The sequence below is a fragment of the Streptomyces sp. NPDC020742 genome, assembly GCF_040641675.1.
GTDB lineage: Bacteria > Actinomycetota > Actinomycetes > Streptomycetales > Streptomycetaceae > Streptomyces.
The window spans coordinates 1-45102 of the sequence record NZ_JBFAEA010000027.1; the positions used below are offsets into that span (position 1 = coordinate 1).

A 45102-nucleotide genomic window follows, 5' to 3' on the forward strand; every position below is an offset into this window, starting at 1 on the left:
CGGGCGCTTCCCTTCGGTCTTGCGTTTCCGACTCTATCAGATCCTTGCGGCTCCGATTTTCGCCGGTGCGTTTCGGCCTTTCGGCTTCTTCGCGGTCCCAACCTTACCAGATCCGTTTCCGTCTCCGGCGCCCTGTTGGGGCTGGCTCGGCCGTCTGGCTTTCGCTTTTCGGCCTTTCCGACTCTATCAGATCTTGTTCGTTCCGTTGCCGGTCCGAATTTCTTTCCGATTCCCCGTCGGAGGGGGTTGCCGGGGTGCGGCCTTTTTGCTCTGCCGCGCCTTTCGGCGTGATCACTACGTTAGCGGAATTCCTCGTTGGCACATAATCGCGCCGTGGTCCGAATTTCGGCATGCCGAAACAGGTCCCGGTGAGGGGCCGTGCAGTAGTGGGTGTGCCGCGAAGCGGCGGATGGCTGCCGCAGAACCGTTCCGGCTCTGTGGCAACTCGGAGGACACTACAGATCGGGTATCCCGGTGTCAACTCGCGTCAGTCCAGATCACTCAGCCGTCCGCCGGCGTCCGGCTGGGCGTCCTCCACACGGCGCAGCAGCCGGGTGAGCACCTGGCCGAGGAGATGACGCTCGTCGCCGGAGAGGTCCTGGAGCAGGTCCTCCTCGAAGACGGTCGCCATCCGCATCGCCTCCAGCCACTTCTCGCGGCCGTCCTGGGTCAGCTCGACGATGACGCGGACGCGGTTGTTCTCGTCGCGCTCGCGGGTCACCAGGCCCTCGTTCGCCATGCGGTCGATGCGGTGGGTCATGGCAGCCGGGGTGAGGCCGAGGCGCTTGGCGAGTTCGCCGGGGCCCAGGCGGTAGGGCGCCCCGGCCAGGACGAGGGCCTTGAGGACCTCCCATTCGGCGTTGCTCAGTCCGAGGGTGGCGGTCTGCCGTCCGTAGGCGACGTTCATCCGGCGGTTGAGGCGCTGGAGGGCGGAGACGACCTGTTCCACCTGGGGGTCGAGGTCCTGGAACTCGCGCTGGTACGCCGCGATCTGTTCCTCAAGGGTCGGCTCGGCTGCGTCGCCGGCCGCATCGGAGGGCTCAGGCATGCGGCGCAGTATGACATGAAAATGATTGGCGTTGAAGTTCTTCGGCGTGTACTCTTTAGCTTCGAAGTTTAGAGTTGAAGTCTTCAGGGTGAGACTGTCCGGCCTGCAACGGTCCGGGGTGCGGTCTCGCCCTGGCCGCTGTCGGCTCCCCCTTCTCCTTCCTCCTTGTTCCTTCCAGTCCTTCCTGTTCTTCCTGTTCTTTCTGACTGCTGTACGACCTGACCTAGGTAGGTGAGTGTGACCACCGCGATGGGCGCCGCGTTGCGCCGGATCCAGCTCGGGAACGCGCTGAGCGCGTTCGGCAACGGCTTCACCGTTCCGTATCTCTACGTCTATGTGGCGAAGGTGCGGGATCTCGGTGCCAGTACCGCCGGCGTGGTGCTGGCGATGCTGGCCGTGGCTGCGCTGGTCGTCCTGCCACTGACCGGTCGGGTCATCGACCGGCGCGGTCCCCTGCCGGTGGCACTCGTGGGGACGCTCTCCGCCGCCGTCGGCTCGCTGGGGATCGGGCTGTCCGACAGTGAGCCGCTGGTCATCGCGGCCGCTGCCGCGCTCGGTGCGGGTATCGCGGTCATCCAGCCGGCGCTGGCGACCATGATCGTGTGGTGCTCGACCACGCTGACCCGGTCGCGGGCGTTCGCCACCCAGTTCTTCCTCAACAACCTGGGGCTGGGGATCGGCGGACTGGTCGGCGGGCTGCTGGTCGACGAGTCGCACGCGTCGAGCTTTGTGCGGCTGTTCGCCATCGAGGCCGTGATGTTCCTGGTCCTCGGGGCGGCGGTGGCGACCGTACGGCTGCCGCGGGCCCCCAAGGTCGAGGACGCGGTGCCGGGCGACGAGCGGAAGAGCGGTGCCTGGCGGGCGCTACTGGGCGACCGGCGAATGGTGTGGCTGTGCGTGCTGGGGTTCGTGCTGTTCTTCGCCTGCTACGGGCAGTTCGAGTCGGGGCTCGCGGCGTACGCCACCGAGGTGACGCGGATCCCGCCGTCGAGCCTGGGCATCGCCCTCGCGGCCAACACCGCGGCGATCGTGGTGGCCCAGTTCGTGGTGCTCAAGCTGGTCGAGGGGCGGCGGCGGAGCCGGGTGATGGCGCTGGTCGGGCTCATATGGACGGTGGCGTGGCTGGCCGCCGGGCTGTCGGGGCTGGTGCACGGTGCGCAGGCGGTGGCCACGACGCTGCTGATCTCGACGTATGCGCTGTTCGGGATCGGTGAGTCGATGCTGTCGCCGACGGTCTCCCCGCTGGTGGCGGATCTGGCGCCGGCCTCGCTGATCGGTCAGTACAACTCGGCGTTCGCGCTGGTCAAGCAGATGGCGCTGGCGGTCGGGCCGGCCGTGGGGGCGCTGATGGTGGGGCACGGGATGTACGGGGCGTACATCGCGATGCTCGTGGTGTGCGCGGCCGGCATCACGGTGCTGTCGCTGTGGCTGGGGCGGATGCTGCGGCCGTGGCAGGACAACCCGCACCGGGCCGTCGCGACGGTGCCCGCGGCGCGGGTGCCGGCCGAGGCGGAGACGGTGGCCTGCGGCGCCTGAGCCGCCTACTCCCCCGACCGAACCCGGGTCCGAGCCCGTGGGCCCGAGCCCGGGCCCTCGGGCTCGGGCTCGGTCGGGCAGAGGCCTGGTCGAGCCGGCGGCTGGTCAGGCCCGGGACTTGGTCGGGCCGGGGCTCAGGGGAGGGCGAACTCGCACCACACCGCCTTCCCGCCGCCCGGTGTGCGGCGCGAGCCCCAGGAGGAGGCGATGGTGGCAACGATGGAGATGCCGCGGCCGGCCTCGTCGACCGGTTCGGCGCGGCGCCGGCGCGGCAGGTGGTCGTCGCCGTCGGTGACCTCGATGATCAGGCGGCGGTCGGTGCGGCGCAGCCGGAGCCGCATGGGCGGGTGGCCGTGCTGGAGGGAGTTGGCGACCAGTTCGCTGGCGGCCAGTACGCCGAGGTCGTGCAGCTCGGGCGGGAAGCGCCAGGAGGCCAGCACGCCGGAGGCGAAGGCGCGGGCTCGCGGGGCCGCTTCGGTGCCGCCGTGGAGTTCGAGCGCGGCGTTGTGGAACAGCTCGGCGTCGTGGCCGGTGCGCTCGGGGTGCTGGAGGACGAGGATGGCGACGTCGTCGTCGTGGGTGGCCGTGATGCCCAGGGAGCGCAGCAGGCGGTCACAGACGATGTCGGGGGCACCGGCGGCGCCGGCGAAGGCGCGTTCCAGCGCCTCCAGGCCGTCGTCGATGTCCTTGTCGCGCCGCTCGACCAGGCCGTCGGTGTAGAGGACGGCGCTGCTGCCGGGGCTCAACGCGACGGAGCCGGAGGTGTGCAGCCAGCCGCCGGTCCCCAGGGGTGGTCCGGTGGGCTCGGCGGCGCGGCGAACCGTGCCGTCCGGGTCGCGTACGAGGATCGGCAGGTGGCCGGCCGAGGCGTACACCAGCCGGCCCTCGTTGGGGTCGTGGACGGCGTAGACACAGGTGGCGATCTGGCTGGCGTCGATCTCGGCGGCCAGGCCGTCCAGGAGCTGTAGGACCTCGTGCGGTGGGAGGTCGAGGCGGGCGTAGGCGCGTACGGCGGTGCGCAGCTGGCCCATGACGGCGGCGGCGCGCACCCCGCGGCCCATGACGTCGCCGATGACCAGGGCGGTCCGTCCGGCGCCGAGGGTGATGACGTCGTACCAGTCGCCGCCGACCGCGGCATCGGTGCCGCCGGGCTGGTAGGTGGCGGCCACCCGGAGGTCGTCGGGCTGCTCCAACTCCTGGGGGAGCAGGGAGCGTTGGAGGGTGACGGCGGCCTCGCGCTGGAGGGCCTCGCTGGCCCGCAGCCGCTCGGCGGACTCGATCTGGTCGGTGACCTCGGCGCCGAAGACCAGGACGCCCTTGTGGGGTGCGACGCAGGCCACCTCGGGGTCGGGTGCCGGTCCGCTGGCGGCGACCTCGATCGGGGTGCAGGTGAAGGTGTAGTAGCCGTCGCGGGTGCGGTCGCCGCCGGCGCCGCCGGGGACCTTGCGGGACTTGACCGTACGGGGCCTGCCGCTGCGCAGGACCTGGTCCATCAGCGGGAGCAGCCCCAGCGCGTCCAGTTCGGGGAGGGCCTTGCGGGCGGTCCGGCCGGCCGGGCGGGGGCCGAAGACGCCGGCGTAGGCGCCGTTGACGTAGGCGAGGCGGTGCTCGGGGCCGTAGACCACCGCCACCAGTGCGGGGATGGTGCCGAGGATGTCGTGGACGGAGAGCGCGTCGACGGTGGGCGGCAGGGTCGCCGGGGTGCCGCCCGCGGCGCGGGCCGCCTCGGCGTGCTCGGCGCGGGCCGCGGGGACGGAGCCCGTCGTGGCGGCCGTCGGGGCGCTGGGCGCGGCCGTCGCCGGTGTGGGCGCGGTGGAGGGCGCCGGGGCCGGCTCGGGCGGGCCGGACGGCGGGCCGGACGCGGGGCGGGGTGCGGCCCGGTCGGACCGGGCGGCGGCGCGTCGCTGCGTACCGGGGAACTTGGCGCTCCAGCGCGTGAAGATCACGGAGGGGTACCTCTTACTTCGCGTCGTCGCGCGGGATCGGGCCGTCGGCATGGCGGGACCTCCCGGCCGTCGGCCGGGGGAGGGTCGGCTGGGGACACTCTCGGCGCCCCTTTGCGGAATGCAGCAAACGTCCAGAATCCTCGTGGTTGTCACTCTTTGCAGATACGAGCCCACCCATGGTCACACGTCCAGTGTGGCCGACCGGACGGACATCCGTCAGACGCCTGCGAGCCGGCGGGGAGTTCCGCACTCCGCATTCTCCTGCCGCCACCGGGATGACGGCGGGTCAACTTCGGTGGCGGCCACGGCGCGTCAACTGGCCTCGTTGTGGCGCCCGGTGCCGGCGGCGAGCTCGAACTCGGCGCGCGGGTTCTCCAGCGAGCCGAGCGACACGATCTCGCGTTTGAACAGGCCCGCGAGGGTCCACTCCGCCAGCACCCGGGCCTTGCGGTTGAAGGTCGGCACCCGGCCCAGGTGGTACGCGCGGTGCATCAGCCACGCCGGATAGCCCCGCACCTTGCGCCCGTAGACGTGGGCGACGCCCTTGTGCAGGCCCAGCGAGGCCACCGAACCGGCGTACTTGTGCGCATAGTCCACCAGCGGGCCGCCGCGCACCGCAGCCGCGATGTTCTCGGCGAGCACCTTGGCCTGGCGCAGCGCGTGCTGGGCGTTGGGGGCACACAGGACGGGGGGATCGTCGGGCTTGGCGGGCGGCTCGGCCGTCAGGTCGGGCACCGCGGCCGCGTCCCCCGCGGACCAGGCGTGGTCGACGCCGTCCACCTGGAGCGCGGCGGTGCACTTGAGGCGGCCGTGGCCGTTCAACGGCAGGCCGGTCGCGGCCAGGATGGGGTGCGGTTTGACGCCGGCGGTCCACACCAGGGTCCTGGTGGGGAAGCGCGAGCCGTCGCTGAGCACCGCGACGCGCTTCTCGCAGGACTCCAGCCGGGTCTCCAGCCGTACGTCGATATTGCGGCCGCGCAGCTCCCGTACGGCGTAGCGGCCCAATTCCGGCCCCACTTCGGGCAGGATCCGGTCGGTCGCCTCGACCAGGATCCACTTCATGTCCTCGGGTTTGATGTTGTGGTAGTAGCGGACGGCGTAGCGGGCCATGTCCTCCAGTTCGGCCAGCGCCTCCACACCGGCGTAGCCGCCGCCGACGAAGACGAAGGTCAGCGCGGCATCGCGGACCGCGGGGTCGCGGGTGGAGGAGGCGATGTCGAGCTGCCCGAGGACGTGGTTGCGCAGGCCGATGGCCTCTTCGACGGTCTTGAAGCCGATGCCGACGTCGGCCAAACCCGGCACGGGCAGGGTGCGCGAGACCGAGCCGGGCGCCAGCACGAGTTCGTCGTAGGCCACCTCGATGGCGGCGGCGCCGGCCTTCTCGGAGGCCAGGGTGGTGATCGTCGCCCGGCGCTCGGCGTGGTCGACGGCGGTGACCTCACCGATCACCACCTTGCAGTCGGGCAGGACGCGGCGCAGCGGTACCACGACATGGCGCGGGGAGATGGAGCCGGCCGCGGCCTCGGGCAGGAACGGCTGGTAGGTCATGTACGGCTCGGGGTCGACCACGATCACCTCGACCGTGCCCTGCCGCAGCTCCTGCCTCAGCTTCCGCTGGAGCCGGAGGGCGGTGTACATCCCCACATAGCCGCCGCCGATGACGAGAATGCGCGCCACGGTGTCCGAAGACGTCGAAGACACAGCCTTCACAGAGCTTCTCCTCGCGGTGTCGACCGGCCCCGGGGCGGCACCGACCCGCCGGCCGACGGCGCGGCCGCCGTCGCGCTGCGCCCCCGGGAAAGCACAGCACTGTTCCATGACGCACCCCCGGGACGCCTTTGTCCACAGGCTCGTCGAAATGGATGACCGGGAGGGGACCTGGGGGCGGAACGGCACGTTCCGCGGGCGCCGGACGAGCTGTGCTGGTCAGAGGGCGCGCGGGCGGGGCGGGACGGGGGCGTAAACCGGGCGGATCACCCCGTTGGGCCGATCGGGGGGCGCACTGCGCGGAACGCCCTCTTCAATCTTGACCCGGGCTCAACTATGTTCGTATCTCGTTGGGGTGCACCCTCTCGTCGGTACGCCCCGGCAGTCAGGGCGGGGAGTCTCCGGGGGGAGACGTCATTACCGGGGGATCTATATGCACATTCAGGGCTCTCATGGGCCGACCGCCGTTGCCATGGCGCACACGTCCGGCAGCGAAGACGGTCATCACGGCAACCACAGCAACCACAGCACGGGCATGAACAGCAACGGGGGCAGCAGCGTGACCAGCGGTGCCGCAATGGGCACGGGCGGCCGGACCACGCCGCTCCGGGTCGACGCACAGCGCAATCTGGAGCATGTACTGCGGGCCGCGCGCGAGGTGTTCGGCGAGCTCGGGTACGGCGCGCCGATGGAGGACGTGGCGCGCCGGGCCCGGGTCGGGGTCGGCACGGTCTACCGCCGCTTCCCGAGCAAGGACATCCTGGTCCGCCGGATAGCCGAGGAGGAGACCTCCCGGCTGACGGACCAGGCGCGGACGGCGCTGGGCCAGGAGGACGACCCGTGGTCGGCGCTGTCCCGCTTCCTGCGGACGTCGGTCGCCTCGGGCGCCGGACGGCTGCTGCCGCCGGGAATCCTGCGGGTGGGCGCGGGCACCGACCGGCCCGTTCCTCCCGTGGCCGAGACGGCCGAGCCGTCCCGGGTGCCGGAAGGCCTGGGCGAGGCCCGGGTGCCACAGCAGCGGACGGCGGACGGCGCGGGCGCCGATCTGCGGCTGGTCGAACGGCGGGAGGACCAGCGGGAGGAATCGGCCGCCGTCGAGGGCGCGGTGGACCCCGCCGAGGGGACGACGGGGGCCGAGGCGCTGCTGGAGGTCGTCGGGCGGCTCGTGGAGCGCGCCAGGGCGGCCGGTGAACTGCGGGCCGATGTGACGGTCTCCGACGTGCTGTTGGTGATCGCCACAGGCGCGCCCGCGCTGCCCGACCCCACCCACCAGCAGGCCGCCTCCGCGCGGCTGCTGGAGATCCTGCTGGAGGGGCTGCGCTCGCGCCCCGCCCAGTGAGCTCCGCCGGCCGGCCACGTCCGGACGGGCCCGCAGGCCGGGTCCGCCGGACCGGCCGGCACGGCGCGGCACGGCATGGCACGGCGCGGCGCGGCATGGCGCGGCACGGCGCGGCCGGCAGCGGGCCACCGGACGGCGGTCCCGTGCCAGCTCCTAAGGCGTGCGGCGAGCGCCGTCCACGAGAAGTGCGCGGGGTGGCCCGTACGGGTTCCGCGGGCCGTGTGGCCCATGTGGGCGCGGTGGCCCGTACGGGTGAACGCCCGTGCGGCCGTCCGCCGGTCCTCCTCGGACGGGTGGTTGACACCCGGGCCCCTGAAGGCACTGTGCACGGGTGTGGCACGCTTGCGCCGTATTCCGGTGTGACGGGCGGCTTCGGGGGCCTCGGCTATGGATGTTGACGGGCAGGACGAGCGGCGCGGCGACGAGCCCCGGGCGGACCGGCACGAGGCGGCGCGCCCCCGGCGGACTCCGGGCCAGGCCGGCCGTGCCGACGGGCGGCCGGGCGAGGGCACCAGCGTTCCGCCGCAGCGCGCACCCGGCCGCACCGCGGTCCCCTCCGACGACGCCGAGGGCGGTGAACTCCCGCCGTCTGACGCCCAGTTGCTCGCCGATCTACGAGCCGGCGACGACCGGGCGTACGAGGAGATGTACCGCCGGCACGCCGACGCGGTCCGCCGCTACGCCCGGCGGTGCTGCCGGGACGCGCACACCGCGGAGGACCTGACCGGGGAGGTCTTCGCCCGCACGCTGCAGGCGGTGCGTGGTGGGGCGGGCCCGGACACCGCGGTGCGCGCCTATCTGCTGACGACCGTCCGTCGGGTGGCCGCCTCCTGGGCGAGGACCGCGCGGCGCGAGCAGTTGGTCGAGGACTTCGCGGTGTTCGCGGTGACCGCCGCCGGGACGGCCCTGGACGACGACACCCTCGACCTGGGCGCGGAGGTGCACGCCCTGCACCAGGCCGAGCAGTCGATGGCGGTCCAGGCGTTCCGCAGCCTGCCGGAGCGCTATCAGACGGTGCTGTGGCACACCACCGTCGAGGACGAGTCGCCGAGCCAGGTCGCCCCGCTGCTGGGGCTGACCGCGAACGCCACCGCCGTCCTGGCGCACCGCGCGCGGGAGGGCTTGAAGCAGGCGTACCTGCAGGCGCACGTCAGCCAGGCGCTGACCGCCGGCGGTGACTGCGCCCGCTACGCCGACCGGCTCGGCGCGTATGCCCGCGGTGGGCTGCGGATGCGGGCCGAGCGGGGGCTGCGCAGGCATCTGGACGAGTGCGCCCGGTGCCGGGTGGCCGCGCTGGAGGTCGAGGACGTCAACCAGCGGATCGGTGCGCTGCTGCCGGTGGCGGTCATCGGCTGGTGCGCCGCCGGGTACGCGGTGAAGGCGGCTGCCGGGGCCGGTGTGGGCGTGGCGGCCGGTGCGGGTGTGGCAGCCGGGGCCGGTGCGGCGGCGGCCGGTGGCAACTCCGGGGCGGCGGGTGGCAGCTCCGGGGCAGCCGGTGGCAGCTCCGGGACGGCCGGGGGCAGCTCCGGGACGGCCGGGGGCAGCTCCGGCTCCGGCGCCTCCGCCGTGGGCAAGGTGCTCGGGGCTCCGGTGAAGATCGGTATCGGCGTCGGGGCCGCAGTGGCGGCGAGCACGGCGCTCGCGCTGGCGCTGACCGGCAGCCCGGCCCCGGCGCCGCATCCCCAGGCCGGGCCCGCCCGGTCGGCCCCGCCGGCACCGTCGAAGGCCCCGCCCGCACCGGCGAGGTCAATGCCGCCGGCGGTCGGTGCGGAACCGGCGCCGGCACCGAAGCCATCCGCGGCGCACACCCCGAGCCGGCCGAAGCCGCCGGCGCCCGCGGAGCCGGCACCGGCGCGGCCGACGCCCACCGAGCGGCCGACGCCGACCCAGCGACCGGCGCCGCCCTCCCAGCCGACGCCGAGACCCACCCCGCCCGTGACACCGACGCCCACGCCCACGCCCACGCCCACGCCCACGCCGCGGCCGCCCGAGCCCTCGCCGAAGCCGCCGCTCCCCGCGCCGACCAGCTACCCGCTCAACAGGCTCGACCACGACTTCCTGGGCGACGGCAGCAAACCGGAGCTGCGCACCCTCGGCAGCAGTTGGCTGTGGCAGCGGCAGTCCCTCTCGATCGCCGGGACGACGTACCCGGACGGCGTGAGCATGCAGGCCCCCTCCTCGGTGCTCATCGACCTCAACCGCCGGTGCCTGACCTACGACGCCCGGGCGGGCATCGACGACCTCGGCATGGGGAGCGGCGCCCTGCGCTTCTCCGTCTACGCGGACGGGCAGCTGCTGTGGCGGTCGGCCGTGCTGCGGGGCGGCGAGCCGGCGGTGCCGGTGCAGGTGCCGCTGACGGGCCGCCGGACGCTGCGGCTGGTGGTCGAGCCGGCCTCGCCGTTCGCCGCGGTCGCCCCGGGCGACTGGGCGCAGGCGCGGATCAGCTGCCGCTGAGGTGCGCGGCGGCCGGCGGCGGCCGGACTGCCGGTGCCCTCAGGCCAGCCGCGCCCGGGGCACCACGCCGCCCGCCACCGCGCGTTGTCGCGGGGCCTCGGCCCCGGTCCAGCACGTCCCCCGCCGCGCCACCAGCCGGCGCAGCCACAGCTCCGTGGAGACCAGCTCCGCCAGCCCGTCCAGCGGCAGCGGGGCCCCCTCCGCCGCCGCCCGCAGCGCCTTGCGGACCACCCGCGCCTCGATCAGCCCGGCATCGGCCAGCAGCGGCGCGTCGAAGAGCCGCACCAGGTCGCCGACCGCGCCGCGCAGCCCGGCCCGTACCGCCGCGGCGTGGGTGGGGTGCGAGGTGGCGCCCCACCCGGGCGGCAGGTCGCGTACGCCGGCGCCGGCCAGTACGGAGCGCAGCACCGCGGCCCGCGCCCCCGGCTGCACCCGCAGGGTGTCCGGCAGGGCGCGGCAGGCGAGCACCACCTGGTTGTCGAGGAAGGGCGCGTGCAGCCGCTGGTTGCGGACCTCGGCGGCCTGCTCGAAGACGCGGTGGTCGGCGGCCTGGCGGGCCAGCGCCGCCCGTGCCCGGCGCTCCCCGGGGCGGCCCCCGGCGGACGACCGGGCCGCCGCCTCGTTGAGGCGAACCGATACTTCGGCCAGCGCCTCGCCGGTGAGCCAGCGCGCCGCGGGCCCCGGCCGGCACCAGGTGAGCGCGGCCAACGAAGCGTCCACGGCGCCGTCGGCCGGCGGTTCGTCGGCGAACTCCCGCTCCAACAGGCGGCGGGCCGTCTCGGCGATGCCGGACGGGTACGGCGTACGGGCGAGCCGGCGGGCCGCGCGGTACACGGTGAACGGCACCAGGACGGAGTGCGCGAAGGGGCCGTCGGCCTTCGCCAGGGCGGTGACCGGGCGCAGCAGGTGGCGCCGGCGCCGGTCCATCAACAGGTCGGCGAGGCGGGCCGGGTGGGCGTCGAGGACCTGGCGGGCGCCGTGCCCCACGAAGTGGTCGGCGCTGCCGGACAGCAGCCGGCGGCGGTGGCGTCCTGCGGTGGTGAGCGAGGGCCCCGGCTCGTCCGTGAGCGCCCCGCCGCCGAGGTCCGCGTACGGGAGCGCCTCCTCGCCGGCCGCGACGACGACGTGGTGCAGCCGCGGATCGTCGGCGATGCTGCGGGCGCGCTCCAGTTCGGCGTCGTGGTAGGCCTGCGCGCCATGGGTGGCGCGGTCGTTGAAGGTGACGGCCAGCAGGCGCTCGCCCTGGCCGCCCAGCCGGCCGGGCCGCCCGGGGAGCCCCGCGGCCAGGAGGGCGAGGGTTCCCGAGGCGCTGCCCCCGGAGAGGTCGGCGCCGACTCCGGGCGCCGGGCCGCCCCGTGCGGCGCGTCGCTCGGCGGGCCCCATACCGGGCACCGGGCCGGGGTCGAGGCCGTCGGGCCCGTCCGGGTCGGGGGCGTGCCGGAGGCCCGCCAGTCGGGCGCGGACCGCCTCGACGAGCGCGTCGCGGACACCGTCCACGGCCTGCTCCGGGGCGAGTTGGGGCGCGGCGACGGCGAGCGAGCTGGTCTGCTCGTACGAGGTGATGTCGCGGGCGCCGCCGCGCAGCACCAGGGCGTGGCCGGGCGGGATCCGGTGGACCCCCTCGTACGGGGTGCCGGAGCCGAGCGCCTCCGGGGAGTCCGGGCAGGCCAACAGGGCGGCGAGGTGGCCGATGTCGAGGCCGGCCTCGATCAGGTCGGCGAGCGGGAGGGCGGCGGTGGCGTAGGCGGTGCCGCCGGCCCAGGCGGTGTGGAACACGGGGCGGGCGCCGGCCAGGTCTCCGGTGACGGTGATCCGGCGCCCCACCTGGACGACGGCGGTGTAGCTGCCGGGCCAGGCGGTGAGGTGGCGCAGCGCGCCCCCGCGCGCCGCGAACAGGCCGACCCGCAGCTGGTCGTCGGTGGCACCGCAGACCCCGAAGACGGCGAGCCGGGTCTCGGGATCGGCCTGGACGACCCGGACCTCGTCGGGCCGCCAGTCGCCGACCGCCCACAGCGGATCCGGGTCGCCCCAGAGGAGTTGGGCGCCCACGGGGAGCACGGAACGCGCCTCCGCGCCCGCCGCCGGTCCTGTGGCGGACGGCCCCGTGGTGGCACTGCTCCACCCCACCAACCAGCGCATCGCCGCCTCCACCCGATTACCCGTCCGCCAGGGCCAACGGACGCCCCGTACAGGGGATTGCCAAGCTGCCGCCGAGCTGTTGTTGCGGCGACCATGCTGCCATGACCGCGGCGCGGGGGAGGTGCCGAGGCGGGCGTGCGTACGGGCAGTGGGCGGCGGGGCGGGCCGCGGGGGGCGCCGGGAAGCGGGAGGGGCGTCGCCGGGACGCGGAGGCGTCGGGCCGCGGCGGCGTCGGGCCACGAGGCGGCGCGCCGGGACGCGGGGCGGCGCGCCGGGACGCGGGGCGCCATGGGTGCGCTGTAGACGGGGTGCGACAGTGGGGCCAACCGGCGCCGGTGCCGGGGCGGGTGCGCGGGAGGGCGGCGGGCGGACGCGGGCGGACGGCGGACGGCGGGCGGATGGCGGGTCGGTCCGCGGAGTGCCCCCGCGTCAGCCCCGGGAGGCCCCCCGTGTGGCCCCCGGGGCGGCTCCGGATACGGGGCGGCGCGAAACCCTCACCCGTCTCTTTTCAGCCAAAGTCCGTTCCGTACGGTCGAGTTGACATACCGGGGCGTCGTGTCGACCGGTGCCGCTACCAGCCGGCGGCCGGCTTGCGCGACGGTCCGGGAAGCGGGCTTCGCCCCCCGGACCGGACCGTCACCCGCGGGGAATGAGGTGACGGTGTCCCCCAGCCCACTGAATCCAGCAGCGGGCCGACCCACGCAGAAGCCATGGAAGCGCTCCCGCCGCGGAGCGGCCAGCGCGCACGGACGGGCGCACGGGCACACGTACCCGGAGCACATGCCAACCCCCGCACCCCTGTTTGAACACGAATCTCGCCATCCGGGACACCGACCCTTAACGGTCGGGATCCGGCGAACTACTCTGGGTGGACGCATGCCCCGGGGTAGCGGGGCGGCTGTCGCTGTGTCGAGGGGTGCGCATGTCCAGGGATATACGCGGGCCGAACGAGAAGCTCGGCACTGTTCTCGCCCTCGCGGGTATCAGCAATGCCGGACTGGCACGCCGGGTCAACGACCTCGGTGCGCAACGCGGACTGACGCTTCGTTATGACAAGACGTCGGTGGCGCGCTGGGTCTCCAAGGGCATGGTGCCGCAGGGCGCCGCGCCCCACCTGATCGCGTCCGCGATCGGCAGCAAACTGGGCCGCCCGGTGCCGCTGCACGAGATCGGGCTGGCCGACGCCGACCCGGCGCCCGAGGTCGGGCTGGCCTTCCCGCGCGATGTGGGCGCCGCGGTGCGCTCGGCGACCGAGTTGTACCGGCTGGATCTGGCCGGACGGCGGGCCGGTAGCGGCGGCATCTGGCAGAGCCTGGCCGGATCCTTCGCGGTCAGCGCCTACGCCACCCCCGCCTCGCGCTGGCTGATATCCCCGGCCGACAGCTCGGTGGCGCGGGAGGCGGTCGAGGCCCGCGACAAGGACGCCGCGGCGGCCGGCGACGCCGGGACCCCGCAGCACGTCGGCCACAGCGACGTCAGCAAGCTGCGCGAGGCGGCGGAGGACGCGCGCCGCTGGGACTCCAAGTACGGTGGCGGGGACTGGCGTTCATCGATGGTGCCGGAGTGCCTCCGGGTGGACGCCGCACCGCTGCTGCTCGCCTCGTACAGCGACGAGGTGGGCCGGGCGCTCTTCGGGGCCACCTCCGAACTCACCCGGCTCGCCGGGTGGATGGCCTTCGACACCGGCCAACAGGAGGCCGCGCAGCGGTACTACATCCAGGCGCTCCGGCTCGCCCGTGCGGCCGCCGACGTGCCCCTGGGCGGGTACGTCCTGGCCTCGATGTCCCTCCAGGCGACCTACCGCGGCTTCGCCGACGAGGGCATCGACCTCGCGCAGGCCGCCCTGGAGCGCAACCGCGGCCTGGCCACCGCCCGCACCATGAGCTTCTTCCGGCTGGTCGAGGCGCGTGCACAGGCCAAGGCCGGTGAGGCGCGCGCCTGTGAGGTGGCGCTGAAGGCCTCCGAGGGCTGGCTGGAGCGCTCCCGCAGCGGCGACCCCGACCCGTCGTGGCTGGACTTCTACTCCTACGAGCGGTTCGCCGCGGACGCCGCCGAGTGCTACCGGGACCTGCGGCTGCCCCGCCAGGTCCGCCGCTTCACCGAGCAGGCGCTCTCCCGCCCCACGGAGGAGTTCGTCCGCTCCCACGGCCTGCGACTGGTGGTGTCCGCGGTGGCCGAACTGGAGTCCGGCAATCTGGACGCCGCCTGCGCTGCGGGCGCCCGGGCGGTCGAGGTGGCGGGCCGGATCTCCTCGGCCCGTACGACGGAGTACGTCCGCGACCTGCTGCACCGCCTGGAGCCGTACGGCGACGAGCCCCGGGTGGTGGAGCTGCGGGAGCGGGCGCGGCCGCTGCTGGCGGCGCCGGCGTAGGCGCGGGGGGGGCCGTCCTGGGCGGGCCGGGGCACCGGCCGACGGGGCGAGGAACGGGCCGGGCCGGGGCACCGGCCGACGGGGCGAGGAATGGGCCGGGCCGGGGCACCGGCCGCCGGAGCAGAGAGCGGGGAGCGGGCCGCCGGAGCGGGGTCGTGCGGACGGCCGCCGCGCCGTTCCGCCGTCTCATCGTGCGGTATCTCCGTCTCGCCGCACCGCCCCGGCGGGATTGTCAGTGCCGGCCGTCATGATGGGATACGTCGTCGGGGATGTCGTCGGATTCGGGATGCTGCGCAGGTCCGCGGCGACGGTCCAGGCTGTGGTCAGGTGGTTGGGGAGGTGCAGTGGCGGCGTACGACTGCGACGTGCTGGTGATCGGTGCCGGTATCGTCGGGCTCTCTACGGCCCACGCGATCACGCGGGCCGCTCCGGGCACGCGGGTCGTGGTCCTGGAGAAGGAGTCCGGTCCGGCCCGCCACCAGACCGGACGCAACAGCGGTGTGATCCACAGCGGCATCTACTACCCGCCCGGCTCGCTCAAGGCCCGCTACGCCCTGCAGGGCTCGGCGGAGCTGGTGAAGTTCTGCGCCGAGCACGACATCCCGCACGAGGTCACCGGCAAGCTGATCGTCGCCACCGACCGCAGCGAACTCCCGCGGCTGCACGGCCTGATCCAGCGCGGCCGGGAGCACGGCCTGCCCGTGCGTGAGCTGGGCCCGGCCCAGATCGCCGCGTACGAACCCGAGGTGCGGGGCCTGGCCGCCATCCACGTCGGTACGACCGGCATCTGCGACTTCACCGCGGTCGCCCGCCAGTACGCCCGGCTGGCCCAGGAGGCCGGTGCCCGGATCGTCCACAACGCCGAGGTGACCACGATCGGCCGGCGCCCCGGCCGGGTCGCGGTCCGTACCGCCGACGGCACGGTCCACCGCGCCCGCGCCCTGGTCAACTGCGCCGGACTGCACTGTGACCGGATCGCCCGGCTGGCCGGTGACACACCGGGGATGCGCATCGTCCCGTTCCGGGGCGAGTACTTCACCCTGGCCCCCGAGCGCGCCGCCCTCGTGCGCGGGCTGGTCTACCCGGTCCCCGACCCGGCCTTCCCGTTCCTGGGTGTCCACCTCACCCGGGGCGTCGACGGCGCCGTGCACATCGGCCCGAACGCCGTCCCCGCCCTGGCCCGCGAGGGCTACTCCTGGGGCACGGTCCGCCCGACCGAGCTGGCCGGCACCCTCGGCTATCCGGGCGCCTGGCGGATAGCCCGCCGCCACTGGCGCTACGGCGCCGGCGAGCTGCACCGCTCGCTGTCCCGGCGCGCCTTCGCCGCCGCGGTCCGCCGGCTCCTGCCCTCGGCCACCGAGGAGGACCTCCGGCCCGCCCCGGCCGGTGTCCGGGCCCAGGCCGTGCTGCCCGACGGGACCCTCGTCGACGACTTCCTGATCAGCGACTCCCCCGGCATGATCCACGTCCTCAACGCCCCCTCCCCCGCGGCAACGGCCTCGCTGCCCATCGGGCGCGAGGTGGCGCGGAGGGCGCTGGCGCTGCTGGACCGCCCCGGCGCCTGACGGGACGGTCACCGAACGGGACCGGCCTCCGGCCCCCGAGGAGAAGGGGGAGCCGGAGGCCGGTGGGCGAAGCCGCCCCGCGGGTCAGCTGTGGGGCAGCTTGTATCCGCGGATGACCTGCTGGTTGTCGAGCATCCGGCCCTCGACGACCAGGGTGTGGATGTTGTCGTTCCACTCCGCCGAGAGCATCATCGGGCTGCCGAACTGGTGCTGGGGGTCGTACAGGGTGCCCATCACACGCTCCTTGCCGGTGTTCAGATCGATGCTGAGCAGCCGCGGGTCCTGCCCGCCCGCTCCGGGCCCGGCGAGGGCGACCACCCCGTCCTCGCCCATGGTGACGGCGGCGGCTTCGCTCTTCTTCCACAGCAGCTTGCCGTTCTTCAGGTCCACCGCGGCCATACCCGTGTTGTTGCGGTAGGCCGTCACCAGCACCTGCTCCTCCTCGTCGACGAAGGTGGTACGGGGCTGGAAGTCCAGGTCCTTGAGGTCGCCCTCCAGCTTGACGCTGTGGTCCGGCTTGAGGTCCTTGTTGAAGGTCTGGATGCTCCGCTCGGGTTCCGGCCCGTCCCCCTCCTGCATCAGCAGCGTCAGCGGTTCGTCGGCCAGCGTGCGCTCGATGCCCCGCTTCTCGCCCGCCTCCTTGGACTGGATGCTGGGGTACTCCAGGTCGTGGATGGACAGCTGCTGCTTGGGCTTGGCATCGCTGCAGTCGCTGGAGATCGCCAGGTACTGGGAGCTCAGGCCCGTGGAGGTGGTGCAGAAGTCCCCGCGGGCCTCCACGCTCCACTGCTCACGACCACCGGTGATGCTGAAGCCGGCGTAGGTGTCGCCGATCGCGGCGCCGAGGGTCTTGCCGTTGACCACGACCTCCGGCTCGCGTTCGGTGTGCCGGCCCTTGAGGTTCTTCGACCACAGGGTGCGGCCGGTGTCGGAGTCGACGGCGGAGAGGAAGGCGCAGTCGTCGCCGCCGGCGTCGAAGACCACGGCGCCCACACCGTCGTCGCTCGTCGTGGACGACATCCCGCAGACCTCACCGGCGCCCTTGGGCGGTTTGACCGTCCACTCCTTCTTGCCGGTCTCGCGGTTGAAGGCCCGCACGCCCTGGCTGTCGCCGTAGATGACGGCGTTGTCGTTGGCCCACATCGAACGCATGCCGTCCTGGGCGAGGTCGTGGTCCTCCTCGCTGGCGGGCTGCTTGGCCTCCCAGAGCTGCGGCATGGCGTTCGCCGGCTTCTGGTCCTCGGGGCTGTCGGAGTCACCCGCGGTCAGGACGAAGTACCCGCCGACACCGGTGGCGACCAGCACCACGAACACGATCACCAGGATGAGCGGCACCGGCATTCCGCTGCGCCCGGCCCCGGGCGGCTGCCCCGGCCCGCCCCCGAACGGCGGCGCCACGGGCCCGCCGGAAAACGGCGGCTGTCCGGGGACCTGATGCCCCTGCGGCTGCGCGTACGGCGGCGGCTGCTGCCCGCCCTGCGGCCCGGGCGGAACGGCGTAGCCCTGCGGGGACACACCCTGCTGAGGCGCGCCCTGCGGCCCCGGCGGCGGGAACTGCGGCGCGTACGGTCCGGGCGGGGCCGCCTGGGGGCCGGGGCCGGCCGGCGGCGGAGCGGGCTGCCCCGGGAGCGGCTGGCCGGGCGCGCCGGCCGGGGGCCCGAACTGGCCCTGCGGCGGGACGGGCGGCGGGCCGTGGCCCGGGTCCGGCGGTGCGGTGGGCGGCGGTCCACCGGAACCCGACCCGGCCGGCTGCGGTCCCTGCGGATTCCCGGTGCTTCCCTGGCCACCCTGCGACACGATGAACAGACCCCCTGGTTTGGTTTTGCCATGCCAAACCCGCATCGTATGCACTCGCCGACGAGCCGCGCCAACGGCCTTCACGGTGTGCGGTGCCCCGTCGCTTCCCCGCCGGTTCCCCGTCCCCGCCCGGGCGCCGAGGCGGCCTCGTAGAATCGACACACTGTGTCCGAGAATCCCACCACCCCCGCTGCCCCCGCCGTCGGCCCCGCCTCCGCTGTCACGGAACCAGACGTTCCGGACATCGTCACCGGCGCTCCGGACGCCGTCGCTGCCGCGGCACCCCCGCCTGCCGTGTCGGCGCCCCGCCGGGGCACGCCCATGTTCCCGGACGGTACGGGCCCCGCCGCCGACCCCGCCGGGTCGCACCACGAGCGGCGGATCCGGTCCTTCCAGCCCCGCCGCAGCCGGGTCTCGCCGAGCCAGGCCGATGCGCTGCGGCGGCTGTGGCCCACGTGGGGGCTGGACATCGACGGGCTCTCGCGGATCGACCTCGACGCGTTCTTCGACGGGCTGCCGGTCGTGCTGGAGATCGGCTTCGGCATGGGCGAGGCCACCGCGCGGATGGCCGCCGCGGATCCGGCCACCGGCATCCTCGCCTGCGATGTGCACACCCCGGGGCAGGGAAATCTGCTCGGTCTCGCGGAGCGGAACGGCCTGTCCAACATCCGGGTGGCCAACGGCGACGCGATCATCCTCCTGCGCGAGATGCTCGCCCCCGCCTCCCTCGCCGGCCTGCGCGTCTTCTTCCCGGACCCCTGGCCCAAGAAGCGCCACCACAAGCGGCGCCTGATCCAGCCGGAGTTCCTCTCGCTGGTGACCACCCGGCTCGCGCCCGGTGCCCTGGTGCACTGCGCGACCGACTGGGAACCGTACGCCGAGCAGATGCTGGAGGTCCTCTCCGCCGAGCCGACGCTGGAGAACCTCCACCCCGGCTATGCGCCGCGTCCGGACTTCCGGCCGCTCACCAAGTTCGAGAGCCAGGGCCTGGACAAGGGGCACGTCGTCCACGACCTGCTCTTCCGCCGCCGGGAGGACTGAGCCGGCGCGCGCCGGGGCCCGCAGGCGCGCTCCGGCGGCGCGCCCGGTGCGCGTGCGATGTGTCACCCAGCGGGCGGGACGGTACGGCCCCGCCCGCTGGCGGAGGCTCGTTAGGGTCGAGCGGTGTACCCGTCCCAGCCGCCCCCGCACCGCGCCTCACCCGCCCCGCCCCCGTACACACCCCACCCCGCCACGGCCCCGGACACCGGCCGCCGTGCCCTGCCCTGGCGCAGCCGGACCGTCCGTGCCGTCGCCCTGATATCCCTGCTGGCGCTCTCCGGCGTGATCATCCTCGCCATGGTGCGCCAGGAGACCGGCACCGAGGGCTTCCTCGTCGGGCTGGGACTGGCGGTCTGCCCGGTACCGCTGCTCCTCGCCGCGTTCTGCTGGCTGGACCGGATCGAGCCCGAGCCCTGGCGCAACCTCGCGTTCGCGTTCACCTGGGGCGCCTGCGCGGCGGCGCTGGTCGCGCTCCTGGCCAACGGCTTCGCCACGGACTGGCTCGCCGCCAACATCGCCTCCGCCTCCCCCTCCGAGGCCGAGGCCTGGGGAGCGAGTGTGATCGCCCCGGTCGTCGAGGAGGCGGTCAAGGCCGCCGCCGTCCTCTTCCTCTACCGCTTCCGCCGGCGCGACTTCGACGGCATCACGGACGGCATCGTCATCGCCGGTATCACCGCCACCGGCTTCGCCTTCACCGAGAACATCCTCTATCTGGGCAACGCCTTCGGCGAGGACCAGTCGCTGGGCCACTCCGGCCTCGACTCCCTCACCGCCGGCACCTTCTTCCTCCGCATCATCGTCTCCCCCTTCGCCCACCCCCTCTTCACCATCCTCACCGGCCTCGCCTTCGGCATCGCCGCGACCCGCTACCCGCGCCGCCGCCCGGCCCGGATCGCCCTGGCCGCCCTGGGCCTGCTGACCGCCGTCCTGCTGCACGCCATCTGGAACGCCGCCTCCTCCCTCGGCGACCCCGGCTTCCTGCTCGTCTACGGCCTCTTCATGGTCCCCGTGCTGATCACGCTGACCTGGCTGGCCATCTGGGCCCGCCGCCAGGAACTGCTCTCGCTACGCGGCTACCTCGCCCCCTACATCGCCGCCGGCTGGTTCACCCCCGCCGAACCGGACGCCCTCTCCTCCCTCAGAACCCGCGCCCTGGCCCGCGACCTCGCCCACCGCACCCAGGGCCCCGCCGCCGCCCGCGCCGTCACCACCTACGCCGCCCTGGCCACGGCCCTCTCCTTCCACCGCCGCCGCGCCCACCTCACCGGCCCCACCCCTGACTTCACCACCCGGGAAGCCCACCTGCTCCAACACCTCCGGCACTACCAGCCGTGGGGGCGACCGGCGTTGGTGCGGGCGCTGGACGAGGGGCGCTGAGCCCCCTCGGCGGCCGGCCGGGCCGCCGCGGCACGCCCCGCGCGCTCAGACGGCCGTCGGTGGGGAGATCACGACGGCCGCTCACCACGCCCCGCCCCACCCCGCCCCGGACGTAGGCTCGTCCGGAGAACGTCCGACGTGGAGGAGGGTGTGGAGATGGCCGGCGTACCCACGAGTGTGGTGGCGGCGACGGGGTTGCTCGGCGGTTACGGGGTGGCCCGGTGGACGAAGAAGCGGCCGTTGGGCGGGGTCGCGCTCGCGGCCGCGGGAGCGGTGGCGGCCAAGGGCTGGCAGGAGAAGGCCGGCACCAAGACCGCGGCGGCGCTGAGCGGGGCGTATGTGGCGGCGTTCGTGGGGTCGCACCCGTTGGCGAAGAAGATCGGGGCGTGGCCCTCGGTCTGTGCGGTGGCGGGCGGGGTCGCGCTGGCGTCGTGGGTCGCGGTGGACCGCCGGGGGAAGTGAGCCGGCGGCCAGCCGGACGTACGCGGAGTGGGGGCAGGCGCAGGGTGCGCCCGCCCCCACTCCGTCCTGTCCACCCGCTCAGGCCAACGCCCGGCTCAGACCACCACCTGCTCGGGCCACCATCCCGCTCAGGCCGACGCCTGCTCAGACCAACGCCCCGCTCAGGCCGACGCCTCGGTCAGGAGGGCGAGTTCGGTCTCCGTGAGGGTCAGATCGGTGAGGGCCAGCAGGGCCGGGAGCTGGGCCACCGTGCGGGCGCTGGCGATCGGGGCGGCGACGGTGGGCTGGGCGGCCAGCCACGCGAGCGCCACGGTGGCGGGCTCGACGTCATGGGCGGTGGCGACGGTGTCCAGGGCCGCCAGGACCCGGCGGCCGCGGTCGGTGGCCAGGTACTGGGCGGCCTTTCCGGAGCGGGCGCTGCCGACCTGGCTGTCCGGGCGGTACTTGCCGGTCAGGAAGCCGGAGGCGAGGGCGTAGTACGGGACCGCGGCCAGGCCGTGGCGGGCCGCGGCATCGGCGAGTTCGCCCTCGTAGGTGTCCCGGGAGACCAGGTTGTAGTGCGGCTGGAGCGCGACGTAGCGGGCCAGGCCCTCGCGGTCGGAGAGGGCCAGCGACTCCTCCAGGCGCTGCGCGGAGATGTTGGAGGCGGCGATCTCGCGGACCTTGCCGGCCCGGACGAGGTCGTCGAGGGCGGTCAGGAACTCCCCGACCTCGACCGACTCATCGTCGTAGTGGGTGTAGTAGAGGTCGATGTAGTCGGTGCGCAGGCGGGCGAGGGACTCGTCGACCGCGGACTTAACGGTGGCGGCGCCCAGGCCCTTGAGGTCGGGGTGGGCGCCGACCTTGGTGGCGATGACGACGTCGGAGCGGTTGCCGCGGGACGCCAGCCAGTTGCCGATGACGGTCTCGGACTCACCGCCCTTGTTGCCCGGGACCCAGGCCGAGTAGACGTCGGCCGTGTCGATGAAGTTGCCGCCGCCCGCCGTGTACGCATCGAGCACGGCGAAGGACTCGGCTTCGTCGGCCGTCCAGCCGAAGACATTGCCCCCCAGGCAGAGCGGGGAGACGGACAGCGAGCCGAGGTTCCGGCGGAGGTGTGGGGTGTGTGTCGCGGTCATACGACGGTGCAACGCCGGGGGAACGGGAGCTATTCCCGTTCCCCACAAGGCGATTCGGCAGCGGTACCCCGTCCGGTGATTCCTGCGCGGGGCTCGGATTCCGGCTCGGTCGGGGCTCCGGCCCGTCCAGGATTCCGACTCGTATTCCGTCCCGGATTCCGGCTCGGCCCGGATTCCCACCCGGCCCGGATTCCCACCCGGCCCGGAATCCGGCTCGGCTCGGACTCCGGCCCGGATCCCTTCCTAGACGTTGACCCCGTGGTCCCGCAGCCAGGGCATCGGGTCGATCGGGGCGCCGCCGCCGGGGCGGACCTCCAGGTGGAGGTGGGGGCCGGTGACATTGCCGGTGGCGCCGACACGGCCCATGACATCGCCGGTGTTGACCGTGCCGGAGGTCTTGATCATCGAGGACATATGGCAGAACCAGAGCTCGGTGCCGTCATCGAGCTTGAGGACGATGCGGTAGCCGTACGAGCCCGCCCACCCCGCCTGGGTGATGGTGCCGGAGTGCACGGCCTTGATGGGCGTGCCGGTCGGCGCGGCGAAGTCCTGCCCGGTGTGGTCCGCGACCCAGCGGTCGCCGGCCTGACCGAAGCCGGCGGTGAGCGTGAACGAGGAGACCGGGGCGATGAAGCTCTTGGCCAGCTGGGCGAGGCGTTCGGCCGCCGCCTTCCGGCGGGCCTCCTCCTCGGCCTTGCGCTCGGCCTCCACCTCCGCGGCCTTCTTGGCGGCCGCGGCTTGGTCCGCGGTCTTCCGATCCGTGTCCGCTGCCGTGGCGGCGGCCTTGACGGCGGCGTCCTCGGCGGCCTGACGGGCCTCTTCCTCGGCGGCGTCCTGCTGCACATCGGCCTGCTGGAGGATGCGGCTGCGCAGCGCCTCGCCGGCGCCGACGTCCCTACCGGAGGAATGCGTCTGGGTGGCGTGGGTGAGCGGACCGGAGCCGGCCGGGGCCGAAGAACCGGCGGCAGGCGCGGCGGACTCCGCGCCGGAGCCGGATATCAGGTCGCCGACACCGGGGAGCGACGCGGCGTCCGGCAGGCTGTCGGAGAGGTCGTGGGCCACCCCGCCGACGTCCGGCATCGAGATCGGGACCGGCGGGCGGTCCTCGGCGGTGGCCATGCCGCCCGCGCCGACCGCCGCGATCACACCGACGCCGAGGACCGTGCCGCCACGGGCGAGCCCTCCGGTGCGCTGCTTGGCCACCCGGTGCTTGCCGCGGACGGACCGGACCGACTCCTCGGTGGGGTTCCACTCCTCCCACGGGCCGTCACCGTCCGGTTCCGCACCACCCGCGTACCCGGGGCCGTCGAAGGCTCCGTGGTCGTCGAGTGGGTACGTGGACGGGGCCTCGGGGGCAGGCTTGTTGGACGCCACGGGGGCGCTCTCCTTTCCTTCCTTCTCGCCTACCGGGTTAGCTGACGGGTTCGGAGCAGGAAGGTCTCCTACGGGCGCCCTCTGGCGGAGGCGTCCGATTCACCCCAAGGTGGTGGTTCCCCGGTTCCCTTGGTGCAGTTCAAGGTGCTGGAGGTGCGTGAAAAGCGCATACGGGATTCGGCGTGGGCAGAACGGTGCCGCCACTTGCGGCGGCTGGGACGACCGCGCTGCGTTATCGGACAGTAATAGAGAGCCTGGCTATTTTCCAAGCCTTCCTGGGAATCCTTATGTGCCGCGCACAAGCGCGGGCCGGGACTTTCCGGCCACCGCATCCGGAAAGCGGGCGAGTTGGCCCCCCGTTCCCCGACCAATGTGCACTGACGGCCCGTCAGATGCACTGCACAGGGGCCCCTACCGATCACGGAATGTGACAGCGTAACGTCGGATCATGGTCGTCAACGCCGGGAGCACCGGACACGCCGAGAGCCGCACGCACACCGGGCACCTCACCACCCACGGCGGCGGCCCGCTCCCCGGCAGCCCTCCGGATGTGTCCCTGCGGTACCGGGAGTTCTCCTGGTGGGAGGCGCGCGGACGGTCCGACGCCCACGAGGAGTTGAGCGCGCGGATCGGCCACGACCCGGAGCTGTGCGATCTGCTGTCCGGCTCGCTGCCGGCCGGCGGCAAGCAGCAGCCGCAGCTCCTGCTCGCCGCCGTCCGCCACCTCGACGGCCCGCACGCGGAGCTGGGCCCGCGCGGCGAGGCGGCGTACGGCCGCTGGCGGGAGTGGACGATCCGGCACTGGGACGAGGTCCGCACGGTGATCATGGCCCGGGACGCCCGGACCGAGGAACCCGCCCGCTGCGCCGCCCTGCTGCCGCTGCTCGCCCGACTGCCGCAGCCACTGGCACTGCTGGAGGTCGGCACCTCGGCCGGGCTGAGTCTGCACCCCGACCGCTACCGGTACGTCTACGCGTCCCCGGACGGCCGGACGGCCGCCGAGGTGGGCGCGGCGGGGAGCCCGGTGGCCCTCGGGTGCCGTACGGACTGGGCGGCCGGGGAGCTGCCCGCACAGCTGCCCGAGGTCGTCTGGCGGGCCGGGATCGCCGCCGACCCGCTCGACCCGGTGGCGGAGCGGGAGGATCTGCGCTGGCTGCAGTCGCTGCTCTGGCCGGGTGACGAGGAGCGGGCGCACCGCCTCGCCGCGGCGGTCGACGCCGTACGGGCCGCGCCCCGGCCGCGGATCGTCCGCGGCGATCCGCTCGCCGAACTGCCGGCGCTCGCCGCCGGGGCGCCGCCCGGGGCGACCCTGGTGATCTTCCACAGCGCGGCCCTGGACCGCCTTCCGCCCGCCCGCCGCACGGAGTTCGGGCGCCTCGTCCGGTCACTGCTCGACGGGCGGGACGGCGGCGGGCACTGGATCTCCCACGAGCACCGCTCCGTGCTGCCGTGGGCCGCCGCACCGCAGCCCCCCGCGCACCCGGAGGACAGCCTGCTGACCCTCGCCCTGGACGGGCGTCCGGTCGCACTGGCCGATCCGCACGGCCGGCGTCTGCACCGGCTGCCGGAGGCACCGGCCGTACCGGGGCGCTGATCCCGCAAGCCTCCGGGGGGACGCTCCCGCGTCACACCCCCATCGGGCGCTGCACCGCCAGCAGGGCCATATCGTCCGCCGGCGCCCCACCGGTATGCCAGCCGACCTCCTCGACGAGGGTGTCCAGGAGGCTGTCCGGTCCGGGGAAGCGGCGGCCGCGCAGCCGGCCGGACGGGTCGAAGCAGCGGCCACGGACGTCCCGTGCCCCGGTCACGCCGTCGGTGAGGAACAGCAGCAGCGAGCCGGCCGGGAGGAAGGTCTCCTCGGACCGGGCCGCCCAGCTCGCCACCTCGCCCATCCCCAACGGCAGCGCCGGTACCGCCGGGGCCAGCACGCGCAGCCCGCCGTCCGGGGCGAGCATCAGGGGCGGTGGATGGCCACGGTTGAGGACCCGCAGCACGGACGGCCCGTCCGGCGGGATCTCGGCGAGCACCGCCGTGGTGAACCCCTCGGAGGGCTCCGGCCCCGCCCGCCGACCGTCCTCCCGCCGCACCGCCCGCTCCAGCCGCGCCGCCACCGCCTCCAGGCTGGCCTCCTGCTCCGCCGCCTCCCGGAAGGCGCCGATGACGACCACCGCAGCCGCCACCGCCTCCAGGCCCTTGCCGCGCACATCGCCGACGATCAGCCGTACGCCGTGCGGGGTGTCCTGCACCGCGTACAGGTCGCCGCCGGTCCGGGCGTCCGCCCGCGCGCCCACATAGCGGGCGGCGACCGCGAGCCCGGCGATCCGCTCCGGCGGCGGAGGCAGCACCGCGCGCTGGGCGGCCTCCGAGGCGTCCCGCACGGACGCCGGACGGGCACCGGTCGGCCGTACGACCCGGTTGATGCCCAGGGCCAGCAGGGCGACCACGAAGACCGTCACGGCTTCGGTGACCGACTCGTGGTGGCCGGGGGCGGCGCTGCGGTGGCTGACGCCCCAGAGTTCGCCGAGCACGGCGGCCAGCGCGGTGCGGGCGGTGGCGCGCAGCGACAGCAGCGGCGCGGCGACCAGCGGGGCGGCACAGAAGAACGGGGCGGCGGTGTAACGGGGCGGCGTCGCCAGGTCGAAGACCAGCCCGCCCACGACCAGGACCGCGGGCAGCCAGCGGACTGGCCGCCGCGCCAGGAGGAACAGCCGCTCGCGGTACGCCCGCTCCCCGTCGCCCGCCCGGGGCCCGTCGCCTCGCCGCATCCGCACCGGCCTCTTCCCGCTCCGCCCGTCGGGACGGACACCGTCGCGCCGACCGCACACCGCCGGCCGGCCGCCTCGACGTCCAAGGTTTCCGGTACGGGGCGAGGCGGCGACTCCGCGGGGGCCGGACGGGTCATGGGCGGCTTGCCGACACCCGAAACGCCGTCAGAAACACCGTCACGAACGCCGCAGAACGCCGACGGTCCGATCGGGATCGCCCGATCGGACCGTCGAACACACCACTCAGGGCGCCGCGAACGCCACGCCCCACGGTGGGCCATCAGGGGCTCGAACCCTGAACCAATGGATTAAAAGACCCGGAGAACACGTGACCGACGATCCCGCGTAGTCGGTCGGTGTCCGGTTTTGCCTGGTCAAAGGACATATGGCTGACGCCATGTCCAGCCTCCGACCGGCCTGTGTCACGCCGTCCGCTCACGCATCGCTCACGCATGGCGGACGGCTGACCAGGCATTCGGTGGTTCGGCACGGGGGCCGGGGAGACTAGCGGCAGCTGATCGCTCCTGCCCAGAGTTGGAGGGCGACTCTGGGCAGGGCTGGTCTACCAGGACTTCACACAGATACTCGCGAGGAAGAGTCATCGGGCGTCGAGAAACAGGACAGCGCAGGGGATGAGACCTGGCTGTACGAGGCTCCGCCCGAGGTCCGGCAGCGGGCTGCGCAGGCGCGCAAGGAGCTGGAAGCGCGGGGCGCCATCATCAAACCTAGTGGCAAGTGGTGGGGCTTCGAACTCGAGCTGAACCAGGAGGCAGTGGATCTCTATCTGGAGATCAAGGATCTGCTCGCGGACATCCTGAGCGAGTTTCTCAAGGAGCCGCTCTCCTCCCTCGTCACGTTGGCTATGCAGCGTCTCCGGAGGATGTCAGCGAGTGCTGCTGTCCCGTCTCAACGATCTGGTGCGCGCCTGCAGCTGTTACCTGCGGCGACCGGATGGGCTGAGATGCTGGACCGGACGATTTCGACGCGTGTCAGCCGGCTTCGGTGCACACAGCGCGCGCCGGCTTGGCCATCAGTGGGCAGGCCATCCGTCGGACGCTGCGCGCTAGAGATCGGGATCACCGGAGGGGCTTGGTGCTGCCTCGCCCAGTGCGGCATTGAGTGTTCCCAGTGCGGCGATCACCGCGTCGACGTCCGTGTCGGTTAGTGCGGGGAGCAGCTGTCGGAGTGTCGGTTCGGCGTCCCGGCTCCTGGCTTCCTTGGCCTGCGTGCGGGCGTGTTCGGCGATCTTGGCGACGGTGCGGCGCCGGTCGGCCGGGTCGGTTCCCAGTTCGGCCAGGCCCCGCTTGTGCAGTGCCGCCACCACGGTGGATACCCGACTCTGGGCGAAGCCGGTGCGCTGGGCGATGGCGCCCACCGGCTGCGGTCCGGTGGTGTAGAGGCACTCCAGGACCAGCAGCTCGGTCGGCCCCAGGTCGGAGGTGTCCTTCATCGCCGAGGTCGCGGCAGCCGTGAGGCGCCTGCCGAGTTGATGCAGGTCAGCGAGGTTCATGGGACTGGTCGGCGGTAGCACGCACACCCTCCTTGGGGAACATCTTGGATGATACATCTACAGTAATACATCACAAGAGATGTATCTTGGGAGATGGATTCCCGAGAGGCGCACACATGACCGCGCCCAGACGCTCCGAGGAGGAGACATGGTCCGGCCGATAGCCCGGGTGCTGCTGTTCCCGTTCGCGATGGCCGTGCTGCTGGTCGGCATCTACACCGCCGCGATGCACGCACCGACCCCGCACCACCTGAAGATCGCGGTCGCCGGACCACCGGCGCAGACCGGGCCGCTGGCCGCTTCCCTGCGGAAGGGCCTGGGCGACGCGTACGACGTCAGCACGGTCGCCTCCGCCGAAGGGGCCCGGAAGCTGGTGGCGCACCGGGCCGTGGCGGCCGCCTACGTCCCCGCGCCGGCGCCCGGTGACCGCGCCGCGGGCACGCCCAGCACGACGTTCGCCCAGCCGCCACGCCCGAGCGGCCCGGTGCTCTATACCGCCTCGGCCGCCGGTGCCGCCCAAGTCAACCTGGCTGCCGCGCCGTTCACGAACGTCGCCGTCCAGCAGCACCAGTTCCTCCAGGTCCGCGACCTGGTCCCGCTCAGCGCCGACGACACCAGCGACACCAGCACCATGTACGCCGCGATCGGCCTGACCCTGGCGGGATACCTCTCCGCGGTCATGCTCTCCACCGTGTTCGGTACCGGACTCACCCGCAGGCGCACGGTGGCCGCGCTTGCCGCCTTCGGTGCCGCCGCCGCGATCGCCGTCTGGCTCATCACCGGACCGGTCCTGGGCGCTGTGCACGGCTTCGCCCCCGCCATCCTCCTCACCGGCTGGCTCACCGTGATGGCCGTCGGCATGGCCACCGTGTTCCTCTCCCGCTTCTGCGGGCGCATGACACCGCTGCCCGCCGTCGCGATCTTCATGTTCCTGGGCATGCCCGCCTCCGGAGCGGCCCTGCCCATCGCGACCATGCCCGCCCCCATCCGTGCCCTGCACGACCTGCTGCCGATGACCTCAACGTCCGGCAGCCTGCGCCAGATCATGTACTTCGGCAGCGAAGGCATCGGCCGCTACTGGCTCACCCTCGCCCTGTGGGCCCTCGCCGGCCTCCTGCTGACCCTCGCCTACGACACCCTCAAGGCCCGCCGCACCGGCCCCCGCAACGACACAGCCGCCGTACCCCGTCAGACCTCTGACCCCGCCCCCTCCCACTGACCGCGCCACCGCGCACACCCACCCCGACACCCCAGAGCGAGGCCGCACCCATGACCGAAGTACCCCCGCCATTCCACCCCCACAGCCACGACACCGACCCGGCCGGGCAGCAGGGTGACCCACTGACGCTGCTCGCCACCGAAACCGACCTGACCGGACTCGACTTCACCGGACTCGACCTGCGCCCCACCCTGCGCCGCGATCCCCGCCCCCGGACGTTCACCCGCTGCACCTTCACCGAAGCCAACCTGCGCGGCGCCCACCTCCCCGAAGCCGTCTTCACCGACTGCACCGCCACAGCAGCCGACTTCACCGGCGCCCTACTCGATCAGGCCCGCTGGCAGGGCGGCAGCGCCGCCGGCGCCAAATTCACCGACGCCGACTGCGGCGACCTCACCTGCGACAGCGCCGACCTGGCCAACACCAAATGGGGCGGCGCCCTGCTCGCCGACGCCTCCTTCACCGGCTGCCGCATGATCGGAGCCCGCCTCACCGGCCACCGCGGCCTGGGCCTCCAACTCACCCGCTGCAACCTGGCCGTCGCCAACCTCAACGGCCTGAGCCTGCGCGGCGCCCACCTCGTCGGCATCCGCTTCACCGAGGCCGACCTCGGCGGCGTCGACTTCCGTGACTGCATCCTCGAAGACTGCCGACTCGCCGAAGCCAACCTACGGGCCGCCGACTTCACCGGCGCAGATCTACGCGGCGCCGACCTCGGCGAACTCACCATCGCCATCGCCGCACAGTTCCGCGGCGCCGTCATCTCCCCGGACCAAGCCGCCCAAATCTGCACCGCCCTCGGCCTCAACGTCATCGACTGATCCGCCACGACCTCCCACGACAACAGCTCTACGTGATGCACCGCCGCTAACACCCACAAGCCCACGAGCGCAGCGCCCCCACACAAGCCCGCGGGGGGCGCGCTCAGACGTCTGACCCCGGCTGCTGTTTCCGCCGGACTCTCGTCAGGCACTCGATGCACAGGGAGTTCTCCAGGGGGCGCAGTGTGGCGGTAACCCGAGAGTGTGCCCCCTTGGCGCAGGTCAGCACTGGCTCGAGTGACCGCAGCGCACGCAACAGCTGTTGCAGCACGGGAAAGGGAGGCAAGCAGTCGAAACTGTCCGTAAAAGACCTGTTGCGCACAGTGCGCCATTAAGGAGGGTTGGCGGGCGTACTTCAGCCCTTGCGCGGGTTGGGGGCGCTCACACCGAAAGGGTGTTCTGTGGCATCTGTCTTCCTGTCCCAGAGTGAGCGTATCGAGCGGCTGCGTGCCCAGTTGCAGGGCCGACCTGCGACTGACCAGGCACGGCGGCTGGCAGCGGCGCCGCGGGATACGAGCCTGCTGTATGGGGTACTGCTGCGCGGCGCGGCCCGCCTGGATGCGGGCATGGAGCTGACGGACCTGGAGGCGCGGCTGTTGGTGCCGCTGGGGCACCTGCTCAGCGAGGAGGAGATCCGCGAGGCGGGGCGGGTGTTCACGGAGGAGAGTTCGGTGCGACACGCGCCCGAGCTGTTCCCCCAGACGCTGGCGGCGCGTCCGCTGGACGAGGGGTACTCCGTCACAGACCTGATCAAGGACCTCCCGCAGATGGAGGACGTCTCCGCGCAGGCCAACGTCAACGTGGTCGATATCGGCACCGGCGAGGGGGACGAGTGCCTGGCCGGTGAGGAGTTCGGCCGGGTGGTGGAGGAAGCCGGGTACGGGCTCACCCTCGTGACTTCCTCCGCTCCGGCCGAGCAGCCCACCGCGGCCCTGCACGCCCGGATCCTGCTGGACAGGTTCCACTGCGTGGACGCCACCAACGGAGAGTCCGGCAGGGACGAGATCTACTGGGCGTTGAGCTCCGGCGCCGACGGCGGCGGCAAGCGTGCCCACCGGACCGGCGAGTATGGAGCACTCAACACCGGCGACTGGGCTACCTTCCGCAATGAGGACAAGACCCTCTTCGACGGGTCCATCAACAAGACCGTGGCCTGTCACATCGCCTGCTGGGAAGCCGACGACAGCACCAGCGGCTTCTACGACGAGATGGGGCGCAAGCTGCGCATCATCTCCGACGAGCTGGCGAAGTTCTCCAATCTGATCGGGGACTTTCCGGCCGGCCAGTGGGAGAACATGGCTGAGTGGATCATGCTCGGCTCGATGATCGTGCGGCTCATCGAAGAACTGATCGCCTGGCTGCGCAACGACGACGACTTCATCCAGGAACACACCATCGTCTTCGACCGCGCCGCCATCGCGGTCCTGGCCACGCAGCCGGACAAGACCCGTTCCCTCGACTTCGTCGGCGACGGCGGCATCTTCCGGCTGTACATGAAGTGGGCGGGCCCCACCCCCAAGCACACTGTCGCCCTCTTCTCCGGCGGCAGGGGCACATGGCTGCCGCCGGTCCTGGCGTGGCCGGGGAGTGCGACCCCGTCCGCACCGGCACTGGCCGTCCACGACTCCAAGCTGTACTGCGCGGTGCGCGGCTTTGACGACCAGATCTGGGTCAGCCGACGGGACGGCACCACGTGGACCCGATTCGGAGCGGTCTCCGGACACGGGACGCATCACGCCCCGGCCCTGGCCTCCTTCAACGGCAGGCTCTACCTCGCCCATACCGGGCGGGACGGCAGCTCCTACGTCACCACCTCCACCAACGGTGCCGACTGGTCCGCCCCCGTACGCGTGGCGGCCGCAGGAAGCACCGCCCCCACCCTGGCTGTGCGCAACAGCGCCCTGCACTACGCCTTCGGCCACGGCCTCCAGATCTACTTCACCTACTCCTCCAACGGCACCTCCTGGCAGCCCCTCGCTGCCGTGCCCGGCCTCGGCATGTTCGCCGGCCTCCACGCACCGGCCTTGGCCACCCTCCAGAACAAGCTGCACCTGGCATACCGCGACCCGTTCGGCGGCAACATTCAGGCCACCGTGCACAACGGCACCGGCTGGAGCGCACCGACCCGCCTGGCCGGGACGACCCCGGACGGCCCCGCACTCGCCGTCCGCGGAAGCAACCTCTACTGCGCCATCCGCGGCCATGACAGCAACATCTGGTTCGCCGGGTTCGACGGCGCCGGGTGGGGCGGCTTCCAGAAAACCCCCACCGTGATCACCCTCACGGCACCTGCGATCACCGCACCCAACACCGACGACCTCTACTTCGCCTACGGCTCCGCCGACTTCTAATCATCGCCGTGGTGCCGCCATCGCCAACTGGCGACGACGGCACCACGGTTCACCAGCTTGGGGCCTGAGCAGCCGGCCTCAGGGTGTCGTCGACGACTTCTGCTGCTGCCTCGCCTGCAGGGCCTGTCGGCACGCCTGGCATAGGGGGGTGCCACTGATGCCGTACCGGTGGCAGGGCCGCTGACGTGGCCACCGCCGCTTCGGCCGAGGTGCCCAAGGTGCTCACCGTCGAGGCGGTGCAGGCGTCCGACGTCGTCATCACGATGGGCTGCGGCGACACCTGCCCTGTTTTCCCCGGGAAGCGTTACCTCGACTGGCAGTTGCCCGATCCCGCCGGGCAGGGCGTCGAGGCCGTACGGCCGATCCGCGACGACATCGAGCGGCGGATTCGCGGACTGATCGACGAGATCGTCGCTGAGGGGCCGGTGTGAGCTTGCTGCCTCGTTGCCGGCGCCGAGCCGCCACTGCGCTGGGACAGTGCAACTAGCGCCGTCGCGGACGGGTCCCACGCGACGCCCCGGCAGCACGTGGCATACGGGGTGCGACATCGGTGCACCCCGTAGCAGCGGGATGTGGGCCAGCCGATATGGCCTACTCTCGCTGCCCGGTCCTCTACAGATGGGCCCCTTGCACCAGTACCGTTGCGTGCTCACGCGATGCGGATACGGGACCTCGGGGGCGTGCCCAGTGGCCGGAAGTGAACTCACACTCGGTAAGACGATCGCCAAGGCGCGCAGGCGCAGGGGATGGCCGCAGCGGGACCTGGCTGCGATGATCGACCGGTCGGAGAGCTGGGTGTCTCAGGTCGAACGGGATGTCATCCCGGTCAACAGTCTGGATGCACTGCGTCAGATCTCTGATGCCTTGGATATTCCCCTGTCCGAGCTTCTCGCTGTCGCGCCGTCCGGGCCAGCGTCGACATCGACCCGGCGTCGGCCCACCTCGGCTAGGGTTGATCGCAATCTTGGTCCAGAGGAGGGGGACGACCCCGTGCGACGCCGCGAACTTCTGGCCGCTGCGGCGGTGGTCTTCACCACCCCCCTGGCCGGTGCCTCTCCAGCCGAGGCCAGCACCCTCGCGCCCTTGGAAGACCACCTGCTCTATGGCACTGCCGCCGTGTCGAAGCGCGGTGAGGTGTCACCGGCCGGCGTCGCTGCCGAAGTGAAGGCGTCCCGAGAGGAATTCCGAGCCGCCCGCTACGACACGCTGGCCCGGAACCTGCCCGGCCGGATCGCACAAGCCCAAGCCTTGGAGCCGGCGGAGCTGTCGGCCACCGCCGTCGCCGACCTCTACAACATCGCCACTCGGCTGTGCATCAAGCTCGGCGAGGACGGTCTGGTGGCGATCACTGCGGACCGTGCGCTGACCTCTGCGCGGATCGGCGGCGATGCCCTGACGACCGCCGAGGCGCACCGGATGGTGTCCAGTGCCTGGCGCCGCCAAGGCCACCTCGCACGCGCCACCGATATCGCCGTCAGGGCCGCGCAGGACGTGCGGGAGGATCGCAGCACTCACGAGACCGCCCGGCTGTCCGCGAGTGTCTCGCTTCTGGCCACTGCCGCGTACACGGCGGCCAAGATGGGCGATCGACCCACCGCACACGGGCTGATCGGCGAGGCTGGAGAAGCCGCCGAAATCGGCCGGACGAGCCCCGAGGCCCGCACGGACACGGGTACCCAGCAAGTGCTGCTGCACCAGCTTTCCGTCCACTACCTGCTCGGTGACGCCGGGCAGGCGATCGACCTGGCCAAGACCATCAACCCTGCGGCCCTGCCGACTGCCGAACGGCAGGGGCGCTTCTTCACGGACGTGGCCCGATGCTTCGACCAGTGGGGCAAGCCCGAGCAGTGCTACCGGGCTCTGCTGGCGGCCGAACGGGCCGCGCCACAGGAGATCCGGCGCGGGTCGGTCAAGAACCTGGCCAGCGGTCTGCTCCGGCATGACCGGACCCTCCCGGGCGTCCGGGCGTTCGCCGGCCGCGCGGGCGTGGCCGTCAACTGACCCACCCGCAAAGGGATTACTACCTCGCAACCCGGTTGCGGATCTGCCTGTTGCTCCGGCGGTTGACTCGTACTCAGCCGCCAAGGGCCGTGTAAGGCCGGCCTCTCCTCGCCCCTGGCGGCGGTGACTACCACCACCGTCTTCGAGGAGTTGCACCATGGATGCCACCCGCGCCGATCAGCAGCCGATGCCAGGTCAGTTGCGTCCGACGGGCACCGACGGCATCGACCAGATCCAGGCGGACATCGCCGCAGCTCTGCGCTCCACCATCGTCCTTCCCCCGTACGACGAGGTCCTCGGGCTGATCGACACGCTCAAGGGGCACCTCGGCCCGTTGATCGAGCAGGCCGAAGAGCACGTCCAGGAGCACCGGCCGGGCGAGGTCGCCTGGTATCGGGAACACGCCCAGATCGACAACGCCCAGTTCCAGCTGCGGGCCGGGCCCGGCGAGGGGCTGGTGTCGGCCGCCCGTCGCCTTCAGTCGCTGGCCCGCTCCGTCCAGCAGCTGCTCCGCCAGATCCACCACGAACAGGGGGCGTGAGGTGACGTGGCCCGAGCACGGAGCCAGGGGCCGCCACCGCAGCGGGGAGCCGCGGCTGGACGTCTGGCTGGGGCGCCTGTGGCTGCTGGGTGCATCGGCCACCCTCACGCTCCTGGCCGTCACCGTGCAGCAGGACGCGGACCACACCCTGACAGCCCCGGTCTCCGCACCCGACACCGACCCGGCGCCACCCGTCTAGGCGCCCACAGATTTCCCGCCGGAACCCCGGTGGGAGAACCGGAGAGAAAGGAACACGCGATGAATGACCTGATCGTCTCGAAGCGTTCCGTGCAGGCCGCCCGCAGCCAGGACCGGCTGAGCGACGGCGGCGGCACCGGCAAGGGCGACGGCAACGACTGATCGGAGCCGTAAATGACCGCCATCTCCTCGGCGGTCCGGAGCCTCGGCGGGGACTTCCCCGCCGAGGCGTTCGGCCGCACCTATCGCCTCTGGGCGCGCGTCGCCGACTTCTCGGACCTGTTCACCTGGGACGACCTCAACGAGATCATCGCCCGGCACCGCCTCGAACCCCCACGGCTGCGGCTCTTCAACGACGGCAGCCAGATCCCGCAACACAGCTACTCCCACTCCGTGGTGTCCAAGCGCCACACGGTCTGGCACCGGATCGAGCCCGCCAACCTGCACCACCAGCTCAAGGAAGGCGCCTCGCTCGTCCTGGACGCCGTGGACGCACTGCACCCCGGCGTGGAAGACCTCGCGACCGCACTGGAGCGGCACTTCCGTACCGATGTGCAGGTCAACCTCTACGCCTCATGGACTCCGAAGGAAGGCTTCGGCGTCCACTGGGACGATCACGATGTGGTGGTCGTCCAACTCGAAGGCGCCAAGCGGTGGAAAATCTACGGCGCCACCCGGATCGACCCGCTGCGCGTCGACACCGAGGCCCCCGATCCACCAACCGGGGCCCCGGTCGCAGAGATCGTCCTCCAGGCCGGCGACATGCTCTATCTGCCCCGCGGGTGGTGGCACGCCGTGGCCGCCACCGAGGGCCGGTCCCTCCACCTGACCTGCGGCCTCAAGCCCACCACCGGAGCAGACCTCCTGTCCTGGCTCGCGGACCAGCTGCGGGTCTCGAACACCGTCCGTGCGAGCTTGCCGTACTTCGCCCCGCCGGACGAACGGACCACGTATCTCCAAGCCCTGCGAAAGGAGTTCACCGACAGCCTGCACGAGGGGGTGATCGAGGAATTCATCAACGCCCGAGGGAGCACTGATCCCGGTCGGCCGATGCCGTCACTGCCGTTCGTGGACGGCATCCCCGCGGACGAGAGCCTGTGTGTCCGGCTCACCGCTGCCGGAGCCTGGTACGGCGTGGACGAGATCGGCCACGTCGTGTTCAGCGCCGGCGGCCAGGAGTGGACGTTCAGCCGTCCGGTCCTCGCTGTGATCAAGCTCCTTCTGAACGGAACCACCGCAACCCTGGGCGAACTGTCGGTAAGCTCCGGGCTCCCCGTCGGCCACGTCGCAGCCCTTGTCTCCGAGCTGGTCGAGGCCGGTGTCGCCGCCGTCAGCCGGAGAAGGTAGCCGACGATGTTCACTGCCCCTGAGCCTGCTGTCAGGGACCGCATGCTCTCCGCCCGCGGGCACGCCTGTGCCCTGATGGGCCTCGTCGAGACCACGGGCGGAGAAGTGTGGGGATACGCGGGCAGGACGCTGTCCGGGGCCGTCCACACGCCCACGGGTGTCGCATGGCTGCGACTGGTGAGCGACCCTCAAGGGAAGAGCGGCGGGAAGTTGTGGGAAGGCCCCCGGGAGGCAGAACAGTCCCTGCCGCCCGCGGTGCCCCGGCCCCGGCTGCTCGGTCTGTCCGACTGGTCGGCAGACGACTGGGACTACCGGGCGGAGCACTACGAGTTCGTCACGACGCCGCCGGTGGCCAAGAGCCCGGTACTCCACCGCCAGGCAGATCTCCCGGACACCTGGTGGCAGGACCTCCACCGGGCCCTGGCGCACATCGCACTCGTCGGTACAAGCCGCCAGGCGGTGCGCGAGCAGTACATCCGGCGCCGCGTACCGGAGTTCACCGGCATCACCCCCGGCGAGATCACCTGGACCACAGCCCACGGCGACCTCCACTGGGCCAACCTCACCGGCCCGGCACTGACCCTCCTGGACTGGGAGGGCTGGGGCACGGCGCCCCTCGGCTACGACGCCGCGACCCTCTACCTGCACTCCCTGCCGGCGCCGGACGTCGCCGAACGCATCCGCAAGGAATTCGCCCACGTACTGGACACCCCGGCCGGCCGGATCGGCGAACTGACCGCCTGCACGGAAATCCTCCAGGCAGCCGCACGTGTGCCCTTCTACGCCGAACTGGCCGACGGCGTACGGCAGCACCTCAGTCGCCTGAAGGGCTCACGCTCAGCGGCGGCGCCGTCGGGTTGATGATTGTTGCGAGGACGGGACCGCTGCTGCGGTGGCGGCCGCCACGGTGGGCTGCAGCGCGGTGCTGCGGGCCATGGCGGCCTGTGCGCGAGGGCCAGGGGCGTGGCGCTGACTGAGGCGTTGGATGCGCCAGGTTAGTGCGCGGGCGGGGTGGCGGGCGTCGTCCAGGGAGCGCTGGCTGAGCGCCTGGTCGAGGACCGTGGCCGCGTTGTGTCCCCTTGCCTCTGCCTCGGCGAGCACGGTGGTGAGTGCGTCCCAGGCCCGGTCTTCCACAATGCGCTCGGCATGTTCGGGGATGGCCTGCTGGAGGTGGTGGGCGTAGCGGTGCTTGGTCTGCTGGCCGGGAGCGCGGCGGGCGAGGTCGCGAAGTACGGGTTCGGCGACCGGTCCGTAGGCGGCCTGGAGGTGGGCGAGGGCCTGCTGGGCCGCCGCCTCCTGTTGGGCGTGCTGGTGCTTGCGGTGCCAGTGCATCGCGAAGACCACTGCGGTGAGCGCGGCGTCCAGCAACATCGCCGGGCCCGACCCGTCGCCTGCCGTATCGGGATGGCTCCAGATGGCTTGGACGCTGCGGCGCAGGACGCGTGCACTGTCGCGGTCGGCGGTGATCCGGGAGCGGGTGGCGCGCTCGAAGGCAGCTGCGGCCTGCTGCAGTTCGGCCTTCGCCACAGACGGGGCGGTGATCGGCAGAAGGTCCAGGACCGTGCCGAGCGCGACCAACTGTCCCTGGGCCACATGGTCGTCGCCGCGGGTGAGATGGCCGGGGATGCGTTCGGTGGCGGCGGCAGCCTGGTGCCACGGATTGCCCGGCCGGACGGCGATCGGCTCGGGGCCGGTGTCGGCGAGGCGTTGGCGCATCTTGGGCAGGGAGGTCGCCTGCGAGCGTGGAGCCGGAGAACCACACCGGCTCGCCGTGCTTGTTGAGGTCGCCGGACAGGGCGACGCTGTAGCCGAGGACGTCGCCGGAGGGCCCGGTCTTCGGCCGCACGGTCACGCCCATCGCCTCCAGCAACGCGAAGAACTCGGCCTCGCTGGACGCGGCTGCCACCGCGCGGCGTACCCGCAGGCGCAGGACCTCGCGAGCCGTGGCGCCCTGGCCCCGGCGCTCGGCTTTGAAGTGCTCCTTGCTGGTCGGGCGCTTTGCCGCGGTGCCGTCGCCGGGCTTGAGCCGCCTGAGCCCGTAGTCCACTTCGATCTTGCGGGCCTCCTTCTGGACAGCGCGTTGGTCGTGGTCGCGGCGCGGGCGCCGGCCGTCCTGGCGCACCAATGTGGCGGCGATGTGGATGTGGTCGTCCGCGTGGCGCACCGCCACCCACCGGCACGCCCCCTCATCCCCGTCAGGCGCGATGCCGGCGGCAGCCACGATCCGGCGCGCCACATCTGCCCACTGCTCGTCGGTCAGGACCGGATCCTCGGGCGCGGCACGGACGGGGCAGTGCCACACGGTGAACTTCGGGGCCTTCTCACCGAGCATCCGTACGGGCTGGTCGAGCTGTGTGGCGAGCTGGTCCGCCACGTCTTTGGGGTTGCGGTGCGGGCTGCGGCCGGGGTCGGGGGCGAATCCGTTCCAGGAGGCCACCAGGTGGGGGTCGGTGTGCTCGTTGGCCCGGCCCTTGCCGAAGAGGTAGCCGATCGTGCGGCGTGTGGCGTGTGGGCCCTTGCCGAGGATGATCTTGGGTATCACCGGCTCACCGCCCCGTGGTCACGCGGTCGATGGCGGTGTCCAGCCGGGCGATGGATGCCTCGACGCGTTCCAGGAGTCGCTGGACGAGGTCGTGGTGGGGCCAGGCGCCGTCCTCATTGAGGTGCCGGGTGAGCTGGTTGAGGTTGCTGCCGATTTTGCCGAGCTGTCCGTTGGCGCTCATCAGTGCCTTGACCGCGGCGCGGTAGTCGGCGACGGCTGCGGTGGGGTCGTCGGAGCGGGCAGCGGCGAGCGACGACTCGGCGACGTAGCCACCGAGCGCCATGTGGCTCAGGCCAGCGGCTTCCTGGAGGAGGTTGAACTCGTCGTCGCTGTAGCGGGGGTGCACACGCTTCTCACGCAGCTGCGGCTCTCGCAGACGACGACTAGGGGCAGGTGTCTGCGGTGCGCTCGGCGAGGACTGACTGCCCCCTCCCTCGGTCGGCTCCCCTGGGCCGGCCGACTCCGGCGCCCCCTCGGCACCGGATGCCTCCGCCTCCCCTGGGGCAGAGGCCGGGTAAGGACTCCTTACCCGACAACTTGCTGCGTCTGAAGCTGGGGCGGTGGTCATCCGCTGCTGGGGCGAGGGGAGTTCGAGTTCGTCATTTGCGTCATGCATGTGGGCTCCTGCGAGTGGTGATGCGTGTGAGGGCCCGCCCCTCTCGTGCTGCTGCGCGGGAGAGGCGGGCAGGGGTGACGTGGGACATGGGGTTCAGCCGGTACCTGCGGCGGCCTGGTCGAGTTCGGCCTGCAGGAGGTTCTTGACTTCATCCAGGCGGCTGCGGGAGATGCCGAATCCCTTGTCGCGGATCGCCTTTTCGACGTTGCGGCGCGAGATGCGCCCGGCCCGGCCGAGGGGGGCTGCGCGGCCGATGTCGATGGCCTCTTCCAGGGAGAGGCTTGGCTGGTTGCCTCCGGGCCTGCCGTGCTGGTGCGCGGCTTCCGCCACGTGCTTGGTGACCGGTTCATCCACGGTCTTGGCATTCGTGGCGGGGAGCGGTGCTGTGGCGCTGGCCGTGTTTCCCCTGGTGTGTGTCTGGCTGTTGTTGTGGCGGCGGCCCTCGGTGTCGGGGGCGGTCGGGCGCCGGGCGACGAGAAGGTAGAAGTGAACGGCTCCGGCCAGGGCGAGTGGGGCGATGGCGGAGATGACGCCGACGGTGATGTCGTCGAGGGCAAGTCCTGTGTGGCGGGCCTGCTCGTTGAGGCGGATGGCATGCAGGACGTTGGCCCAGATGCTTGTGGCGGTCGCGATGCCGACCAGCGCCGAGACATAGAGGCGGGCGGACAGAGGCGCTTCCCGCAGGGTGAGCAGGGCACCGATCCCGATGGCGATGAACCCGTCGATGACGAGCGGGAAGGCGTAGGTGAGCGCCGGGTGGATGTGGCTGGCTGCGGCCATCTGACGCAGGGCGTCGTAGGAGAGCGCGAAGGCCGCCACAGCCAGTAGCGCCACACCTGCGCGGATCGCGGCGGCCAGCGGCACCGGGGAAGCGGATGGGGCGGTGTGCGGTGCAGGCAAGCGTGGTGCTCCAGGGATCCGGGGGGCTGATGTGGCCGTGGTCTGGGGGACTCGTCGCGACTCGTTGCCCGCCTGGTCAGAGCAGGTACGGGTGCAGCGGTGATGTCGAGTCGACTCGTTGTCGGTCTCCGACTCGTCCCCGCGCTGACCTGCGTGGAGACGAGTCGCGACGAGTCGTGCCGGGTCAGGCGCCGGTCGTGGAATCCGGCGTGGACTCGGGGCAGTAGCGCGCCCAGGAGTCGGCGAACTGCAGTCGAGTGAAGCCCTTGGCCTGGACGCCGCCGTGGAAGCGACGGGTGGCCGAGCTGATCCCGTACTCCTTGAGCAGGATCTGCAGGCCGCGAGGGGTGAGGCCGCTGGCGGTGTGCTCCGGCCAGGGCGTCTCGTCGTCCTGGTTGAGGATGTCGAGGAGGCGGCTGGTGCGGAGCGCGGGTGGGTTGCCTTCGGTGGCGAAGGCGCGGCGGATGTCGGCCAGGAGGCGGATGCCCAGGCTGCTGCTGTCCTGGTCCTGCTCGGCCTCGTGCTTGGCCATGACCCGGCAGGCGGTGCGGGCGAGGTCAGGCCACTGGCCTCCCGCGAGGTCGGCGACGCACACCAGCGGCTGCCAGGTATCAGCCGCGCGGTCTTCGACCGGCATGACCGGTGTCAGCTCCATCACCTCGGCGTGGAGCGGTGCCAGCCATGCGGCGAGCCGGTCGCGGAGTGCGTGGAGGGCCGGGGTGTCGCGGAAGGTGCGGAATTCCGCCACCTTCTCGCCCGGCCTGCGACGGCGCATGCGGATGACGATCGACCTGTCCATGATCGTGTCGGGCAGGTCGCCGATGCCCGCGAGGGCTGCCATCGCGAAGGTGGGAAACTTCGCGACCTCATGGTTGGGGCCGGAGACCCGGAGGGTAGGGCGGTTGCGCTGGTGTCCCGCGTTGAGCAGGCCGCGCATCTCTTCGTTCTTCTCCGCGACCTTCACGGAGCCGAAGAGCGTGTCGGCCTCGTCGACCAACAGGGTCGGTGGGGTATCGGTGATCGACCGGAACACCGCTGCGGCTGAGGCGTTGACCGTGATCAGCGGGTCATGGACGGTCTCGGTGATCACGTCCAGGAGCCGCGACTTGCCGCACCGCTTGGCCGGCCCGACGATGGCCAGCCGCGGAGCGTGCTGCCACGCGGTCTGCAAATGGGTCGCCGCCACCCACAGGGTGACCGCCGTGAGGGCTTCCTCGCTCGGCAGCACGACGTACCGACGGATCTGCTCCCGCAACTCCGTCAGCACCTGCTCTCCCTCGGAGACCGGGGCGGGGTCGGGTATGACGGTGGGCGGCTCTTCCGGTGACGGCAGAGAATGGGCGTCACTCGGCTGGCCGGGGACGGCAACAGGCGGCCATACCGGCTTGTCGGAGTCGGGGTCGGAATAGGGCTCGGCTCCCGCGTGTTCCACGGGGCAGCTCCTCGTCTGGCGGTGGCGGGCTTGCACGCCCTTACCGCCGGGTTGGTTCTTGACGGGCCGTTCGGGGTTGCTGGGGCCTCCGGCGTTGCACCGCCGGGGGCCCCGTCCCGTCTCGCGGGCACCAGGCCATCGCGAGGGAACACGGACCGTACGTCCACACCCGCCAACAGTCCAGCGATTCTGTGTCAGCTCAACGCAGAACCGCCTGCTACGCTGCCGCCCCTTCACGCCGCCAGTCCGAGCAGATCCAGAAGATCCGCGGTGACGACCCGGTAGGCATTGCCGAGCCGCAGGACCTTGCACGGGTAGTCACCCCGCTTCGCCAGGTCGTAGCCCTTGCTCCGGCCGAGCCCCAAGGCGCGATTACTGGTCTCCAGGTCAACGGCGACAGGAAGCGCAAGCAGATCTTCCCGGCTCATCCCGTTCATTCGTCCGGCAGCGGCGTTTTCGCGCATGCGGCATCCCTTTCGGTACAGCCCTCGGCGAACGTGGCCCTCACGTCCGGCTCCAGGCGTCTACCAACCAGGATCCACAAGCTAATGTGTCAATGTGACACAACATGATCGCGATGATGAAGAGGACGGCTTCCCTGAGTGGGAGGACCGGATCAAGGCCAACGTGGCCGGCGAAGTCCGGCGGAGAAGGAAGGAGATGGGATGGAGCGCTCAGGATCTGGCCGACCGGTGCGAGAGCCTCGGGCATCCCATCCCGCGCAACGTGATCGCCAACATGGAATCCGGACGCCGGGCCAGCCTCCCGCTGGTGGACGTCATGGTCCTGGCCGCCGCCCTGGAGACCTACCCGGGCTGCCTGATCTTTCCGGTCGGATACGTCGACCGGACCCAGGAACTCCCGTTCCAGGACCTCGTACCCACTTGGGACGCCCTGCGGCGCTTCACCGGCGAGCAGGACGTGCCCGGGCACGACGCGGGCCTGGTGCCTGACTTCAAGGCTCACGCCAAGCTCGTCAGCACCGCCCTGGCCGCACTCGAAGAGGAAGAACGGGCGAGGTTCACAGCCGAAGCGGCAACCAGCCACGCGCAGCAGGAAGAAGCCGAACGCAGACGGGCCAAGTTCGCCGACCAGGCCCTGTCCGCCAAGTACCACCTCCGGTATCTCCGCCGGGACCTCCGCGACGACGGAGCCACCCCACCTGACCTGCCATCCGCACTGGCCGACGTCGACCCGTCCGAGGGCGACACCCACACCACATTGGAGGAACGCCTTTGAAGGGCTCCACGCACCGCCGTTGCTACTGCCGCGATCCCCAGACCGGCAAGCCGCTCGGCAAGAACTGCCCCAAGCTCACCAGCCGCAAGCACGGCTCGTACTCCATACGCCAGGAACTCCCGCCCCGCGAGGACGGCACCCGCCGCTCCTTCAGCCGCGCCGGCTACGAGTCCCTCAAGGCCGCACAGGGCGACCTGGACCGCCTACGCGCGCTCCTCGCTCTCGTCGACCAGGACGACCCGGACAGCGCTGAGCGGCTGACGACCATGCTGGAGGAGATCGCCGACGAGAAGGCGCCCCTGCCCGAGCCGGAGGAGACCCATCGGCGGCTGAGGGCGGGGCTGGCTCTGCGCGGCACCATCACCGTCGGGGAGTGGCTCGACTCGTGGTTCGCCTCCAAGAAGCGGCGCAAGACGACGCTCAACGGCTACGCATCGCACATCCGCGTCCACCTCAAGCCGCGCATCGGGCACATCCGCCTCGACCGTCTCCACGTCGGCCACTTGGTGGAGATGTTCGATGCCATGGTGCTCCAGAACGAGGTGATCGAGGCCGAGAACCAGGCCCGTAGTGAGCAGATCGCTCGCTGCAAGCCGAGCAAGCCGGGGCGGCCCACCGCCGCCGAGCGAGCACGGTTGGCCGAGGAGCAGCAAAAGCTGGCCGAGATGAAGCCGTTCCGGAAGCTGAACGGCCCGGCCACCCGGCAGGCCATCCGCCGGACCCTGCGCGCCGCCCTGAACGCCGCCATCGCCCAACAACTCATCACGTTCAACCCGGCGGCCCACGTCGAACTCGAATCCGGCAAGCGGCCGAAGCCCTTGCTCTGGACGGAGGAGCGCGTTCGCCGCTGGCGCGAGACGGGCAACCTGCCGAGCCCCGTCATGGTGTGGACGCCGGCGCAGTTCGGTGTCTTCCTCGACGCCGCCGAGGCCGATCGGCTCTACCCGTTCTTCCACCTCGTGGGGACACGTGGCCTGCGGCGCGGTGAGGGCGTCGGTCAGGAATGGACGGACATCGATCTGGAGGAGGGGCTGATAACTCCCGCCAAGGAGATCGTGGTGGACGGCTGGGCACCGTACGAGTCCGAGCCCAAGACCGACGGCAGCGCGGGCACGATCGCGCTCGACAGCCTGAATCTGGCCGTCCTGCGGGGCCACAAGGCCCGGCAGGACGCGGAGCGCCTGGCATGGGGCTCCGCGTGGCAGGACACGGGCAAGGTCTTCACACAGGAGGACGGCTCGCCCCTGCACCCGGAAACCGTCTCCGAGACCTTCCGCCGCATTCTGGCGTCCACGGATCTTCCGCCGATCACGCTCCGCGATCTGCGCCACGTCGCGGCCACCCTGACCCACGGAGGCGGCGGGGACATCCACACGGTGAAGGAGGTCCTGCGCCACTCGACCATCGCCCTGACGTCGGACACGTACACGAGCCTGCTGCCCGAACTCGATCGTGAGATAGCCGAGAAGGCGGCGCAGCTCGTTCCGAGGGCCCGCCGGGTAACGCGCATTGACGAGGGCTCCGGCGCTCCCGCTCACGCATCGCTCACGCACAAGCCGAAAACGAAGGAACGCCCCGACCGGCCTGAGCCGATGGGGGCGCTGCCTTGCAGGTCAGAGGAGGTCTCCTCGACCGATGATGGTGGGCCATCAGGGGCTCGAACCCTGAACCAATGGATTAAAAGTCCACTGCTCTGCCAATTGAGCTAATGGCCCGCACCGAGCAGCATAGCCCGAGGATCCTCCACAACCCGAAGGCATTGTTGATCGGGCCGGTCGGGCAGGCCCCGCGGACGGGTCGACGGACCGGCCCACGGACCCCCACCCCCGCACAACACACAGGGCCCGTACGGCACTTGCGTGCGTACGGGCCCTGGTGAGCGGCTGTCCGGGCGGCCCGGTGGATCAGCGCCGGGGCCGCCCTGGAAGGTGCCGGAGGTCAGCCGTTGCGCTTCCAGCGCGGCTTGTCGTCGCGGCGGCCGTAGGAGCCGGCCGTGGCGCCGCGGTGGTGGTCGTCGCGGCGGCCGTAGGGGCGGTCACCGGAGCGGTGGCCACCGGAGGACGGGCGGCCGCCGGAGCGGTCGTCGCGGTTGAAGGGCCGGTCCCCGCCGGCGGAGCGGTAGCCACCGGAGGACGGGCGGCCCCCGGCGCGGTCGTCACGGTTGAACGGGCGGCTGGGACGGTCGCCGCGGTCGCGGCTGAAGCCGCCACGGTCGTCACGGCGGTCGCGGCGCTCGAAACCACCGCGGTCGTCACGACGGTCACGGTCGAAGGAACGACCACCGGAGCGGTCATCACGACGGTCACGACGCTCAAAACCACCACGGTCGTCACGACGGTCACGACG

The 45102-nt window shown here is 72.3% G+C and carries 31 protein-coding genes, 1 tRNA gene, 4 pseudogenes and 1 riboswitch; of the genes and pseudogenes, 20 read left to right on the plus strand and 16 right to left on the minus strand.

The annotated features are described in order from the left end of the window. Positions 1–487 precede the first annotated feature (487 nt). Positions 488–1048: a MarR family transcriptional regulator gene (locus tag AB0G84_RS30610; RefSeq protein ID WP_361327938.1), complete on the minus strand. Its 561-nt coding sequence runs from the start codon at positions 1046–1048 to the stop codon at positions 488–490. 237 nt (positions 1049–1285) lie between these two features. Here AB0G84_RS30610 and AB0G84_RS30615 point away from each other — a divergent pair, with 237 nt between their 5' ends. Then, the gene (locus tag AB0G84_RS30615; RefSeq protein WP_361328122.1) at positions 1286–2584 is read left to right on the plus strand and encodes an MFS transporter; all 1299 of its coding nucleotides are present in this window, start codon (positions 1286–1288) and stop codon (positions 2582–2584) included. 134 nt (positions 2585–2718) lie between these two features. Here AB0G84_RS30615 and AB0G84_RS30620 read toward each other — a convergent pair whose 3' ends face one another. Together AB0G84_RS30620 and AB0G84_RS30625 are read right to left on the minus strand one after the other, a co-directional pair. Next, complete coding sequence (locus AB0G84_RS30620; RefSeq protein WP_361327940.1) at positions 2719–4530, minus strand: SpoIIE family protein phosphatase; 1812 nt, start codon at positions 4528–4530, stop codon at positions 2719–2721. Positions 4531–4842: 312 nt separating this feature from the next. Then, a complete protein-coding gene (locus AB0G84_RS30625; RefSeq protein ID WP_361328125.1) occupies positions 4843–6168 on the minus strand; it encodes an NAD(P)/FAD-dependent oxidoreductase in 1326 nt (441 codons plus the stop codon). 502 nt (positions 6169–6670) lie between these two features. On the opposite strand from AB0G84_RS30625, the gene AB0G84_RS30630 reads away from it, so the two are divergent. Further along, entirely contained in the window at positions 6671–7576 is a 906-nt protein-coding gene (locus tag AB0G84_RS30630; protein WP_361327943.1) for a helix-turn-helix domain-containing protein, read from the plus strand. A gap of 387 nt (positions 7577–7963) precedes the next feature. Continuing rightward, complete coding sequence (locus AB0G84_RS30635) at positions 7964–10030, plus strand: sigma-70 family RNA polymerase sigma factor (RefSeq protein ID WP_361327945.1); 2067 nt, start codon at positions 7964–7966, stop codon at positions 10028–10030. Positions 10031–10069: 39 nt separating this feature from the next. Here AB0G84_RS30635 and AB0G84_RS30640 read toward each other — a convergent pair whose 3' ends face one another. Further along, a complete protein-coding gene (locus AB0G84_RS30640; RefSeq protein ID WP_361327948.1) occupies positions 10070–12169 on the minus strand; it encodes an asparagine synthase-related protein in 2100 nt (699 codons plus the stop codon). 922 nt (positions 12170–13091) lie between these two features. Here AB0G84_RS30640 and AB0G84_RS30645 point away from each other — a divergent pair. Together AB0G84_RS30645 and lhgO are read left to right on the plus strand one after the other, a co-directional pair. Further along, entirely contained in the window at positions 13092–14540 is a 1449-nt protein-coding gene (locus AB0G84_RS30645; protein ID WP_361327951.1) for an MFS transporter, read from the plus strand. Positions 14541–14884: 344 nt separating this feature from the next. Beyond that, a complete protein-coding gene (gene lhgO, locus AB0G84_RS30650) occupies positions 14885–16105 on the plus strand; it encodes an L-2-hydroxyglutarate oxidase (RefSeq protein ID WP_361327953.1) in 1221 nt (406 codons plus the stop codon). An 84-nt stretch (positions 16106–16189) separates the two neighbouring features. Here lhgO and AB0G84_RS30655 read toward each other — a convergent pair whose 3' ends face one another. Then, positions 16190–17440, minus strand: coding sequence for a PQQ-binding-like beta-propeller repeat protein (locus AB0G84_RS30655; protein WP_361327956.1), 1251 nt, complete (start codon positions 17438–17440; stop codon positions 16190–16192). Between the two features lie 756 nt (positions 17441–18196). Between AB0G84_RS30655 and trmB the strand changes: the two genes are divergently transcribed. The 3 genes from trmB (at position 18197) to AB0G84_RS30670 (ending at position 20782) form a co-directional block, all read left to right on the plus strand. Next, positions 18197–18943 carry a tRNA (guanosine(46)-N7)-methyltransferase TrmB gene (trmB, locus tag AB0G84_RS30660; protein ID WP_361328128.1) on the plus strand — a complete coding sequence of 249 codons (747 nt, stop codon included), beginning with the start codon at positions 18197–18199 and terminating at the stop codon, positions 18941–18943. Between the two features lie 123 nt (positions 18944–19066). Further along, a complete protein-coding gene (locus tag AB0G84_RS30665; RefSeq protein ID WP_361327959.1) occupies positions 19067–20320 on the plus strand; it encodes a PrsW family intramembrane metalloprotease in 1254 nt (417 codons plus the stop codon). Between the two features lie 156 nt (positions 20321–20476). Then, a complete protein-coding gene (locus AB0G84_RS30670) occupies positions 20477–20782 on the plus strand; it encodes a hypothetical protein (RefSeq protein ID WP_361327962.1) in 306 nt (101 codons plus the stop codon). Positions 20783–20943: 161 nt separating this feature from the next. Here AB0G84_RS30670 and AB0G84_RS30675 read toward each other — a convergent pair whose 3' ends face one another. After that, entirely contained in the window at positions 20944–21900 is a 957-nt protein-coding gene (locus tag AB0G84_RS30675; RefSeq protein ID WP_361327965.1) for an aldo/keto reductase, read from the minus strand. A 243-nt stretch (positions 21901–22143) separates the two neighbouring features. Continuing rightward, positions 22144–23274, minus strand: a complete 1131-nt coding sequence (locus AB0G84_RS30680; protein ID WP_361327968.1) for a M23 family metallopeptidase — start codon at positions 23272–23274, stop codon at positions 22144–22146. An 11-nt stretch (positions 23275–23285) separates the two neighbouring features. Further along, positions 23286–23467: riboswitch (cyclic di-AMP (ydaO/yuaA leader) on the minus strand. A 255-nt stretch (positions 23468–23722) separates the two neighbouring features. Here AB0G84_RS30680 and AB0G84_RS30685 point away from each other — a divergent pair. Further along, complete coding sequence (locus AB0G84_RS30685) at positions 23723–24868, plus strand: DUF2332 family protein (RefSeq protein ID WP_361327971.1); 1146 nt, start codon at positions 23723–23725, stop codon at positions 24866–24868. 31 nt (positions 24869–24899) lie between these two features. On the opposite strand, the gene AB0G84_RS30690 is transcribed toward AB0G84_RS30685, so the two are convergent. Both AB0G84_RS30690 and AB0G84_RS30695 read right to left on the minus strand, forming a co-directional pair. Continuing rightward, positions 24900–26039, minus strand: coding sequence for a PP2C family protein-serine/threonine phosphatase (locus AB0G84_RS30690; RefSeq protein WP_361327974.1), 1140 nt, complete (start codon positions 26037–26039; stop codon positions 24900–24902). Between the two features lie 1063 nt (positions 26040–27102). Then, positions 27103–27549, minus strand: coding sequence for a MarR family winged helix-turn-helix transcriptional regulator (locus AB0G84_RS30695; protein ID WP_361327976.1), 447 nt, complete (start codon positions 27547–27549; stop codon positions 27103–27105). Between the two features lie 148 nt (positions 27550–27697). Between AB0G84_RS30695 and AB0G84_RS30700 the strand changes: the two genes are divergently transcribed. The 9 genes and pseudogenes from AB0G84_RS30700 (at position 27698) to AB0G84_RS30740 (ending at position 36888) form a co-directional block, all read left to right on the plus strand. Further along, positions 27698–28768, plus strand: a complete 1071-nt coding sequence (locus tag AB0G84_RS30700; protein ID WP_361327979.1) for an ABC transporter permease — start codon at positions 27698–27700, stop codon at positions 28766–28768. A gap of 50 nt (positions 28769–28818) precedes the next feature. After that, the gene (locus AB0G84_RS30705) at positions 28819–29589 is read left to right on the plus strand and encodes a pentapeptide repeat-containing protein (RefSeq protein ID WP_361327982.1); all 771 of its coding nucleotides are present in this window, start codon (positions 28819–28821) and stop codon (positions 29587–29589) included. Positions 29590–29990: 401 nt separating this feature from the next. Next, positions 29991–31940 (plus strand): hypothetical protein, encoded by a 1950-nt coding sequence (locus AB0G84_RS30710; protein ID WP_361327984.1) that lies wholly within the window; start codon positions 29991–29993, stop codon positions 31938–31940. Positions 31941–32140: 200 nt separating this feature from the next. Next, positions 32141–32371 (plus strand): annotated as a pseudogene (locus AB0G84_RS30715) (phosphotyrosine protein phosphatase); the annotation flags it as partial. A gap of 187 nt (positions 32372–32558) precedes the next feature. Further along, on the plus strand, positions 32559–33941 hold the full coding sequence (locus AB0G84_RS30720) for a helix-turn-helix transcriptional regulator (protein WP_361327987.1): 1383 nt from the start codon (positions 32559–32561) through the stop codon (positions 33939–33941). Positions 33942–34098: 157 nt separating this feature from the next. Then, on the plus strand, positions 34099–34482 hold the full coding sequence (locus AB0G84_RS30725; RefSeq protein WP_361327990.1) for a DUF6415 family natural product biosynthesis protein: 384 nt from the start codon (positions 34099–34101) through the stop codon (positions 34480–34482). Between the two features lies 1 nt (position 34483). Next, positions 34484–34681: a hypothetical protein gene (locus tag AB0G84_RS30730; RefSeq protein ID WP_361327993.1), complete on the plus strand. Its 198-nt coding sequence runs from the start codon at positions 34484–34486 to the stop codon at positions 34679–34681. A 173-nt stretch (positions 34682–34854) separates the two neighbouring features. Beyond that, positions 34855–36027 carry a cupin domain-containing protein gene (locus AB0G84_RS30735; protein WP_361327996.1) on the plus strand — a complete coding sequence of 391 codons (1173 nt, stop codon included), beginning with the start codon at positions 34855–34857 and terminating at the stop codon, positions 36025–36027. 6 nt (positions 36028–36033) lie between these two features. Continuing rightward, positions 36034–36888, plus strand: a complete 855-nt coding sequence (locus tag AB0G84_RS30740; protein WP_361327999.1) for a hypothetical protein — start codon at positions 36034–36036, stop codon at positions 36886–36888. Here the strand turns inward: AB0G84_RS30740 and AB0G84_RS30745 are convergent. The 5 genes and pseudogenes from AB0G84_RS30745 to AB0G84_RS30765 all read right to left on the minus strand — a co-directional run bounded on the left by AB0G84_RS30745 (position 36865) and on the right by AB0G84_RS30765 (position 41981). Further along, positions 36865–38569, minus strand: a pseudogene (locus AB0G84_RS30745) (mobilization protein). The gene AB0G84_RS30740 and the pseudogene AB0G84_RS30745 overlap by 24 nt on opposite strands. A gap of 4 nt (positions 38570–38573) precedes the next feature. Further along, a complete protein-coding gene (locus tag AB0G84_RS30750) occupies positions 38574–38915 on the minus strand; it encodes a MobC family plasmid mobilization relaxosome protein (RefSeq protein WP_361328002.1) in 342 nt (113 codons plus the stop codon). 363 nt (positions 38916–39278) lie between these two features. Next, the gene (locus AB0G84_RS30755; RefSeq protein ID WP_361328005.1) at positions 39279–40085 is read right to left on the minus strand and encodes a DUF2637 domain-containing protein; all 807 of its coding nucleotides are present in this window, start codon (positions 40083–40085) and stop codon (positions 39279–39281) included. 184 nt (positions 40086–40269) lie between these two features. Continuing rightward, the gene (locus AB0G84_RS30760; RefSeq protein ID WP_361328131.1) at positions 40270–41418 is read right to left on the minus strand and encodes a DUF3631 domain-containing protein; all 1149 of its coding nucleotides are present in this window, start codon (positions 41416–41418) and stop codon (positions 40270–40272) included. Between the two features lie 332 nt (positions 41419–41750). Further along, positions 41751–41981: a hypothetical protein gene (locus AB0G84_RS30765; RefSeq protein ID WP_119203663.1), complete on the minus strand. Its 231-nt coding sequence runs from the start codon at positions 41979–41981 to the stop codon at positions 41751–41753. A 196-nt stretch (positions 41982–42177) separates the two neighbouring features. Here AB0G84_RS30765 and AB0G84_RS30770 point away from each other — a divergent pair, with 196 nt between their 5' ends. Both AB0G84_RS30770 and AB0G84_RS30775 read left to right on the plus strand, forming a co-directional pair. Next, positions 42178–42756, plus strand: a complete 579-nt coding sequence (locus AB0G84_RS30770) for a transcriptional regulator (protein ID WP_361328009.1) — start codon at positions 42178–42180, stop codon at positions 42754–42756. Then, a pseudogene (locus AB0G84_RS30775) lies at positions 42753–44252 on the plus strand (site-specific integrase); the annotation flags it as partial. The gene AB0G84_RS30770 and the pseudogene AB0G84_RS30775, both read left to right, overlap by 4 nt. A 143-nt stretch (positions 44253–44395) precedes the next feature. On the opposite strand, the gene AB0G84_RS30780 reads toward AB0G84_RS30775, so the two are convergent. Both AB0G84_RS30780 and AB0G84_RS30785 read right to left on the minus strand, forming a co-directional pair. Then, positions 44396–44471: transfer RNA gene (locus AB0G84_RS30780), tRNA-Lys, on the minus strand. A 223-nt stretch (positions 44472–44694) separates the two neighbouring features. Then, positions 44695–45102 (minus strand): annotated as a pseudogene (locus AB0G84_RS30785) (RNA helicase); the annotation flags it as partial.

What these genes read in the sequence shown, in the direction of transcription:
- AB0G84_RS30685 (WP_361327971.1), top strand. Translation starts at nt 23,723, where the DNA reads ATGGTCGTCAACGCCGGGAGCACCGGACACGCCGAGAGCCGCACGCAC.
- AB0G84_RS30675 (WP_361327965.1), bottom strand. Translation starts at nt 21,900, where the DNA reads ATGACCGCGACACACACCCCACACCTCCGCCGGAACCTCGGCTCGCTG.
- AB0G84_RS30670 (WP_361327962.1), top strand. Translation starts at nt 20,477, where the DNA reads ATGGCCGGCGTACCCACGAGTGTGGTGGCGGCGACGGGGTTGCTCGGC.
- AB0G84_RS30700 (WP_361327979.1), top strand. Translation starts at nt 27,698, where the DNA reads ATGGTCCGGCCGATAGCCCGGGTGCTGCTGTTCCCGTTCGCGATGGCC.
- AB0G84_RS30725 (WP_361327990.1), top strand. Translation starts at nt 34,099, where the DNA reads ATGGATGCCACCCGCGCCGATCAGCAGCCGATGCCAGGTCAGTTGCGT.
- AB0G84_RS30705 (WP_361327982.1), top strand. Translation starts at nt 28,819, where the DNA reads ATGACCGAAGTACCCCCGCCATTCCACCCCCACAGCCACGACACCGAC.
- AB0G84_RS30640 (WP_361327948.1), bottom strand. Translation starts at nt 12,169, where the DNA reads ATGCGCTGGTTGGTGGGGTGGAGCAGTGCCACCACGGGGCCGTCCGCC.
- AB0G84_RS30610 (WP_361327938.1), bottom strand. Translation starts at nt 1,048, where the DNA reads ATGCCTGAGCCCTCCGATGCGGCCGGCGACGCAGCCGAGCCGACCCTT.
- AB0G84_RS30735 (WP_361327996.1), top strand. Translation starts at nt 34,855, where the DNA reads ATGACCGCCATCTCCTCGGCGGTCCGGAGCCTCGGCGGGGACTTCCCC.
- AB0G84_RS30765 (WP_119203663.1), bottom strand. Translation starts at nt 41,981, where the DNA reads ATGCGCGAAAACGCCGCTGCCGGACGAATGAACGGGATGAGCCGGGAA.
- AB0G84_RS30770 (WP_361328009.1), top strand. Translation starts at nt 42,178, where the DNA reads ATGGGATGGAGCGCTCAGGATCTGGCCGACCGGTGCGAGAGCCTCGGG.
- AB0G84_RS30625 (WP_361328125.1), bottom strand. Translation starts at nt 6,168, where the DNA reads ATGTACACCGCCCTCCGGCTCCAGCGGAAGCTGAGGCAGGAGCTGCGG.
- AB0G84_RS30635 (WP_361327945.1), top strand. Translation starts at nt 7,964, where the DNA reads ATGGATGTTGACGGGCAGGACGAGCGGCGCGGCGACGAGCCCCGGGCG.
- AB0G84_RS30720 (WP_361327987.1), top strand. Translation starts at nt 32,559, where the DNA reads ATGGGCCCCTTGCACCAGTACCGTTGCGTGCTCACGCGATGCGGATAC.
- AB0G84_RS30695 (WP_361327976.1), bottom strand. Translation starts at nt 27,549, where the DNA reads ATGAACCTCGCTGACCTGCATCAACTCGGCAGGCGCCTCACGGCTGCC.
- AB0G84_RS30645 (WP_361327951.1), top strand. Translation starts at nt 13,092, where the DNA reads ATGTCCAGGGATATACGCGGGCCGAACGAGAAGCTCGGCACTGTTCTC.
- AB0G84_RS30690 (WP_361327974.1), bottom strand. Translation starts at nt 26,039, where the DNA reads ATGCGGCGAGGCGACGGGCCCCGGGCGGGCGACGGGGAGCGGGCGTAC.
- AB0G84_RS30630 (WP_361327943.1), top strand. Translation starts at nt 6,671, where the DNA reads ATGCACATTCAGGGCTCTCATGGGCCGACCGCCGTTGCCATGGCGCAC.
- AB0G84_RS30740 (WP_361327999.1), top strand. Translation starts at nt 36,034, where the DNA reads ATGTTCACTGCCCCTGAGCCTGCTGTCAGGGACCGCATGCTCTCCGCC.